Raw genomic sequence first — 57,671 nt, 5'->3', positions numbered from 1 at the left:
ATCTTTTAATACATCTACATTTCATGAGAGCTCCTATAAAATAAGCCATAACGCCTCTCCGCTTACACTTTATAAAAGTGTAAAACGGCATCATATAATGATGCCGCTAGTGCTTCAATAAAGCCTTTTTTAAGAGAGTTTAAAGAATATTTTTTTCTCAATAGCTTTTTATCACCCAATCAACCACACTCGTAATATGCAAGCAAATGATTTTAGTTGATTCATTGTAAAAAAAATCTTGATATTAAACGCTCTCACTCAATATAAAAAGTGTTTAATTATCTTTAAAATCAACGTGTTATTATTTCTCAAAAGAAAGTCTTCCTTCTTTCTTTCCTTACACTGGTTTTATGAAAATACAGGGATTTTATAGAAATATATTTTTTACCTTTGTCCACGCAATTGCAATGCAAGATCAGGTTGATCTGTCGTAATATAATGTACAGGCATATTAAGCCAATGTGATAAACGAGCTTTTCCGTTGATTGTCCATACCCCTACTGTGAAACCAGCTTCAAGAGCTGCTTCAATAAAATCCTGTGAGACAATGGAACCATCTAAACTTAAATCAGAATAACCCAATTGTTTCCATTTAGAAAAATGACGATACATATCACCTTCAAAATGATCAACACATGGACCAGATGGTATTCCCGCTTCAATAAAAGGACGAAGGATCAAAGGATTAAAACTAATGGCAGAAACCCGTTCTGTTAAATTTCGACTTTTTATGAGTGCAAGCGCTTTTTGAGATAAGATTGTTTCACGCTCCACTTCACCACAGGTTTTGATTTCAAGATGCAAACCAACATTGGTTGGTGCTAAAAGATCAAGCACCTCTTCTAGCAAAGGAGGTGCTTCTTGGCTTCCTTTCACGCAGAGTTGTTTGCGTGTTTCATTATCAATATCGTGAATATATCCCTTTTTGCCAACCAATTGGTCTAAACAAAAATCATGAAAGACAACCACTTCACCGCTTTTCAACAAATGAACGTCGCATTCAACTTCATCAACGCCTAACGCTATAGCGTTACTAAATGCCGAAAAAGTATTTTCAGGATAAAGATGCGCTCCACCACGGTGTGCAACAATTTTTTTCTTAGACATGCAAAATTTCACACTTCCCAATTTTAAATGACAATAGTTTAAACAATATTGGCTCTCAATGATATTAGCGTATAGATTTTCAAAGGCTTATATCCTATAAACGAGCACACTTACTTTTTAAGATTTGTTCTATATTTTTCTCAATATTAAGCCCTCAATCACATTTTTTGGCCTATTCTTTATTTCAATTATTCCCATTCAATGGTCCCAGGAGGCTTTGAGGTTACATCATAAACAACACGATTAATCCCTCTCACTTCGTTAATAATGCGTGATGCTGTCTTACTTAAAAATGCCATATCATAGGGGTAAAAATCAGCGGTCATTCCATCGACAGAGGTGACAGCACGAAGCGCACAAACAAATTCATACGTGCGACCATCCCCCATCACTCCAACTGTTTGAACAGGAAGAAGGACAGCAAAGGCTTGCCAAATTTCATCATAAAGACCAGCTTTACGAATTTCCTCAAGATAGATAGCATCTGCTTCACGTAAAATTTCTAATTTTTCACGGGTCACAGCCCCTGGACAGCGAATTGCAAGACCGGGACCTGGAAAAGGATGACGACCAATAAACTGCTCGGGTAATCCTAATTCTCGCCCTAGCAAGCGGACCTCATCCTTAAAGAGCTCACGCAACGGTTCTACAAGTTTCATACTCATCTGTTCTGGTAACCCACCTACATTATGGTGGCTTTTAATGGTGACCGATTCACCAATAGCAGAAACACTCTCAATAACATCTGGATAGAGTGTTCCTTGTGCTAAAAACTCTGCACCTCCTATTTTTTTAGTCTCTTCTTCAAAAACTTCAATAAAAAGGCGACCTATCGTTTTGCGCTTTTTTTCTGGATCTGTCTCACCTTCTAAAGCATGAAGGAATATATCGGCAACATCAACGTGAATAAGCTCTATGTTATAGTGATCGCGGAATAATGTAACAACTTCCTGCGCCTCATTCTTACGCATTAATCCATGATCAACCAAAATGCATGTCAGTTGATCTCCTATAGCTTCATGAAGAAGCACCGCGACAACAGAAGAATCCACTCCCCCTGAAAGACCACAAATCACACGACTTTTTCCAACCTTTTGTCGTATTGTCGCAATGGCCTGCTCACGATAAGAAGCCATTGACCAATTGCCTTTAATCGCAGAAATCTTATGAATAAAATTTTGCAAAAGTTTTGTACCATCCGGTGTATGAACAACTTCAGGATGAAACTGTACCGCATAAAAATGTCTTTTCTCATCAGCAATAGCCGCATAGGGAGCGCCTTTTGAGGTTCCTATGACATGAAAACCTTCTGGTAAAGCTGCCACACGGTCACCGTGACTCATCCATACTTGATAACGAGAACCTTTTTCCCACACTCCATCAAAAAGAGCACTCTCCTCTTGGATTTCCAAAAAAGCACGACCAAATTCACGCTCATGTCCGGCTTCAACCGTTCCTCCAAGCTGAACACACATGACTTGCTCTCCATAACAAATACCAAGAATTGGAATACCAGCCTCAAAAATTTCCGCTGGAGCACGTGGCGACCCTTCATCAATAACGGAATAAGGACTTCCTGATAAAATAATCGCTTGAGGATTTATGCGGCGCACTGCTTCTAAAGCCAATTGAAAAGGAACAATTTCACAGTATACCCCCATTGCGCGCACCCGTCGTGCAATAAGTTGTGTAACCTGTGAACCAAAGTCAATAATAAGAACAGTGTCTGGATGGGATATGCTCATAGAAAACCAATCAACAATTGTAAAAGAGAACTCATGAGAGTTATGATTCAATCTTTCTCTTTTCACAAGCCTGTTTTCTTAAGAAAAGGAATATTCTTGTAAAATTTATGATAAAAAATGCAAAAATATGGATCAATGTTTTTTTTGCAACACAGATAAAAAAAATCCATCTGTTTTTGTTGTTGCAGGCGATAAAGTCAGGCCATAATTTGAAAAAACGGGTTGCACAGGTGAAGAGCTGAAATATTTCTGCCAAAGTGCCTGTATATCTATTGGATAAAAATGAGAATATTGTTGAAGGAAATGGGAAATTTGTTCCTCATTTTCATCTGAAAAAAGAGAACAGGTAATATAGATTAAGCGCCCATTTGGCTTAAGATAATCTATCGCCTCATTCAAAATCGCCCTCTGTTCTGTTTGGCGTTTTTTTACCTGCTCTAATGTTAAACGCCATTTCGCATCTGGGCGACGACGCCATGTTCCTGTCCCACTACAGGGTGCATCTAACAAAACTCTATCCATCTGTCCTATTAAGGACTTCAATTCTTCTTTTTGCACTCGTGTTTGTACATTACGAACACCAGCGCGTCGAAGGCGATCAAAAATAGGAGCGAGACGCCCTTTATCAAAATCATAAGCATAAATTTGCCCACGATTGTTCATATCGGAAGCTAAAGCTAATGTTTTGCCACCAGCACCTGCACAATAATCTAATACCTGCATATTTTCTTGCGCTTCCACAAGATGAGCAACAATTTGAGACCCTAAATCCTGTATTTCAAAGTACCCTTTTTGAAAAGCTGGTTCTACTTGAACGTTGGGATGGCGATCAAATTTTTCAATCGGCGCAACTCTTAAAGCTTGCCGAAACCATGAAAACGATTGAAGTTTGGTTTTTGCTAACTCTTTTAGCACCTTTTCTGGTGTTGCCTTTAGGCTATTGACTCGTAGATCTAAAGAAGGACGCGTTGCTAGTGCAGCAGCTTCCACGAACCAGTTATCACCAAATAAAGGATAAAGATGTGCTTGACACCATTGAGGAATATCACCACGAATATAGTCTGGTGCATCGACTAATTGCCGCTTTTGCCACGATTTGCGCTGTTGATCCTCTAATAACTGCGGTGCAAACCGATCTCCTTCTAGCGCACTATCAATTTGCTCCAGCGTCATTTTTCCAGTATCTAATAAGGTAGCAAAAACAATATCCCGAATATCATCACTCTCCATTCGCCATTGTAAAGAATATCGTCGTCTTAAAACATCATAAACGATTGTACCAATGGCTGCACGATCACCTGCTCCAGCAAAGCGATGAGAAAGCCCCCAATCCTTTAAAGCTTCTCCTGCGGGGCGATGCCTCATTTCTATCTCTTTAAGCACATCTATTGCTGCTTGCAAACGCCCACCTAATCGCATTCATTTCTCCCATAAAAATAATGAAATTCTAAACCGTTATAAAAAATAATATTATTTTCTTATTGCCAATGAAACCTTCTCAAAGCATCAAAAATTTACATTCACTTTTAAAATGATCTGAGCATACTTCTTTATAAGATCCAATTTAATATATCTAGATTTTTCCTTTCATTTTCTGTCCATTGGCTTTTTATCCTTTTAAAATACGTGAAATCCTCTTGAGCTAAAAGGTATGCTGCTATCCATAAAGAACTTCTTTCCACCATACATTACCAAAAAAACAAACTCCTTGTTATTGCGTAAAATGAAATTTTCTCGACTTATCTAAACAACTGAAAGAATCCGATATTTTCCATCTTGAAAATATAATCCTTCTGAAAAAGGAGAAAAAATCTTCTAACAAGATGAGATAAGTCCATCTTACTCTCAACAAAAAATTAACTTTTTAAAAAATGCTTGGAACCACTATTTGGCATGTCCGTTTTTACTATACTGGCAACTGCCAGATAATTTAAAAGGAGAAAATAATGACTTATAATAATGGAAAAACAACTTCATCTAAAAGTCGCCACAATACAATGCCCTCAAACAATGGAAAGAAATCCGTCCAAAGTGATCAGACAAACACTCGCCAACGTGCGTCAAAGATGGAACGTAAGACAACAAAAAGTTAATTCTAACTTTATATAATTGACTTCACGTAGTCTTAGCAGAAAGAATTAGAGTTTTAGCCTCTAATTCTTTCCTTTTGTGGATTATGATACCAAATCACAAACAGAAAAAAGAACTATCTCTCTTCCTCGTTCTCGGAAGATTTTACATCTATGTGATATGATACTAAGCTCCTATATTTTCAAACTGGGCCCCGATAGTTTGGGCTTTCCCGTGTGATCGAAACATCATGCGTATGGCTTTCATGGAGTCCCGCATTAGTAATACGAACAAACGTTGCTTTTTTACGAAACTCTACGAGATCTTTTGCCCCAACATAGCCCATCGAAGCGCGTAGCCCACCAGCAAGCTGATGGAGAACTGATGCTATAGGACCTTTATAGGCCACTTGCCCCTCTACACCTTCAGGAACCAACTTCAATTCATCACGAACGTCATCTTGAAAATAACGATCTGCTGATCCTCGTGCCATAGCACCAACAGATCCCATACCACGATAGGCTTTAAAAGATCGACCTTGATAAAGATAAACTTCACCAGGACTTTCTTCTGTTCCCGCTAAAAGAGAACCGATCATTGCTGCACAAGCCCCACCCGCTAAAGCTTTAGCAAAATCACCCGATGCTTTAATCCCACCATCTGCAATGATGGGAATGCCTGCTTTTTCAGCAACTTCTGCAGCATTCATGATAGCGGCAAGTTGAGGGACACCAACACCAGCAACAATACGCGTTGTACAAATAGAGCCAGGACCAATACCAACTTTTACTGCATCTGCACCACTGTCAATCAATGCTTGCGTTGCTTGAGCAGTCGCAACATTCCCAGCAATAACAGCTGGAGAGGAAGACATCTTTTTAATCCGTTCAACAGTTTCTAACACACGCTGAGAATGTCCATGCGCTGTATCAATGACCAAAACATCAACTCCTGCGTCAATAAGGCGTTCAGCTCGTTCAATCCCATCATTCCCAACACTACTCGCCGCTGCAACACGCAGGCGTCCTTGAGAATCTTTAGCCGCATTTGGATTTAATTTTGCTTTTTCAATATCCTTAACTGTTATCAGTCCAACACAACGATTTTGCTCATCCACAACCAATAATTTTTCAATACGATGATGATGTAAAAGATATTTTGCCTCACTCAGTTGAACATTTTCACGCACTGTGATCAAATTCTCATGCGTCATTAATTCATAAATTTTTTGTTTTGGATCCGATGCAAAACGGACATCTCTATTGGTCAAAATGCCAACAAGCCGTCCAGCAGTCTCACCGTTAACACTATTTTCAACAACCGGAATACCTGAAATGCTATGAAAGCGCATCAAAGCTTTCGCTTCTTCAAGGGTTGCATCGGGTCCAATTGTGACTGGATTAACAACCATACCAGATTCAAACTTTTTTACTTGGCGGACTTCTTCTGCCTGCTCAGCAGAAGACATATTCCGATGAATAACCCCAAGACCACCAGCTTGAGCCATAGCAATTGCCAAACGCGATTCTGTTACCGTATCCATTGCAGCGGAAAGTAATGGCAAATTGAGCTTAACATCAGCTGCAATGCGCGTCCTAAGATCCACTTGACTAGGCATAACAAGAGAATGACCGGGCTGTAAAAGTACATCATCAAAAGTCAGTGCCAATGCCCCTGTCCCCGTTTCAACAATCTTTGCCATAGCAAAATTCCTTTTATAATAAAACATTATAACAAAACGCCGCAAGAAGCTTAAAAATACAACTGCGGTTCTCATAGGGTAGATTGGCAAAAAATTATGCCATGCTACAAACAAAATGAAAAGAAAAATAAATATTTTTTTAAAGTGTGGTTTATAAAAATTTACAATTGCGATTCAATTGGTAGCCAACTTATTATTTTTGCAAATGCGCGACGCCAAAAATTGCTTTCTGGCTCATAATCAATGCTATATTTTTTTTCATTTTCAATAAAATCCCAATAAATACGATTATTCTTACCAAGACGAAGATGATAGCTCATTTCGCCCGTCGTTTCTTCGCAAAACAACAAATCTAGCCTTGCTGTAATGGGAGCACATTCAAAAAGAATGCCCATTTCTGTATTAAGTGCTGCTGATCTGGGATCAAAGTTTAAAGATCCAATAAAAGCTGTTTTACGATCAACTAAAAAAGCTTTGGCATGTAAACTTGCCTTACTCGATCGAAACAATCGTAACCCATGGGGATTGCCTTCTGCTTTTAATTCATAAAGCTTAACACCACTTTTTAACAACGCCTTACGATATGGGACATAACCACCATGCACTAATGCTACATCGGTCGCCGCCAAAGAATTTGTGAGAATTTTGACATCAACACCTTTTGAAACCAAATTACTAAAATTCTGTGTCCCAACCTTACCAGGAACAAAATAAGGTGATGTAATCTGAACCGTATTTTGGGCATTTCCAATAACCTTTGAGAGTGCCTTCATAAGCCAATTACTCGCTTTTTTACGCAATGCTTTTTCTGGAGGGTCAGAAAGAACAACAACTTTATCAGCTAAAAATAACCGCTTTCCTGTCTGGATAAAAGAATCAAAGTTAATGTGCTCTTTGACATAATCTAAATAAACTTTTGCAACCTTGGAATCCCGAAACTGTCGTAATTTATCCTTCCAATAGCTAAGATCGCTTGCGCTTTTAGGAAGAACCAAAGTATGAATTGGCAAAACAACAGCACTATTCCAAAAATCATCAAAGATACTTTCTACCTTTTTAACGGAAGGACCTATTAACATCAAATCTAAATCTCGAAAATGAGATTCTTCAGCTGCATCAAAATAAGAATCTGCAAGATTACGTCCTCCTACAAAAGCAACCCTGCCATCAACAATAAAAGCTTTATTATGCATTCTACGTGTTACAGTAATGGCCCGTAATATAATCTCTAAACCACGGCGTAACCCACCTTTACGCGATCGCCCTGGATTAAACACTCTCACCTCAATATGAGGATGTTTATCGAGCGCAATATAAGCTGGATCACGTGCCTGAGCGTTAATATCATCCAAAAGCAGTCGCACCCGAACGCCCCGATCAGCTGCCTCAACTATTTCACTTAATAATAGACGCCCCGTTAAATCATCGTCCCAAATATAATACATCAGATCAAGGCTACGACCAGCCTCCGCTGCACCTATTGCACGAACACAAAACGCATCCAAATTGCTGATGATAAGGGAAAGGGCATCTTTATTAACCCCCAGACCATTTTCTTCCTCAGCCAATTGACTAACGATACGATCAAGCTTGGTTTCATCCTTCTGAATAGGTAAAGCATAAGAACATTGCCCCCTAGCACTTTTCACAAAACGCCCATAGGTGTAGATTGCCAACATAGATGCAATAAAAAAAAAGAGAATAAAACCAATAACAATCTGTAAAAGAGTCAAAGAAGATAAACTTTCTATTTCCAAGCTATCGCATCACCCGTGATACGAACCATAATACTCATTATTTCGTTTTAACCGTGTAGCGAATAAAATGCCACTTCTTGCTTAAGAGAGTATAAATTTAATATCCACAACGTAAAAATTTTAGCTGCAACATTTAAAAGCTTCAAAAATATCTCTCGGCTTTAATAAATGTAAATTTAACTAAAATTGGATAAAATGAAATAAACGATAAAATAATCTAATAAAATTTATACTTGATTTAAGTCTACAAAATCATCCTCAATCAATAAAATTCACAATAAATGATTGTTTTCTTTTAAGTCGCCCCACAAACTTTATCAAAAGCTCTTCTAATTTTTTGAAATTCATGCCTGTCATCAAAAGCAGTTTATTAGGAATTCTACTTTTGATCTTGATTTCTGATAGTTCTCAATTCTTCCATCTTTCTATAAAGTGTAGAGCGACCAATATGAAGGCGGCGTGCAATCTCACTCATATGTCCCTTATAATGTTTAACCGCTTTCTCAATAATATCATGCTCCATCTCTGCAAAAGTACGCACATGCCCGTCGGTATTCAAAAATTGTATTGAATCTTGTTCATTATCTTCTTGCATATTACCCTCAATGATATTTGGAACATTCATTAATGAATTTCCCATTAATTGGGGAAAATCTCGAACAGTTAGTAACGGTCCCTCGCTGAGTAAAATCGCACGAAATAGAAAATTTTCAAGTTCATTTCTATTGCCAGGCCAATCATACTGCATAAGCAAGGAAAGAGCTGACCCTGCTAAACCATGGACATGTGATCGTCCTGTTTCTGTTATGATACGATCGATCAAACGTTGTGTGATCTCTGGAAAGTCATCCCTTAATTCTCGTAAAGCGGGAACGCTAATTGATAGATGAGAAAATTGTTCAAACAAACTATGCAAAAAAAAGTTCTCTTTAACCAAATCCTTTAAACGCGATGTTGAAATAGCAATGATCCGAAAAGGAAAAAGTTCTCCTTTTGTATCCCTTTCCCTTTCTTTGAGATAATGAGCAAGCCGTTTTTGCTGTATGGGTTCAAGCCGATCAATATCACAAAGACAAAGTGTCCCGTTGTCAAGCGAGGAAACTAGTGGGAGGAATTCTTTAAACCAATGCTGATTTTCTTCTTCTGGATCAACAATCGCTGAACATTGAAAGCGAATAAAAGAGCCCTCCGCGAATAAACCTTCATGATGAATCATCCGAGCTAAGGTTTCACGACCTGTTCCAACTTCACCCTCTATCAAAAGATTCTGTGAAGTGATCGCTGCTGTTCTGGATTGCTCTAAAACAATCTGCATCGCTCTACTTTTTATGCAAAGATCCGAAAACCTTAAATGATTCTCTTTTTTTCTCCGAATATCTTGAACCTCATGCTCCAAGGCAGAAATAAGAGCAAGAATATCCAAAGTAACTCTTACACGTAATAATGTTACTGGATGAATCCAATAATCAATAGCTCCAGCTGCTAAAGCTTTCTGGAGTAAATCCTGATTCTCTTGTTGTGCTATCACAACAATAGGAACAGAAACACCAGCAACTCTAATCATTTTAATCAAATCGCTTACACTCAAATCACTCATAATGACATCAAGGAGTGCAAGCACAATGTTTTTACGTCTGTGTAAAAGATCAATTGTACGGAGGCCATTTTCTGCTTCAATGACACGGTAACCAAAACCTCGGAGCATAGCAGAAAGCTCTATACGTCTTCCATAATCTTCACTCGCAACAAGAATGGGACCAACCATAATGTCAATAATCTCCTTTGAGACTACTCATGAGACTATTCAGCAGCTTAATGTAAAAATTGTTGTAAACCATAAGAAATATTTCACCTCTTGTGTTTCACTTGCGCATTTCATCAAGCTGTTAATTAAATACAACATTAAGGCATTTTTTTCTATTTTTTTTGCTTTTTCATTGATTTTCATCAAATTTTTCATATTGACTCATGGCAAAATTTAATAATTTTATAGAAAATAGAGAGCAAAATAATCTAAATTAGAGTGAAATAAATGAAACATACCTATCATATTTTATGTCTTACAATCACCGCTTTGCTATTAAGTGCCTGTGGCTTTTCGCAATATTATAACCCCAATATGTCAACTGGAATTGATGGAAAATGGGTTGATGAGAATGGTATTATTTCTTCTTTCCACAATGGTGTTTTTGAAACACGTGCAGCAGATACAGAAGAAAAACTATCAGAAGGGGTCTATAGTTATCTCAATGCCCAAAATATAGAAATCGAAATACGCTCTATTCTCCGTGGAACAATTTCTAGAGTCAATTGTACAATATCATATGACGCCACACAACTTCTCTGCACCTCACATACAGGAGCACAGTTTTTTCTTAAGCGGAAATCTTCAACAAAGTAAAAGGTAAGCTTCTCTTAATTAAGAACAGAGGGAGTACAGACATAAAAACAGGAGGTGATCCTTTCTCCTCCTGATAGAAAATCCTCTCTAAAATACGCAAAGAGACTGATATAACCTCTATCCGTAGAATTTTCTAAACATGATAAAATGCGTAGTGTGATCATTTTTTTTTCACAAAATATCAGCAAAAAGCTCCTTTACAATAAAATTGTGACTTTGTATCGTTCCATTTATTTTAGCCTAAAATAATATTTTATCTGATAGGGAATCTTAATTTAAGCAGCACCGATTCGCAAAAGATCATGAAAATGAACAATTCCTATCGGTTTTTTATCTTCAACCACGAAAAATGCACCAATATGATGATCATTAATAAAAGCCATTGCTGCACCAACAAGTGTATTTGGCTTTACAACTTTAGGCTCTTTGGTCATCACCTCATCAACATTAAATTTTGATAAATTAAAATGAATGTTCCGAGCAAGATCACCATCGGTCACAATTCCAACGAGTTCACCTTTTGAGTTGATAACACCAACACAACCAAAATGTTTTTCTACCAAAACGTTCATCGCTTCAGTCATAGCTGTTCCCTGCATAACCAAAGGAATACGGTCCCCCTCATGCATAATATCACATACGTATTTAAGGCTTGCACCAAGAGAACCACCAGGATGATATATTTTGAAATCTGTTGCGGTAAAACCACGCATTTCTAAAAGAGAAACTGCTAATGCATCTCCCATTGCCAATTGCATGATTGTTGAAGTTGTCGGTGCTAAACCATGAGGGCAAGCCTCTTCTATCTTTGGTAATAAGAGAACAATATCAGCTTGTCGTCCTAATACAGAGTGCTCGCTTGCTGTCATTGCAATAAGGGGAATACGAAAACGTGCCGCATAACTCATAATGCCACTTAATTCTTGCGTTTCACCAGACCATGATAAAGCAAGAATAACATCGTCAGATCCAATCATACCAAGATCACCGTGATTGGCTTCTGCAGCGTGAACAAAAAAAGCAGGCGTTCCAGTTGAAGCTAAGGTTGCTGCAATTTTTGTCCCGATATGACCACTTTTCCCAAGACCCGTAATGACCACATGTCCGGGGGCATTTCTAATGGTTTGAACAGCCGCTTCAAAAGAAGATGAAAGACTTCCAAGAAAAGCTGCTTCAAGAGCTTCAAGCCCTTGTTTTTCACTGGCAAGTGTTTTAAGCGCCGATGCAACAGCCCCCTGCAAAGCCCTATGAGGAAATGGTATTGTCATAATCAAATTCAATCAATAAAATTAAATGGGAGATCTCCATCATTGTTCAACTTTAATGGTTTCTAGTAAATTTTTCAATGAGGCAGAAATATGGCTGTGCATATCGGCACGTGCCAAAGAAAATGCAACGTTAGCTTCAATAAAACCAGCTTTAGAACCGCAATCAAAAGTGCGTCCTTCTAATTGCACCCCCCAAAAATCCTGTTCGTTTGAAAGCCTTATCATCGCATCTGTTAGTTGAATTTCATTTCCTGCTCCTCGTTCTTGGTTGGAAAGAATATCAAAAATTTCTGGCTGCAAAATATAACGTCCATTAATGTACAAATTTGATGGTGCTGTTCCAAATGCTGGTTTTTCTACCATTTTTGTGATTTCAAAACCATTGGCAATTTGTTTACCCTTCCCCACAATACCATATTTATGGGTTTCTCTAGGATCACATTCTTGAACTGCTATAATATTTCCACCCCCTGTTCTTTCATAAAGGCTCATCATCTCAGAAAGACACCCCTTTTTTGCTTGTATCAACATATCAGGTAATAACAATGCAAAAGGTTCACCTGCAACCAATTCACGCGCGCACCAAAGCGCATGCCCTAACCCTAAAGGTTGCTGTTGCCGTGTGAAAGAAGTTGTTCCTGGCAACGGCTGTAAACGATATAAATGCGCAAGATCTTCTTTTTTTCCACATTCAGCAAGTGTTGTATACAATTCAACTTGCGCATCAAAATAGTCCTCAATGACTGCTTTGTTGCGTCCAGTCACAAAAATAAAATGCTCAATACCAGCCTCTCGAGCCTCATCCACAACATATTGAATAACAGGCTTATCAACAACTGTTAGCATTTCTTTAGGTATCGTTTTTGTCGCAGGAAGAAAACGCGTACCAAGACCTGCTACGGGAAATACTGCTTTCCGGATTTTACGCAAACTCACCCTCCTCAATGAATTCGTATAACCTTTTTATTTATCATATGTTTTTATGAAATAGTAAAAAAGATATCTTATTATTTCGATTATCCTTATAATGGCCAATCAAAAATGTAAAAGAGAATATGAGAATTTATTGAAAAGATTAAACAAATTATTTGTTGCAGTTTTTTCCTCTTCTTGATCATATTATCGATTAAACTAAATACAAAATAAAGTTATTGCACATCTAATAAATTGAATATTAATGGGGATTTCAAAATGCAAAAAACAGAATTGAAGACTTTCTCTTTTTTAGAGAAGTCAATAAATCGCAGAATGCTTATCACTGGCTTTCTCGTTCTTTTGTCTGCTTTTTTAATGTTTTTTGTATCCTTTGCATATGCTGATAGCGGATTTAAACACTGGATTAAAGAATTTAAAAAGACAGCTATTGCTCACAATATTACCCCCTCTACGTTTCATATGGCTTTTAAAGGTGTTAACGCCATTGATCCAGAAGTTTTAAAAAGTGCCGCATATCAACCGGAATTTGTTGCGCCCTCATGGAATTATTTCGATAACCGTGTCCATGATATTGCAATTGTGGAAGGACGGCGCCAAGCAAAAAAATGGAATCAATGGCTTCTTCAAATTGAAGAACATTTTGGTGTTGACCGCAATATTCTGCTTGCTATTTGGTCAATGGAAAGCAATTACGGAAAAATTTTAGCCAATAAAAGCGTCATGCGTGATACCATTCGCTCGCTTGCAACCCTAGCCTATGCTGATAAAAAACGTGCAAAATATGCACATACACAACTGATTGCGGCTATGAAAATTCTACAAAGTGGTGAGATTAAGCGCTCTCAACTCACTGGATCTTGGGCCGGAGCTTTGGGACATACCCAATTTATTCCGAGCAGTTATCTCACCTATGCCGTTGATATGGACAAAGACGGACGGCGTGATATCTGGACATCTGTTCCAGATGCTCTGGCTACTGCTGCTAATCTTCTCCACAAAAATGGCTGGCAACCTCACCTTATTTGGGGAGTAGAGGTGAAAGTTCCTCAAGGGAAAAATCTTCCCAGTGGGTGGTATTCCTTTGAACAATGGAAAAAATTAGGTGTAAAACACGCCAATGGGCATCCTCTTCCCCCATTAACTGAACAAGCAATATTAAAATATCCAGATGGAGCCAAAGGACCTATATTCTTAGTCACAAAAAATTTCTTTGTTATCAAACGTTATAATAATGCAGATCGTTATGCTTTTGCTGTTGCCCTTCTTGCTGATCGTATTGCTGGACATCCTGGATTAGTGCATGATTGGCAAAGACCTTTTCAGCCCCTGACCTTTCAAGAATGCAAAGAATTGCAATCTCGCTTAAGTGCACTGGGCTATTATAAAGGAAATGTTGATGGAAAAATCGGAACAGCCTCCCGCAAAGCAATTAAAGCTTTTCAGCTGCACCATGGTTTAAAAGCAAATGGATATCCATCATCTCAAGTGCTTTTTCTCCTTCGTAAACAATAATGGGGAATTAAGATTTTGTCTCTTTTTCGTCTGATATACTTGATGTTCTTGCTGTTTTCATTTTCTATTGTGGGGATCATACAGCCCTCCCCAAGTCACGCAACCAACTTCTTCAAATGGTTGTCACAACAAAACAAACAGACACAACAATCACCGCAAATTATAGAACAAAAAATAGACAAGCCGCAAAGAAAAATCGCAACACAAAAAAACATACAAAAGCCAAAAAACGAGAATGCAAAGCGCATTCTGGTCATAGGGGATTTTGCTGCTTCTGCTGTTGCAGATGCCCTTAAGAAGTTTTTTTCGGATAAGAGCGATATCGTTATCATAAACCATACAATGCCCGCTTCCGGTCTCGTGCGAACAGATTATTATTCTTGGCAAAGCAATATTTCTAAACTTATTGATCAAAATACCCCTGATGTTATTATCATGATGATCGGTGCAAATGATAATCAACCCATCAAAGACTCTTATAGCATCATTAACACAGATCAATCAGAATGGATGCGCATCTACAAACAAAGAATTATCGAAATTACTGAAAGTCTCCATGCCTCTGGAAAATCATGGATATGGATAGGTCAGCCTGCTTTTGGAAATGACCTTTTGACACAAAAAATGAAAATTTTTAATGCGCTCTACAAACAAGAAACAGAAAAAGCAGGAGGATATTTTCTTGATATCTGGAGCGGTTTTATTGATGAAGAAGGAAGCTTTTCTTTTTCGGGCTATGATATTCATGGAAAAATAGCCAAATTACGCACCAATAATGGCATTCATTTCACCTCTGAGGGAAAAGAAAAACTCGCCTCTTATTTAGAAAAACCATTGGAAAATATTTTAAATTTTCATGCCTTTTCTCATGACTATCCAACCTCAACCAATCAAACACTTCAAAAACTTATACAAGAATCAGAGAAACAAGAGACAAGTAAGATGATGCGTCAACCTCCGATAAGCCTCGATGATATGGCACAACAAAATACCCACCTTTTAGGCAGAAGGAAATCAAGTTTTATAAAAAAATCATGGTTTCCGCCAAATGGTCATCAAAAAGATCGCGCTGATAATTTTTCTTCCCCATAATGTCTGTTTAAAATACAAAATCTCATTTTCCCCATAAAACAAAAAGCAAATAAGATAAAAACGGCATGGTTAACACCATGCCGTTATAGCTTATAATCCACGTTTGTTCATCATTGCCTCTGGTAAAGGCATCCGTCCCCGAAAAGCTTTATAAAGTTCCTCTGGATCGCGGCTTCCCCCAGCAGAATAAATAAAACGCTTTAAAAGATCAGAAAGCTCTGAATTAAAGACATCCCCAGTTTCTTCAAATGCTTGAAAAGCATCAGCATCAAGTACCTCCGACCACATATAAGAATAGTATCCAGCAGCATAACCATCCCCTGCAAACACATGCATAAAATGTGAGGGACGATGACGCATAATAATTGTATCAGGCATTTGCAACTTTTCTAATTCTTTATGTTCAAAAATTGTTGGATCCGTGACTGTTTCTCCTTGGTGAAAAGCCATATCCACGAGAGCTGATGAGATAAATTCAACCGCAGAAAATCCCGCATTAAATGTCTGCGCCGCTAAAACTTTATCGATTAACTCTTGAGAGATTGGATGCCCTGTTTTTGTATGTATAGCATAAGATTTTAAGACCTCTGGTACGGTTAACCAATGTTCATAAAGTTGAGAGGGAAGTTCAACAAAATCACGCGAAACAGATGTTCCCGCTATAGAAGGCCATGTAACATCCGAAAGCAAACCATGCAATGCATGCCCAAATTCATGGAAAAGTGTTCGTGCATCATCAAGTGATAAAAGTGCCACCTCACCTTTAGAAGGTTTAGCAAAATTACAAATATTGTAGATAATCGGTTTTTGACCGCCCTCCAATTTATGTTGCGATTGCAATTGGCTCATCCAAGCACCAGAACGTTTTGAAGAGCGTGCAAAATAATCACCAATGAAATGCCCTAGTAAACTTCCATCAGATTTCTTTACTTCCCACAAACGAGCATCAGGATGCCAAAGTGCAACAGCATTTTTTTCTTCAAAAGTAATGCCAAAGAGTTTTTCTGCTACCCCAAAAGCCGCTTTAATCATACGATCAAGTTGAAAATAATATTTAACTTCAGCACTATCGAAAGAAAATTTTTCAGTGCGAAGCTTTTCAGCATAATAACGCCAATCCCAAGCAGCTAAAGATTCATTGCTTCCCTGACTGTTGGCAAAATTTTGCAATTCAATTTGCTCAGCAGAAGCCTTCGCTCTTGCGCGCTCCCATACAGGCATCAGCAAATCCATAACGGAAGCAACACTTTTAGCCATGGTATTATCGAGTTTCAAATCTGCGAAAGATTTATATCCTAATAATTTAGCCTGCTCATCTCTAAGCGCAACAATCTCTAAAATAAGGGAGCGATTATCATTCTTGTTATTATTTTCACCACGTTTAGCCCAAGCTTGGAATGCAACCTCACGCAAATCACGACGATTTGAGAATTTTAAAAAAGGTTCAACAATCGAGCGTGCTAATGTTAACGCATAGGCTTCTTTATTGCCTCTTTCACATGCAATTTCCTTCATTGAAGCAATGAGATCTTCCGGTAAACCAGATAAATCTGTTTGTTTTAAAAATAGAATCCATTCAGCTTCATCGTTTAAGACATTCTGTCCAAAAGTAGCATTTAAAAAAGCAAGTCTTTCATTAATTTCCACCAGCCGTTTCTGAGCTTTATTATCTAGTTTTGCACCATGACAAACGAACTTTTTCCACCATAATTCAAGAACACGTGTTGTTTCACTCTCAAATATGCCCTGCTGCGACTGTTTATAAAGTGCATCTATTTTTGCAAATATCCGCGCATCCATCATCATTTTTGAAGAATAACGGGAAAGTTTTACAACGAACTCTTGTTCGAGCTGTTGAATCAACGCATTCGTATGAGCACTGGCGCGCAAGAAAAATATTGAACAGACACGATCAAGCGCCTTGCCACAAAGCTCAAAAGGTTGCAAAAAATTCTCAAGCGTTGGTGGTTCTTGCACCATCGCAATCGCCTCTAATTCTTCTTCGGCTTCTTGAAGTCCCTGTTCAAAAGCGGGTTTGAAATCTTCATCTCTTATAGAAGAAAAATCAGGAAGACCTGAAAATCCTTTCCAATCCAGCACTGCTGATTTTGTCATAATATTTTATGTCTCCATTATAAATTTTAGCTGCAACAATTATCTTTACGACACAAATTGATAATATACTAAGGCTATTTCATGCCTTCCAAAGCTCTATTGAATAAGGAATATCTTTAGCTTCATGAAATCAATAAAATAAGAATTTCTACAATTATCAAACAAAATCTTTGATTTATAATGATAATTTATTGTTTTTTTATATTGAATAAGAAAATCGAATATCATAGGATCCTTTCATTTTAAACCATATTATATTGAAGCAATAAAGATTATTCGCTCGCACATCATAATGAAATTGCCTATTGATAAAAAAATTTGAGAAAGACTTCATCTCTACTGTTTACAAAACAGTTCTGTAGATTCTTTTAAAAATCGCAAAGCTATACTAAAGAAATGATGCTAAAAATGAGAACTAATTTTTACATTTACGCCTTCATATTATCATGAAATTAGACTGTATTCTTTCCTTCAGTGATTTAAAAAATTGTTTATAATTTGCAATTTATCCTTGACTTTACTTAAAATATTAACAATTGGAGGTATCGTTGGGGAGGTTTTTTTTTCGAATCTTCCATAAACTTTTATTATTTTTTATCTCATCATCTTATCTAGATTTATAACTCTCCAATTTTTCAGGAGGTATTTTATCATGACTGAAATCAAAACGGCCTTCGACTTCAAAAATTTTTCTCCTGAAGCTCTCGCTGAAAAATTAAAAAGTCTGCATTTTGCTGACTCTATTGATATTATCAATGACCTTGATATCATGGAACGTGTCACTATTCTCAGTCTTCTGCCTCTTGAGTATGTTATTGAACTTTTTGATAAACCAGAGCTTGAACAACCTGTTGCTATTTTAGAACTTCTCCCCATCAATCGTGCAGTTGAAATTCTTGATGGCATGTCTGCAGATGCTGCTGCAGACGTCTTTCAAGAAATGGATAAAGAAACCCGCACGCGGCTTTATGCCTTGCTTAAACCCTTAACGCGCGCTGAACTTAAAAAACTCACCAGTTATCCTGATCATACCGCAGGGGCACTGATGACAACGGAATTTATAGCAGTTCCTTCAAACTGGACCATACAAAAAACTTTGGATCACATTCGTGAAGTCGAGCGAACACGTGAAACAGTTTATACCAGCTATGTGATTGACCCCAAAAAAGGGACTCTTCTTAAAGCTGTTTCACTGCGTAACCTTATTCTTGCCTCACCTGATGAACAAATTCTTAATGTCCCTACCCATGACTCGCCCGTTACGATATCGCCTTTCACACATCATGAAGATATTGCACGCCTTTTCCAGCGCCATGACCTTCTCTCTGTGCCCGTCGTTGATGAAAATAATCATGTTATTGGCATTGTAACCGTTGACGATGTGCTTGATACTATGGTCGATGAAATGAATGAAGATGCCTATAAGTTTGGGGGTATGGAAGCGCTTCATAAGCCCTATATGCAAATCAAGTTTCCTGAAATGATGAAAAAACGCGGCGGCTGGCTCGCTTTACTCTTTATCGGTGAAATGCTGACCGCAAGCGCTATGCAACATTTCGAAACAGAACTTGAAAAAGCAATTATTCTTACACTGTTTATTCCCCTCATTATGAGTTCAGGAGGGAATTCCGGTTCACAAGCGACATCCCTTATTATCCGCGCATTGGCTTTACGTGAACTCACACTGAAAGACTGGTGGAAAGTTATTATTCGTGAAATTCCAACAGGCCTATCCCTTGGTCTCTTACTTGGAATTATTGGTGTTACGCGCATCGCTCTTTGGCAAAAACTCGGTATCTATGACTATGGACAACATTGGATTGCTGTTTCAACAACAGTAGGTGCAGCTTTAGTCGGCATCGTTACCTTCGGTTCTCTCTCTGGCTCTATGTTACCCTTTATCCTTAAAGGTTTAAAATTTGATCCAGCAAGCGCTTCTGCTCCTTTTGTGGCAACTCTAGTCGATGTCATGGGCATTATCATCTATTTTTCTGTAGCATCCCTCATTTTGTCAGGAACTCTTCTTTAAACATGTGAAGTAAAAACATCCCCTTATGGAAAGATCTCGTCATATCGTTTCAGATTTTTCCATAAGAGAATAAGCCCATTCTTTGTTTTCTTGCACACCATTTTATAGATAATAAATTGATTTATAATGATAATTTATCATTTTGATATTGAATAATAGCGCCGAATGCCATAAAGCTCCCTCATTATAAATCTTCTCATTCTCATATTGTATCAATTAAAGTCATCTTCTTGCCTGTCACAAACGTAATGAGTGTGTGGATAGAAAATTATTCAGGAAAGGAGTAAAATACTTCTTATATCTTCCCTCAAATACAAAAGCTGTCGCAATATTAACAGCTGAGAAAGAATAATTATAGGGAACATCAATGGGCTTTATACGCTTCACAAGGGCGTTTATAATACACCATTCACGTATATTATAACATTCATTGGTCTTATCATGAAATGGATGAGTGATATTAAGGTATCTCTCTTTAGAAGATATAAGTGTAGGCAAGACACCAATCTTAATGGTTTAAACTGTATTTTTTGAGATGCTTTTGAAAGCATAACTGTGAATTAAAAATAATAGCAAAGAAGAGAACTTTCTTTTAATATCTTCATATTCTTTATAAATCAGGCTGTATTTGCATTTCAGCAATCAAGATCATAACTCTTTCTCTAAACTATCTTAGAAAAGTTAGTGCTTCTTATAAAATTCTTAATTGTCTCTATATTTATCTCAAATATGCAGTTGCATTAAATCTGGATGCTGAAAAAACTCCAGCAATTGAGGCTTCATAGAGCTTTAAAGACTTGAAAGAATCATTTTGCCATAAAAATATGGACTCCATCTTCCAAAATTATAAAAAAACATGTAAAAGGTTTTTTTAATAGTCAGGCCAAGAATGTAAAGACTTTGCCTCAAATGAAATTTCATTAAACGAAAAGAAGAAAATTTATGCAATTGCGTAACATTGCCATCATTGCCCACGTTGATCATGGGAAAACAACGCTTGTCGACGGGCTTCTCAAGCAATCAGGAAACTTTCGAGATAATCAGCGTACAAGCGAACGTATGATGGATTCAAACGATATTGAAAAAGAGCGTGGAATTACAATTCTAGCGAAAGTGACATCTGTCGTTTGGAAAGATACCCGAATTAATATTGTTGATACACCAGGACATGCTGATTTTGGCGGAGAAGTTGAGCGTATTCTAAACATGGTTGATGGAGCCATCGTACTTGTTGATGCTGCTGAAGGACCCATGCCACAAACAAAATTTGTCGTTGGTAAAGCATTAAAAGTAGGATTGCGCCCTATTGTTGCTATTAATAAAATTGACCGACCTGATGCACGCGTTGATGAAGTCATTAATGAAGTTTTTGACCTTTTTGCCGCTCTTGATGCAACCGACGAACAGCTTGATTTTCCCATTCTTTATGGGTCTGGACGCGATGGATGGATGGCTGAAGCCCCAGAGGGACCAAAAGATCAGGGATTGGGTCCTTTATTTGATCTCGTGACGCGGCATGTTCCTTCTCCTCGTGTCGCAGAAGGACCATTCCGCATGATTGGAACTATTCTTGAAGCAGATCCATTTTTGGGACGAATTATTACAGGGCGTATTCATTCCGGCTCTCTAAAACCCAATCAAAATGTTAAGGTTCTTGGGCAAGATGGAAAACTTTTAGAAACTGGACGTATTTCAAAAATTTTGGCATTTCGTGGTCTAGAACGGCAACCTATTGAAGAAGGAAGTGCTGGTGATATTGTTGCGATTGCAGGTCTACAAAAAGGTACCGTTGCGGATACTTTTTGTGATCCAGCTGTCAATGAGCCCTTGACTGCCCAACCCATTGATCCTCCTACTGTTACGATGAGTTTCCTTGTCAACGATAGTCCCCTTGCCGGAACGGAAGGAGATAAAGTAACAAGCCGTGTCATCCGTGACCGTTTGTTAAAAGAAGCAGAAGGCAATGTCGCGCTTAAAATTGAAGAATCAGCGGATAAGGATTCTTTCTACGTCTCAGGACGAGGAGAATTACAACTTGCAGTTCTCATTGAAAATATGCGCCGTGAAGGATTTGAGCTTAGTGTTTCACGTCCACGTGTTGTGATGCAAAAGGGTGAAAATGGAATAACGCTTGAACCAATAGAAGAAATTGTTATCGATGTTGATGAAGAATATTCCGGTACTGTTGTACAAAAAATGTCTGAACGTAAAGGCGAAATGGTGGAATTACGCCCTTCTGGAGGTAATCGAGTCCGCCTTGTTTTTTACGCACCTACCCGAGGACTCATTGGTTATCAGTCTGAACTTTTAACGGATACCCGTGGTACAGCTATTATGAATCGCCTTTTCCATGCTTATGAACCTTATAAAGGAGACATTGCTGGTCGTGTTAATGGTGTTATGATTTCAAACGACAACGGTGAATCTGTCGCGTATGCTCTTTTTAATCTTGAAGATCGTGGACCTATGATCATTGATGCCGGTGTGAAAGTCTATCAGGGTATGATTATTGGCATCCACTCACGTGATAACGACTTAGAAGTCAATGTGTTAAAAGGAAAAAAACTCACCAATATGCGTGCTTCTGGAAAAGATGAAGCCGTAAAGTTAACGCCTCCCATTAAAATGACATTAGAACGTGCCCTATCGTGGATACAAGATGATGAACTTGTGGAGGTTACTCCTAAAAATATTCGTCTCCGCAAGCTTTATCTTGATCCTAATGAACGTAAACGTTTTGAAAAAACACGGGCATCAATTTCAAGCTAATTGCATAATCTCTTTGATCAAATATTTGATTGTAAGCCTCACTCTATCTCAGAAAGGATGTCTCTAATGAATATTAAGGAAATACCCGTAGGCAAAAATCCACCAGAAGATATTAATGTTATCGTGGAAGTCTCTCTTGGTGGTCAGCCAATAAAATATGAGATGGATAAAAAGTCGGGCGCATTATTCGTTGATCGTTTTCTTCATACCTCAATGGTTTATCCTGGAAATTATGGTTTTGTCCCTCATACGCTTTCAGAGGATGGTGACCCTATTGATGTGCTTATCTGTAATACCCGTCCACTTATGCCTGGTTGTGTGATCAATGTTCGCCCCATCGGGGCTCTGATGATGGAAGATGATGGTGGTAAAGATGAAAAAATTATTGCCATTCCCACGCCAAAATTAACAAAACGTTATATCAATATTCATGACTATACAGATCTGCCTGAGATTACACTCAAACAAATTGAACATTTCTTCAAGCATTATAAAGATTTGGAACCTGGAAAATGGGCTAAAATTGAAGGGTGGCGTGATAAAAACTTTGCGCATGAACTCATTCAGCAAGCTGTTAAACGCAATAAAGAAATATAACAATTCTAATATAATAAAGCCTATTTTTTAATAGGCTTTATTATTATTTATTTTTCTACGAGACTCAACTTCTAAAAGATTGCCATATTTGCTTTAGCTCTTCTAAATGTGTTGAAAAATAAAGCTGTTTGTAGCGAGATGTTGCACCGCTTTTCAGAGAAATAGAAGAAGATGAAATTTTCCACTGCTTAGAAAGAAATTTAATGAGAGCTTTATTTGCTTTTCCATCTTCAGGAACAGCACGAAGACGTATAACCAGATATTGTTTCTCACCATCTCTACACTCAATCCCTATTATTTTGTCAACGGATGATTTGGGAATGAGATATACAAACAAAATCAAGTTATTTTTATCAACTTGATAAAACATGTATTTACCTCAAATTATATTTCTATAAATACATATTTACGTAAGCCCGCCACATGAAATTACGAATAAAATAAATAATAACGAACACCACAATAGGTGAAATATCAATTGTTCCCAAATTTGGTAAAATCTGCCGGATAGGGCTTAGAACGGGATTTGTAAGGCGATATAGAAAGTTTCCTATCAAAACAACAAAGCGATTGCGCACATTTATGATATTAAAGACATAAAGCCAAGAAAAAATAACACTGGCGATTAAAATATAAATATAAATATCAAAAATCAAATCAATCGTTTGAAGTAATGCATAAACCATGCGGTATCTCTTTCAATCAAGGAAACAGAAAAGCGTATAGAAAACCTTATAAGAATCTGTATATATTGAATAATAGTTTTACATCCCAAAATCTCATGAATAAAAAACTAAATATTCCAAATTCTTTATCTCTCTATTTAATGATGATACCCCAAGAAAACAAATATCAAAATTAAAAATAGTGCAATAAACATAGAAGAAACAGAAAATAATCTGAAAACTTTAAAAGCACTGAATTATAAGGTTAATCTTAAATCTCATCGTTTTAATGATCAAGCTATACGTATAAACTAAAGGCGGCCTTAAAAGGCCGCTTTTATTTTTAAAATTATTTCTGCAAAGCAGTCAAACGATTAAGGGCATTACTAAAACCATTTAGCTGAACAAACAAATCATTCAAAGGAGGTTCACCTGCAGCAGCAATTGTCATCGCTAACTTTAATTGTTTTCCAGCACGTAAAGCTGCTACGTGATTTTTATCAAAAACGACCGGAACCATACAACCTGCCGGTACACAAGTCCGGATACCGGTTTCAATAACAGCTTTTCCTTCATCAACTTGTAAACGAACAGGCTTAGAAACCAAAATGCCAAAAGGAACTGTTAAATTACCCGATACAACACCCTCAGCATTGAGAATAAGAGTCATAGCCACAACAACACGCCCCTGCTCATTCACTTCTTGACGGTGCATAAAGCAAACTTTTTTTCCTTCTTGTAACCCACAGTTAATGGTCCACAAGCCATAGGTTTCAGTCAAAGAAGAAGCTCCATTTGGCAATGTCGCTGCGGCCTCTTTTGCTGCAGAAGGCTTTGAATTTGTTGCAAATGCAACAGATGAAATACTCAAGAGAGTACAAACTATCAGTAAATTAAATAACTTTTTCATTTTTATATTCCTGTTCTTTACATAAAAGAGAAACATGTCTATCATCTATAAATAATATACATCATATAAAGCATCTTTATAAAAAAAGCTTTCTAATATCCATATAGCTTTTATAATAACTTAAGGCTACCTCGAAATTCGCTGACAACACTCATATAAACATGCTTTTTAAAAGGAACCGCAATCGAAGGAAGAGCTTCTAGGTCTATCCATTTCCATTGATCGAATTCCGCTTTATTGCCATCTGGTGGTGGATTAATTGCAATTTCAGAAAGCTCTCCCGTAAACTGAAAAGCAAACCATTTTTGCGTTTGCCCACGATATTTATTGCTTAATGTGCATGCAATAAGTTCTTGTGGAAAATCATAATGGAACCAATTTTGTGCTTCTTTAATCAACTTTACAGATCGAATACCCGTTTCTTCATAAAGTTCTCGATATGCTGCCTCTAATGGCTTTTCATTTTTATCAATTCCTCCTTGAGGAAGCTGCCAACGATGAGATCCGTCAATATCCACATGAGCTGGCGTCATTAAACGACGCCCAACCCAAACTTTACCCTCATGATTAAAGACAACAATTCCAACACATTTGCGATAAGGAAGAGTCTTCAAGTTAACATCTGCATCCATTTATATCCCTCAAAAGCGCAAGCTATCGATATCATTTCTCACTTTAATATATCCTTATTGGGATCTGGTGGAAATGCTGCATTTGCCATCTCACCCCGTAACAGTTTATAAGCCTCATTCAATTGAATATCATCCTTAGGATCTTTCGGAACAAAAGCAGCTGAACCAGATCCTTTATTGCTTTCTCGTTTCCCTTTGATATGCCCTTTTAATGCAGACTCACCAACTTTTACATCATAGCCCTTATATTTTTCAGGAAGTGGTTGCTCTACAATAATATCAGGCGTGATCCCTGTTCCTTGAATAGAAGTACCAGATGGTGTGTAATAAAGTGCTGTTGTTAAACGTAAAGCGCCATTTTCACCCAAAGGAATAATCGTTTGAACAGATCCTTTACCAAAAGACTGCGTCCCTAAAATTGTTGCACGTCGATGATCTTGTAGAGCACCTGCAACGATTTCAGAAGCACTTGCTGAACCACCATTAATCAGCACAATGAGTGGTTTTCCATTGGTGACATCTCCAGGCTTGGCATCAAATCTCGTCACATCACTCTTTTTGCGTCCACGAGTCGACACAATCTCACCTTTATTGAGAAAAGCACTCGAAACATTAACCGCTTGATCTAAAAGTCCACCCGGATTAAGCCGCAAATCAAGGACGTAACCCTTTAGTTTATCTTCAGGAATTTTAGATTGAATATCTTTAATCGCTGCTAGAAGATTACCCAATGTCTGCTCAGAAAATTGGATAACTCTTAAATATCCAATATCACCCTCAACGCGATATTTCACCGCTTTTACCTTGATAATATCACGAATAATCTTAACTTCAAATGGCTTATCAACGCCAGAACGAATAATTGTCAAGGTTATTGGCGTTCCAGGAGCCCCGCGCATCTTATTAACAGCTTCATTCAATGTTTGACCATTTGTTTGTACATCGTCAATTTTTGAAATCAAATCTCCTGCGAGAATACCTGCTTTTGAAGCGGGAGTATCATCCATCGGGGAAACAACTTTAATTAAGTTTTTTTCCATAGTGACCTCAATACCAAGCCCCCCAAATTCTCCTTTTGTAGAATCCCGCATATCTTTAGCTTCTTCAGCATTCAAATAAGATGAATGGGGGTCCAGTGATGTGAGCATACCATTGATAGCATTTTCAATAAGCTTTTTATCGTCTGGAACTGTAACGTATTGCTTACGCACACGCTCAAAAACATCGCCAAATATGGCCAACTTTTTATATGCGTTATCTTCATTATTCGCAGCAACAGACTGCACCATAACCATTGAACAGGCGCCGAGCAATACCCCAGCGACCAAAAGAATAACTTTACGAATCATTTTGGCTCCTTCTCATTTTTTCAGTCTGCCACCAAGGAGTTGGATTTACAGGCTTTCCCTGCTTTCTAAACTCAATGTAAAGCATTGGAGCAGCTTTTCCTATATCCAATGCGACACTATTTGCAATAAATTGCATCCCCATCATACCCAGAGGCTCACCTGAAAGAACAAATTGCCCCTGTTTTACATTAATTTTCGACATTCCAGTCAGAATGATATGATAACCATTTCCAACATTGAGAATGATTAACTGTCCGTAAGAACGAAATGGCCCAGCAAAAGCAACAAAAGCATCCGCAGGCGCTATAACAATAGCCCCTGACTCTGTTTCTATTGTCTCACCAAAACGCGTAATCTGCGAATTGTTATGAGAATATCGAATTCTTTTTCCTGAAACAGGAAAAAGTAAAGAACCTTTTCGGCTTTCAAAATTGGACTGCTCTAACAATTGTAAACTTTTCCGTATCTGTATTGATGAATCAGAGCTAAGTTTTGACTGACGGTCAAGCTCTAAAATCAATTCTTCCAAAGACTGCGCTTTTTTAACAAGAGCAATATTTTTTTGCTGCTGTTCTGTAAGTTCTTTTTCTGATTTTTTTTGTAGTTTGTTTTTCTTGTCTAATAATAGCTCTAAACGTTTTCGCTGCTCTGCTTGACTTTGCAATTTTGTCTTTAACGCCGTATATTCCATAGTAATGGAATTGCTTAAATTGGTTAACTCCTTGAGTTTTTCTGTTAAATCTCGCGTTTTCTCTTGCATCTGAGGAATGACAGTCCCTAATAAAACAGAACTGCGCATAGAAGCCAACACATCCTCTGGCTTTATCATAAGAGCTGGAGGTGGATTCAAACCCATACGTTCTAAAATTGCAAGAACTTCTGCAAATTCAGCGCGACGACTTTTTAAATTTTGATAGACTTCTACCCGCTTTCCTATCATTTTTTTAAGCTTTTCCTCCCTTTCAGCAATATCATCCGCAACCTTACGTTCTTCTTTCGCTGCTTTTATAAGTGCATCACTCAAAACACGTTGATCTTTTTTTAAATGCTCAACCTGACGCGTAAGAAAAGCAACACGCTCACGCGAAAGTGAAATATTTTGGCGAATTTCTCCCAATTCTTTATGTACTTCTGTACTCTTCATTGTATCTTCAGCATGCGATACAGAAAAGCCAAAAAACATACTCAAGAGTAGGATGACAAATATCACGCATTCCCCATATAAATATCGCATCTTTCTATGAAGAAGCTTTTTCATTTGCAAAAACCATGATACCTCATCGTATACACGAGAGATGTTTTAAGTGGTGTCAGCTAAAACTATATTAATAAATATATAAATAAGTGCTAAAAATTGAACAAAAATATTTAAAAACGATGATATGGGTGATGACTTGCAATTGTTACAGCACGATAAAGTTGTTCTGTAAGAAGAATGCGTGCGATTTGATGTGGCCACGTCATAAAACCAAAAGATAAAAGAAAATCAGCACGATTCCTTATTTGTTCATTATGACCATCAGCCCCCCCCAAAGCAATGACGACATCGCGAACACCTTCATCACGATAACATCCTAATTTTTCAGCAAAAGCAGCTGAAGAAATCGACTCTCCACGTTCATCCAACACAATTAATCGACATTTTTCAGGTAAAAATTCAATAAGTCTCCTTCCCTCTTCCTCCATACGTTGACATGCCGTTTGAGCGCGACTTTCTGGTATCTCCTGTAATTTTTTTAAATAAAATCCTACAGCCCCAGAACTTTTAGAAAAACGATCCAAATAATGCTGAACCAATTTTTGCTCCGCTCCACTTTTCATACGACCAACTGCAAAAATAGAAATTTGCATTTTAATGATCTCCGAGGAGAACCGATGTTGTATTATTTAAATCTGGAGCCATCCATATTTTTTCTAAATTATAAAAAAGACGAATTTCCGGACGAAAAAGGTGAATGATAATATCACCCGTATCAATCAATACCCAATCACCTCCAGAAAGCCCTTCTACACGCGCAAAGCCCTGCCCACTGTCTTTCAAAGTACGTAACAAATGATCGGCAATAGAAGATACATGACGCTGCGAATTTGCCGAAGCTATGACCATATAATCAGCTAAAGATGTCTTTCCTTGAATATCAATAGCAACAATATCTTCTGCTTTTGTATCTTCCAGACTCTTGAGAATAATTTCAAGACCTTCCTTAACAGAAAAAACTTTTTTTTCTGTTAAGGGTATAAGATCGTAAGAGTGGTTTTGTACAACGTTTTTCAGATCCATATTCCTTTCTTATTGTTGTAGTATGTAAAAAAAGCTTTCTCTAAAGAGAAGCAGAATCTTATAAATTGTTCAAGAAAAATCATTCTTCTTCAAACGAAGGTTTGTTGAAGATTGAAAAGATAAAGGGCCATGCAGATAAGTCCAAACGGGTGGCTTTATAAAAGGTAATCGTTCACTTTCTCTTTCATCTAAACGAAACTGGTGATAAATGTGTGCCATAGGAGAAGAGAGGGCTGCCTTATTGCCTAAAGGACGATCAATAATTGCAATAGGAAGCATTGAGACAATATCACGCCATCGATACCAATGATGTATCATTGTAAAACTATCTGCCCCTATAATCCATACAAAATTTACCCCACTGTGATGGGTCAGAATATGAAAAATCGTATCGATTGATACTTTGCTTCCTATAGCCTGCTCAAAACCTGTTAAGCGGATTTTCGGATGATCAATAAGCTTAAAACTTAATCGCATTCTCTCCTCTAAAGGGAGTAACTGTGTACAATCCTTTAAAGGATTTCCTGGACTAACCATCCACCATAACTGATCAAGATGTAAACGCCGAATAGCAACTTTTGCGACAAGAAGATGCCCCGCATGCGGCGGATTAAAAGAACCACCAAAAAGACCCACAACATTGGATCTTTCAACATGTGGCATACGATCTTTCCATGGGAAAAATGGTTTTTTCAAGCTCTAACCTGACCATTTCCTCTAACATGATATTGAAATGATGTTAGTTGTTCAACACCTATGGGACCACGTGCATGCATTTTTCCTGTTGCGATACCAATTTCCATTCCAAAACCAAATTCACCTCCATCCGCAAATTGTGTGGACGCATTGTGCAATAAAATAGCTGAATCCAAATGATTAAAAAAATTCTCCACCACTTCCATATCCTCAGCAATAATCGATTCCGTATGTCCTGAGGAATAACGCTTAATATGAGCAATGGCTCCCTCAACTCCCTCAACCGTTTTAACAGAAAGAATAGCATCAAGATATTCATGTGACCAGTCTTCTTCAGAGGCTAGTTTTATATCTGGCAGAAGAAACGCAATATCTTCTGTGGCACGTATTTCACACCCCCTCTCCTGTAAAGCAGTCAAAACAGGAAGAAATTTTTTTAATGCCTCCTTGTCAATGAGAACTGTCTCAACAGCACCGCAGATCCCTGTCCGCCGCAACTTCGCATTTAAAACAATATTGCGTGCCATCTCTAAATCAGCCGATTGATCAATATAAATATGACAAAGACCCTCTAAATGGGCAAAAATTGGAACACGCGCATCAGACTGAACACGCGCAACAAGACTCTTTCCACCACGTGGCACGATCACATCAATCGCTCCATCCAATCCTTTAAGCATTTCCCCAACAGCAGCACGATCTGTCGTTTCAACCATTTGAATCGCATCTTTTGGTAAACCAGAGCGCTCTAAACCTTGTACTAACGCGCAATGAAGAGCATGTGAAGAATGAAAACTATCCGAACCACCACGCAAAATCGCAGCATTGCCCGCTTTTAAGCACAAAGCACTCGCATCAATTGTAACATTTGGGCGACTCTCATAAATAATGCCAATCACACCAAGCGAAGTCCGTACACGACTTATATGAAGCCCATTGGGGCGTGTCCACGCACTCATAACCTGCCCAACAGGATCAGATAAACAAACAACTTGGCGAACGCTATCTATCATTGCACCCAAACGCAACTCATCTAATTTGAGCCGATCAACCATTGCGGCTTTCAAATTATTCTGAACAGCCTTCTCTAAATCCAGACAATTCGCCCGTAAAATTTCATCTGAATGAGCCTCTAAGCTTAAAGCAATCATTTCCAACGCATTGTTCTTTTGCTCAGAAGAAGCAACAGCCATCGCTGCAGCGGCAGAGCGTGCTTTTTTCCCCATATCTTTCATTTGTTCTTCTAAAGTCATCGTACCATTTTTCCCCATATCTTTTATTTTCTCTTCTAAAGTCGTCGTATCATTCACTCTACCAAAACAATAAAACAAAAGTAACTTTTTAAACAGAATTGATCAAGAAGCGTACAATCATATCATTACGATGTACCATAGCAGAACGTGCCTCATACCCAAGAATAGATTCTATTTCTTCGCTTTTACGCCCTATAATACGTACAGCTTCATCTTTGCCATAACTTACAAGTCCACGCGCAATCTCAACCCCATTTGTATCAACAATGGCAACCGTATCTCCACGATGGAAATTTCCCTCAACGCCAATAACCCCTGCTGCTAATAATGATTTTCCTGATTCAAGGGCCTTAATGGCTCCTTGATCAATCGTCAAAATACCAGACGGATCTAAATGACCAGAAATCCATGTTTTCCAAGCACTAACAGATTTCTCACCGGCCGCAAAAAAACTCTTGCGTTCGCCTCTATCAATTGCCGCCAGAGGATTCATACGTTTCCCTGAAGTAATAATCATCGCCGTTCCAGCAGCATTCGCTATCTTTCCAGCATCAAGCTTAGTCTTCATTCCTCCCCGTGAAAACTCTGAAGCAGCAACATCTGCCATTTTTTCGATATCATGGGTAATGGATGCAACAAAGGGTATAAATTCAGCCGTCGGATCATTATGAGGAGACTTTGTATAAAGACCATCAATATCAGATAAAAGTATTAAAAGATCTGCTCCCATCATTGTTGCCACACGTGCAGCTAAACGATCATTATCACCATAACGAATTTCATTTGTCGCAACAGTATCATTCTCATTAATAACAGGCACTGCTCCAAAACGTAAAAGTACATTAATCGTCGCACGTGCATTGAGGTAACGCCTTCGCTCTTCCGTATCAAATAAAGTGAGCAAAATTTGACCTGTTTTGAGCCCATGTTGAGCAAGCGCATCCCCATAGGTTTTTGCTAATTCAATTTGACCTAAAGCAGCACATGCTTGACTTTCTTCCAATTTCAAAGTGCCCTTAGGAAGCTGTAGCAATGTCCTTCCTAAAGCAATAGCGCCTGAAGACACCAATAATATCTCTACGCCTCCTTTATGCAATTCAACAACATCATTGATCAAGCTTTTAAGCCATTCAACGCGTAAACCCATCTGAGGATCAACCAAAAGTGCAGATCCAATCTTGACCACGATACGTTTATAGTGTGTGAGTTTTTGCAATCCAACAGTCATCTCAATCAATCCAGCTATCCTCACCCCTCTCCTCTTTGCGTGACATCTCAATAATATGTGCACCAGCACGTAGTACATTTTCTAAACCTTCACGACTCACGGCAGAAAACATCATAACAGGTTGTCCCGCTACTCTTTGCAAAGCTTCCCGTTTAGCTTCACGCTCTTCAATCGTGAGAGTATCTATCTGGCTTAAAGCAACAATTTCAGTTTTATCACTTAGATTATTTCCATATGCCTCAAGTTCATGACGCACAATTTTATATGCTTTTGCAACATCTTCCTCTTGAGCAGAAATCAAATGGAGAAGTACTCGACAACGCTCCACATGTCCTAAAAAACGGTCCCCAATTCCAACCCCTTCATGGGCCCCTTCAATTAACCCCGGAATATCAGCCAAAACAAATTCACGACCATCAATTCGTACAACACCAAGATGAGGATGGAGAGTGGTAAAAGGATAATCTGCAACTTTTGGTTTTGCAGCCGTTACAGAAGCTAAAAAAGTTGATTTTCCGGCATTGGGTAAACCAACAAGCCCCGCATCAGCAATTAACTTCAAACGAAGCCATATTGCACGCTCTTCTCCAGCCAAACCTGGATTTGCACGACGTGGTGCCCGATTTGTCGAAGTTGTAAAGTGAAGATTGCCAAAACCGCCATTCCCTCCTTTTGCAAGGCGATAGCGCTGCCCTACTTCTGTCAAATCACAGATTAACGTTGTATTATCTTCTTCAAAAATTTGCGTCCCAACCGGAACTTTAAGGATGACATCATCACCCTTCTCACCCGTCATATTACGCCCTTTGCCATGGCCTCCTGTTTTTGCTTTAAAATGCTGTTGGTAGCGATAATCAATCAACGTGTTAAGTCCATCAACAACAAGAGCCCAAACATCACCACCCCGTCCTCCATTTCCTCCATCAGGCCCCCCAAATTCTATGAATTTTTCACGGCGAAATGATACTGCTCCAGAACCTCCATTCCCAGAACGAATATAAACTTTAGCTTGATCAAGAAATTTCATTGGAAGCACTCACTGAGGAATCAATTTCTCTACCTCTATAGGCAATATATTAATTTTACCAGTTTTTCATCATTGATAACAGAAAAACTGTCACGATCGCTGATAACTCTTTGAAAAAAAAATCATCCCATTTAAAGAAGTTAAGTAAAGTTTAAATCTTCTCAAAAGAAAGTGCTATTCTTGTATTTTTGTTTTTCCCTTAAATTCAAGCGCTAGAAGATAAAGCTCCACTGATTCTGATCGACTTGCGGGTGGTTTAACATGATAGACTTTTTTAAAATGCTGTTTTAATGTTGCAAGAAGGGTGTTTTCTGCCCCTCCTTGAAAAGCCTTTGCTAAAAAATGTCCACCAGGCTTCAAAACCGAAAGAGCAAAATCAGCCGCAACTTCACATAAATAAATCGTTCTTAAATGATCTGTCTGACGATGACCTGTTGTTGGTGCTGCCATATCAGAAAGAACCACATCCGGTTTTGTCCCTAAAGTTTCAATTAATTTCTGCGGCGCCTCTGCATGTAAAAAATCCATTTCCAACATCGCAACTCTAGGCAATGGATCCACATGCAAATAATCAATACCAACGACACTGGGATTTTCATTACTTGACCCTACGATACGTTCAGCTACCTGACACCATCCCCCCGGTGCTGCCCCTAGATCAATAACTTTTTGACCTTTTTTCAGAAATTTATAACGCTCATTAATCTCAATGAGTTTATAAGCCGCACGCGAACGATAACCATCTACTTTTGATTGATGAACATAAGGATCATTCAAATGCCTCTCTAACCATCGCCGTGATGAAGCTTTAATGGTTCCAGCTTTCTTTTTTACGCGCTGATATAATTCATGTGACCCTGAACCTCCATAGCCACCCGTTGGGGTTTTTGTTGTTTTTTTCATCGTTATTCATTGTCTCCACATTTAATTGTCTAACGCTTGAAATCTCTGCTCTTTCTGCGACGACACCACACGCCATCGCGTAACATCAACTCTATCAAAATTCCTTCTCTTAATCCACGATCGGCAACTCTTAAACGCTGACTTGGCCAAACTTCTCGAATAACATCTAAAATTGCACAACCAGCTAAAACTAAATCCGCTCTCTCTCGCCCAATAAAAGGATTTATGACACGTTTTTCTATATCCCATGACAACAAGCGTTTTGTCATAAGAGTAATGTCTGCATCATCCATCCAAATGCCATCCACTTTTCTCCTATCATAACGCTCTAAATTAAGATACATCCCTGCTAAAGTCGTAACCGTACCAGAGGTTCCCAAAAGATGAAATTTTGATCCTTGCGCTAACGCACCTAATTTATGACGATCTGAAAAATTATTTAACAACCCTCGCACATAACTTTTCATTTTTTCAAAATCGTCTAAACTAATATTATTCCCTCCAAAACGTTCAGCAAGCGTAACAACACCAACAGGAAGAGAAGTCCAAGCGGTAATTTGTCCCGCTAAACGAAAAGAACGCTTTTGAGAAACATCAAGAAGAACAATTTCCGATGATCCTCCTCCAATATCAAAAAGCACAATTGCCTCAGTATTTGGTTCAACAAGTGTACTACATCCTGTAACAGCAAAACGTGCTTCTGTTTGCCGATCAACAATTTCCAGTTCAAGACCTGTTTCATCCAAAACACGCTGAATAAAATGTCTACCATTTTCTGCTGAACGGCAAGCTTCCGTTGCAATCAAACGATATCGCTTAATATGCCTTTGTTTTAGCTTTAAACGACAAATCTTCAAGGCTTCAATCGCACGATCCATTGCTTGTGTATTAAGAAAACCATTATTTATTAAACCTTCTCCCAATCGTACAATACGAGAAAAAGCATCAACAACACGAAAATATCCAGGTTTACTAGGAGATGCGATAAGAAGACGACAATTATTCGTTCCTAAATCAAGGGCCGCATAAAGAGGTGGAGATTTCACTTGAGAGAACCTTCGCAGAAAAGGTGCTTTGAGTTTTTTTGTTTTTTGAGCACCTATCATTGTCTGATGATGAAACTCAAAAGCCGTTTCCGATTGAATCAAAACCTGTTTCTGTTCACAATATTTTTTTCTCTGTCGTCTCTTTATATCAACAAGGATAGAGCATGCCTCTGTTCGTAACAATGAAGAATGATTATTTTTATTATTCCCACACTGACCATACAACTGATTTTCGTTGGTATCGTATGATTCTCCTTGCTTGGACTCTTTTGAACCATAATTTAACGGGGTCATCTCTCTTATCCTTTGAGCGTTTCCCCCAATAAATAAACGCGAAAACTCTTCTGCTTATTCCTAAATAAAACAACAATGTAGCATCATATGATAAAATACAAGAAATCATTCCTTTTTTCTTATCATCGATAATTTTCTACGCTCGTATCATTCAGATTTTGTATAATTTTTTGGTAGTTTCCGTGAAGTCATGCTTCTCTTTATGCACTTAAAACTATAAACTAATCGTTTACATTCACAGAAATTTTGTAAATTATGCTGTTTTTATGTCATTTATACGAAGTATAATTTTATTATAACAAACAGGCACTCTCGTACTCTTTGCTAACGCTTAAGATTGCAACAATCTATACAGAAAGGAGATTCTTTTTTCAACCGCGTGTTCCATACACAAGCCTCGTTTGTTATATTTAACAAAATGGCTTTGATTACGCTAGAATAAAAGTTTCATGGTCAGACAAAATAAAATTACGGTAGCGTTATGTCATGAATACAAAGTGAAACTATCGTTCAAAAATTTCTCTAGGATTATAAATTTACTTGTTATTATAACATTTCAATTGAAAAATATTAATGCTTAATCAAACTGCTCTAAAAAGCCATATGAAATTAAAAAAAGAGCTCAACCTACTGGTTATTACAAGGGAGCCATATTTCCATTTATTTAACATTGAATATTTCTAATAACTTCTTATTACTAACAACGAACGCAATCACTCTCTAAGATTTGCGGTCAACTCTAACCTTATTTTCTATTATATAAAGCATTTGCAGTGACTTTAACTTCATAAAACTTCTCACTTATTTCACCTTATAATTTACATTCAAAAATATAACACAACAAATTATGAACAAATGACTCTTGTTAAAAATTCTCGATGTGTTTCTAAGGACGTAAAGAATTAAGTGCTGCGTTTAATCCTTTAAATGGCACAGTAAAAGAAAATACCTTTCCCTCTTTAAGCTTATAGGAAATACGTACTTTATTGTCCTGCTCTATTTGTTTTGTAAGAACTGGACCTACAGGTGATTGTGCCAAACAAACCGTTTCATTACACTGCGTATAATGAATAAGAACAGGTTTTTTTACACCTTTCACAAACATTTGAATCGGAACATTTATATCAGAATTTGGCAATGTTCGAAAAAGCATCACTGCTTGTCCATTTGTCGTAGAAACAAGAGACCAGCTAAAAATGGTATTTCCTTCCTGATCATGAACAGTCTGTGTCACATTACATATACCTTGCTTAAGCTTAAGCTTTTGTTTTTCATCACAAATTAAAGTCCAATCATAAAACTGCATAATAATTCGACGTGTTTCACCTGGTTCTCCCCTAGGTATCGATAAGTGCGGTGGATGAATTGTATAAACACTATTGTTCTCATTAGCAAAGCCTTCGCCCTTGCCTAGTAAGGCAAGAGCAAATAGAATCTTCACTAACACTCTTCTTTTTTTTATCATAATAATCATTTTTTCTATTATCATCTCAACCTCAGAGTAATCCCAGCACCTATGCCCCAATGGCCTCCAGCACTTGTAATAGATACATTCGAGCGAATATTTCCATCTTCAGACGTATAACCAGCACCAACAGCAAAGGCAGATTGGCTGCGCCACAAACCACTACCAAATGAAACACTTACAGATCCTGGTATGTCATAGTAACGCAAGTTAGACGTCGCCAAACCAATAGCCGCAGCCTGTCTTGCTTCCTTGCGGACATCCTCAACGGCATAATTTAACGTCTCAAACTTCATATCTGTATAAGCTTTGGACTCACTAACACCATTGTTGACTATATCAGTAACATGTTCATCCGTATACTTCTTCGCATCTTCAAGAACTATCTTCATCTGCTGTTCCGTGTAATCATGCAATTGACCGCCATTGATCGCTTCCTTCGAACCATTCTCAATCCGACCTTCCGCTACATTATCTATCAATACAGGATCACTTTCATTGCCTCCAACTAATGTGATTTTGTTCGTCTTATTACCAGCCTCGTCCTTATCATACTTAACTGAGCCATCCGTTGCTAGCGCAATATCTTGTACCTGCTTGTCAATACCATCTACACGCTTCTCAACCGCTGATACTTTCTGCTCCGTCTTCCAAAGCTGACCCCCATTCACAACTTCCTTCGAACCTTTCGCTACATCTCCATCCTCTACATGCGTAATCTTACTGTCCTTACCATCATGACGACCATCATAGCCTCCTAAATCATCATTCCAGTTCAAACTGTTCGAGCTAACATTCTGCGCTACATTATTAATCCGATCGTTAATACCTGACAAACTTCCATTAACCCCTTCAAATGCACCAGCTACATTATCATAGCTCTTACTCTCTGAAGAACTGCCATCACTCTTGAACTGCGTTATTTGGAATTGAGGTGCTGTCCATTGTCCTCCCTGATAGCTCGCGCCTCCTCCTAAATAAGCCGCTAACGTCTGATTCAACTGATACAATTGGTTACCCGTAATCGCTTCTGTCGAACCCGCAGAAATATCTCCATCAACAAGATGGCTCAGCTTGCTATTGTGCTTCTCTGAACCTTTGCCATGAAGGGCAACAAAGGATTCATCCGCATCACTCCATAACAACGCATTCTGCTCAACAGTCTCTGAAAGCTCATGATGAAGCTTCGTGAATGATTGATTCACACCCGCAAAAGCTGCAGAAACATTATTATAACTCGTTTCTTCAGAACTTCCATCATCGTTAAAGCTCAATATCTTAAAGCTTGGAGCAATCCACTGACCATTCTCAAACTTAGCACCACCACCAAAATAGCTCGCAAGTGTATTGTTCATCGAATATAGCTGAGAACCATTTACGGCTTCTGTTGAATCTGCTGAAAGGGTCCCTGCTTTTACACCAGAAAGGCTACGTACTGCACCATCACTATTGGCTATGGTGATTTCTGTTCCCTCTTTTTCTGCACCGATCTTAATAACCTTACTCTCTTCATCCTGCTTAACAAGACTATCACTGACAACTTGGCTAATCTGATTGTTAATATTCGTAACAGCATTCGTCATTTCATTATGAAGATTGCTGAAAGATGTACCAACACTCGCAAAGGCTTTTGCTACATCATCATAGCTCTTCTCTTCAACCTTGCTACCATCCTCGCTGACAGTGTTAACCTTAAAGCTTGGAGCAATCCACTGACCATTCTCAAACTTAGCACCACCACCAAAATAGGTCGCAAGCGTATTGTTCATCGAATAAAGTTGAGAACCATTGATCGCATCCGTGGAGTTTGCAGTAATATCTCCATTCGCAAGAGATGTGATCTTACTATTCTTCTTCTCAGCATCAATGCCATGGGTCGCTACAAATGCCTCTTTATCTTCACTCCACAACAACGCATCACCTTTAACCTCTTGAGTAATATCCGTGATTTGTTGAGTAAAGTCTTGAACAACATTCGTGAGATGATTGTTCACATTCTTGATATTCGTATCAAGACCAGTAAACGCAGAACCTACATCTTTAAACTCTGCCTGCTTCGCTTCTCCCTTTTCATCAACCTGAGATAACTTATAGGTTGGTCCTGTAAAGGTACCATCTTTAAAGGATGTTTCTCCACCTAAGAACTTTGCAACATCTTGAGAGAGGGTATTAATCTGACCTCCCGTAACCGCATCATGCGAATTCTTTGCAATCTGACCATCTGCAACATTATGCAATGCAACAGGGGCTGCATTTGAGCCTTTTCCAAGCGTTACATTTGTATAATCAGTCTCACCATTTTCCTTCTTATCGTAAAGAACAACCGCTGAATCATCTGACTGAAGACTGTTAGAAAGCTGATCTAAACTTTGATCAAGCTGAGCTTTATTAACCGCTTCATTATCATTTACGGCTGCCTTAACACCAGAAAGTGTACGATCCTTACTATCCTTGTTGGCAATATTGATTTCAGTGCCTGCTACTTCTTTACCAATGTTGATGAGGCTCGTTGTAGCATCCTGCTTAACAAGACTATCACTGACAACTTGGCTAATCTGATTGTTAATATTCGTAACAGCATTCGTCATTTCATTATGAAGATTGCTGAAAGATGTACCAACACTCGCAAAGGCTTTTGCTACATTATCATAGCTCTTCTCTTCAACCTTTTTACCATCCTCGCTGACAATGTTAACCTTAAAGCTTGGAGCAATCCACTGACCATTCTCAAACTTAGCACCACCACCAAAATAGCTCGCAAGCGTATTGTTCATCGAATATAGCTGAGAACCATTGATCGCATCCGTGGAATCTTCAGTAACACTACCATTCGCAAGAGACGTAATCTTGCTAGAGGTTCTTTCTTTGCCTTCTCCATGCTGAGCACTAAAGGCTTTGTCAGATTCACTCCATAACAACGCATTCTGCTTAATATTTTCACTAACCTCATTCGTATTCTTTGAAATCTCTTCATGAAGCTGTGTGAATGAACGATCAACACCACCAAATGCTTCCGCTACACTCTGATAACTCTTATCCTGAACCGTATAAGTCGGTGCAACACCTTGCAATACATCAGCTCCACCTCCTAAATACTTCGAAGTATTCTCAGAAACTGTTTTAAGATCATTCCTTACTGTCGTAACATTCTGATTGGTCGCAAAAAGCTGACTACCATTTACTGCTTCTGTCGATGTTTCGGTGAGCACTCCGACTTTTACACCTGTGAGGCTCCGTGACGCTCCATCGGTATTCGCAAACGTAACTTCAGTTCCGCTCTTTTCACCTCCAACCGCAATAACATGGGTCTTCTCATCTTGCTTAACAAGACTGTCTCCAACAACTTGGTTAATTTGCTCATTCACTTCATTATGAATATTCGTGAAAGATTGATTCACGCCTTCAAAGGCTTCAGAAACAGTTTTATATTCTTGCTCTGTTGCTTTGCCACTATCATCGAACTTCTTAACCTTAAAGACAGGAGCAATCCATTTGCCATTCTCATAGCTCGCTTCACCACCTAATGACTTTGCAATACTGCTTCCTAGAGCATGAAGTTGATTACCAGCCACGGCATCATTTGAGTTAGCACTAATCTCGCCATTCGCAAGTGATCTAATCTTGCTATTCGTTTTACTACCTTCTTTGCCATGTTCTGCTACAAACGCACCTTTAGTCTCATCCCACAACAAAGCATCACTTTGAACTGTGTTGATCTCTTTGCCAATTTCATCCTCAATATTCGCAAACTGATCTTTAACTTTCTCAAATGAATCGCCAACACCAGTAAAGGCAGAGGTTACATCATTATAACTCGTGTCAGTAACATCACCATTGTCGTTGAAACCCTTAAAATGGAATTTAGGCGCTACCCATTTGCCATTCTCATAGCTCGCTTCACCACCTAATGACTTCGCAACACTGCTACCCAAAGCATAAAGCTGTGAACCATTAACCGCATCCGTAGAAGCTTGACCAACATCTCCGGCAGCAAGATTCTTAATCTTGCTATCCTTGTCTCCATGCGTTGCTACAAACGCATTATGTTCATTGCTCCATAACAACGAATCCCCTTTAACTTCCTTATTAATATTGTCTAACTTTTCATTAAACTCATTAACAACAGTATTCAGATGCTTGTTCACATTGCTGAAGTTCGTATCAACTCCTGCAAATGCAGTGCCTACATCATTATAGGTCTTGCTTTCACCTTCCTTACCATCTTCATTGAACGTCTTCAGTATAAAGCTTGGTGCAACCCATTTGCCATCCTCATAGCTAGCTTTACCACCTAATGACTTTGCAACACTGCTACCTAAAGCATGAAGTTGATTACCAGCCACAGCATCACTTGAGCTAGCATTAATAGCTCCATTCGCAAGTGATCTAATCTTGCTATTCGTTTTACTACCTTCTTTGCCATGTTCTGCTACAAACGCACCTTTAGTCTCATCCCACAACAAAGCATCACTTTGAACTGTGCTGATCTCTTTGCCAATTTCATCCTTAATATTCGCAAACTGATCTTTGACTTTCTCAAATGAATCGCCAACACCAGTAAAGGCAGAGGTTACATCATTATAACTCGTGTCAGTAACATCACCATTGTCGTTGAAACCCTTAAAATGGAATTTAGGCGCTACCCATTTGCCATTCTCATAGCTCGCTTCACCACCTAATGACTTCGCAACACTGCTACCCAAAGCATAAAGCTGTGAACCATTAACCGCATCCGTAGAAGCTTGACCAACATCTCCGGCAGCAAGATTCTTAATCTTGCTATCCTTGTCTCCATGCGTTGCTACAAACGCATTATGTTCATTGCTCCATAACAACGAATCCCCTTTAACTTCCTTATTAATATTGTCTAACTTTTCATTAAACTCATTAACAACAGTATTCAGATGCTTGTTAACATTGCTGAAGTTCGTATCAACTCCTGCAAATGCAGTGCCTACATCATTATAGGTCTTGCTTTCACCTTCATTACCATCTTCATTGAACGTCTTCAGTATAAAGCTTGGTGCAACCCACTTGCCATTCTCATAGCTCGCTTCACCACCTAATGACTTTGCAACATTGCTACCCAAAGCATAAAGCTGTGAACCATTAACCGCATCCGCTGAACCAGAGGAAACAGTTCCATCCGCAAGATGCATAATCTTACTGTTACTTCTTGCCCCTTCTGCTCCATGACCTGCATCATATGCTTTATCCTCACCATTCCAAGACAATGCATCGCTCTTGATCTGTTCGCTAATCTGATTGCCAAGCTCTTGCTTAATCTGATTGGTGATTTTGGTACCAAAGTTTGTGAATGCTACATTAACCCCTCCAAAGGCATCCGATACATTCCCATAGTCCTTCGTTCCTTCCGTACCATCTTCACTAAAGGTTTTAACCGTGAATTTAGGCGCTACCCATTTGCCATCTTCATAGCTAGCTTTACCACCTAATGACTTTGCAACACTGCTACCCAAAGCATAAAGCTGTGAACCATTAACCGCATCCGTAGAAGCTTGCCCAACATCTCCGGCAGCAAGATTCTTAATCTTGCTATCCTTGTCTCCATGCGTTGCTACAAACGCATTATGTTCATTGCTCCATAACAACGAATCCCCTTTAACTTCCTTATTAATATTGTCTAACTTTTCATTAAACTCATTAACAACAGTATTCAGATGCTTGTTCACATTGCTGAAGTTCGTATCTACTCCTGCAAACGCAGAGCCTACATCATTATAGGTCTTGCTTTCACCTTCCTTACCATCTTCATTGAACGTTTTCAGTATAAAGCTTGGAGCAACCCATTGACCATTTTCATAGCTGGCTTTACCACCTAATGACTTTGCAACACTGCTACCTAAAGCATGAAGTTGATTACCAGCCACAGCATCACTTGAGCTAGCATTAATAGCTCCATTCGCAAGTGATCTAATCTTGCTATTCGTTTTACTACCTTCTTTGCCATGTTCTGCTACAAACGCACCTTTGCTTCCATCCCACAACAAGGCATCACTTTGAACTGTGTTGATCTCTTTGCCAATTTCATCCTCAATATTCGCAAACTGATCTTTAACTTTCTCAAATGAATCGCCAACACCAGTAAAGGCAGAGGTTATATCATTATAACTCGTGTCAGTAACATCACCATTTTCGTTGAAACCCTTAAAATGGAATTTAGGAGCAACCCATTTGCCATTCTCATAGCTCGCTTCACCACCTAATGACTTTGCAACACTGCTACCCAAAGCATAAAGCTGTGAACCATTAACCGCATCCGTAGAAGCTTGCCCAACATCTCCGGCAGCAAGATTCTTAATCTTGCTATCCTTGTCTCCATGCGTTGCTACAAACGCATTATGTTCATTGCTCCATAACAACGAATCCCCTTTAACTTCCTTATTAATATTGTCTAACTTTTCATTAAACTCATTAACAACAGTATTCAGATGCTTGTTCACATTGCTGAAGTTCGTATCAACTCCTGCAAATGCAGTGCCTACATCATTATAGGTCTTGCTTTCACCTTCCTTACCATCTTCATTGAACGTCTTCAGTATAAAGCTTGGTGCAACCCATTTGCCATCCTCATAGCTAGCTTTACCACCTAATGACTTTGCAACACTGCTACCTAAAGCATGAAGTTGATTACCAGCCACAGCATCACTTGAGCTAGCATTAATAGCTCCATTCGCAAGTGATCTAATCTTGCTATTCGTTTTACTACCTTCTTTGCCATGTTCTGCTACAAACGCACCTTTAGTCTCATCCCACAACAAAGCATCACTTTGAACTGTGCTGATCTCTTTGCCAATTTCATCCTTAATATTCGCAAACTGATCTTTGACTTTCTCAAATGAATCGCCAACACCAGTAAAGGCAGAGGTTACATCATTATAACTCGTGTCAGTAACATCACCATTGTCGTTGAAACCCTTAAAATGGAATTTAGGCGCTACCCATTTGCCATTCTCATAGCTCGCTTCACCACCTAATGACTTCGCAACACTGCTACCCAAAGCATAAAGCTGTGAACCATTAACCGCATCCGTAGAAGCTTGACCAACATCTCCGGCAGCAAGATTCTTAATCTTGCTATCCTTGTCTCCATGCGTTGCTACAAACGCATTATGTTCATTGCTCCATAACAACGAATCCCCTTTAACTTCCTTATTAATATTGTCTAACTTTTCATTAAACTCATTAACAACAGTATTCAGATGCTTGTTAACATTGCTGAAGTTCGTATCAACTCCTGCAAATGCAGTGCCTACATCATTATAGGTCTTGCTTTCACCTTCATTACCATCTTCATTGAACGTCTTCAGTATAAAGCTTGGTGCAACCCACTTGCCATTCTCATAGCTCGCTTCACCACCTAATGACTTTGCAACACTGCTACCCAAAGCATAAAGCTGGTTACCCGCTACGGCATCATTTGAGCTAGAATTAATAGCTCCATTGGCAAGTGATGTGATCTTGCTATTCGTTTTGCTACCTTCTTTGCCATGTTCTGCTACAAACGCACCTTTGCTTCCATCCCACAACAAGGCATCACTTTGAACTGTGCTGATCTCTTTGCCAATTTCATCCTTAATATTTGCAAACTGATCTTTAACTTTCTCAAATGAATCGCCAACTCCCGTAAAGGCAGAGGTTACATCATTATAACTCGTGTCAGTAACATCACCATTTTCGTTGAAACCCTTAAAATGGAATGTAGGTGCAACCCACTTGCCATTCTCATAGCTCGCTTCACCACCTAATGTCTTTGCAACACTGCTACCCAAAGCATAAAGCTGTGAACCATTAACCGCATCCGTAGAAGCTTGACCAACATCTCCGGCAGCAAGATTCTTAATCTTGCTATCCTTGTCTCCATGCGTTGCTACAAACGCATTATGCTCATTGCTCCATAACAACGAATCCCCTTTAACTTCCTTATTAATATTGTCTAACTTTTCATTAAACTCATTAACAACAGTATTCAGATGCTTGTTAACATTGCTGAAGTTTGTATCAACTCCTGCAAACGCAGAGCCTACATCATTATAGGTCTTGCTTTCACCTTCCTTACCATCTTCATTGAACGTCTTCAGTATAAAGCTTGGTGCAACCCATTTGCCATTCTCATAGCTGGCTTTACCACCTAATGACTTTGCAACATTGCTTCCTAGAGCATGAAGTTGATTACCAGCCACGGCATCACTTGAGCTAGAATTAATCGCTCCATTGGCAAGTGATGTGATCTTGCTATTCGTTTTGCTACCTTCTTTGCCATGCTCTGCTACAAACGCACCTTTAGTCTCATCCCACAACAAAGCATCATTTTGAACTGTATTGATCCCTTTGCTAATTTCATCCTTAATATTCGCAAACTGATCTTTGACTTTCTCAAATGAATCGCCAACTCCCGTAAAGGCAGAGGTTATATCATTATAACTCGTGTCAGTAACATCACCATTGTCGTTGAAACCCTTAAAATGGAATGTAGGTGCAACCCACTTGCCATTCTCATAGCTCGCTTCACCACCTAATGTCTTTGCAACACTGCTACCCAAAGCATAAAGCTGTGAACCATTAACCGCATCCGTAGAAGCTTGACCAACATCTCCGGCAGCAAGATGCATAATCTTACTGTTACTTCTTGCCCCTTCTGCTCCATGACCTGCATCATATGCTTTATCCTCACCATTCCAAGACAATGCATCGCTCTTGATCTGTTCGCTAATCTGATTGCCAAGCTCTTGCTTAATCTGATTGGTGATTTTGGTACCAAAGTTTGTGAATGCTACATTAACCCCTCCAAAGGCATCCGATACATTCCCATAGTCCTTCGTTCCTTCCGTACCATCTTCACTAAAGGTTTTAACCGTGAATTTAGGCGCTACCCATTTGCCATTCTCATAGCTAGACCCACCACCTAATGACTTTGCAACACTGCTACCCAAAGTATAAAGCTGTGAACCATTAACCGCATCCGTAGAAGCTTGACCAACATCTCCGGCAGCAAGATTCTTAATCTTGCTATCCTTGTCTCCATGCTCTGCTACAAACGCATTATGCTCATTGCTCCATAACAAGGAATCCCCTTTAACTTCCTTATTAATATTGTCTAACTTTTCATTAAAGTCATTAACAACAGTATTCAGATGCTTGTTAACATTGCTAAAGTTCGTATCTACTCCTGCAAATGCAGAGCCTACATCATTATAGGTCTTGCTTTCACCTTCATTGCCATCTTCATTGAACATTTTTAGGATAAAGCTTGGTGCAACCCATTTGCCATCTTCATAGCTGGATTTACCACCTAATGACTTCGCAATACTGCTTCCTAGAGCATAAAGTTGATTACCAGCGACTGCATCACTTGAACTAGAATTAATCGCTCCATTCGCAAGTGATGTGATCTTGCTGCTTACTCTGTTATCTTCCTTCCCATGCTTCGCTACGAAAGCATTATCTTTAGTACTCCAGTTCAAAGAATCGCTCTTTTCACTAGAAATTTCTTTGCTAATCTCATTCTTAATATTTGCGATAGAATCACCAACGCCTGCAAAAGCAGCAGAAACATTGTCATAACTCGTGTCAGTAACATCACCATTTTCATTGAAACCCTTAAAATGGAATGTAGGAGCAACCCACTTGCCATCCTCATAGCTCGCTTCACCACCTAATGACTTTGCAACACTGCTACCCAAAGCATAAAGCTGTGAACCATTAACCGCATCCGTAGAAGTTTGACCAACATCTCCGGCAGCAAGATACTTAATCTTTCTATCCTTTTCTCCATGCGTTGCTATAAATGCGTCATGCTCATTGCTCCATAACAAGGAATCCCCTTTAACTTCCTTATTAATATTGTCTAATTTTTCATTAAACTCATTAACAACAGTATTCAGATGCTTGTTCACATTGCTAAAGTTCGTATCTACTCCTGCAAATGCAGAGCCTACATCATTATAGGTCTTGCTTTCACCTTCCTTACCATCTTCATTGAACATTTTTAGGATAAAGCTTGGTGCAACCCATTTGCCATCTTCATAGCTGGCTTTACCACCTAATGACTTTGCAATACTGCTTCCTAAAGCATGAAATTGATTACCAGCCACAGCATCACTTGAGCTAGCATTAATAGCTCCATTGGCAAGTGACGTGATCTTGCTATTCGTTTTGCTACCTTCTTTGCCATGTTCTGCTACGAAGGCATTATCTTTAGCACTCCAGTTCAAAGAATCGCTCTTTTCATCAGAAATTTCTTTGCTAATTTCATTTTTGATGTTTGCGATAGAATCACCAACACCAGCAAAAGCAGCAGAGACATTGTCATAACTCGTGTCAGTGACATCACCATTTTCGTTGAAACCCTTAAAATGGAATGTAGGAGCAACCCATTTGCCATCTTCATAGCTGGCTTTACCACCTAATGACTTTGCAATACTGCTTCCTAGAGCATGAAGTTGATTACCAGCCACAGCATCACTTGAGCTAGAATTAATAGCTCCATTGGCAAGTGATGTAATCTTGCTATTCGTTTTACTACCTTCTTTGCCATGTTCTGCTACAAACGCACCTTTAGTCTCATCCCACAACAAAGCATCACTTTGAACTGTGCTGATCTCTTTGCCAATTTCATCCTTAATATTCGCAAACTGATCTTTAACTTTCTCAAATGAATCGCCAACTCCCGTAAAGGCAGAGGTTACATCATTATAACTCGTGTCAATGATATCACCATTGTCGTTGAAACCCTTAAAATGGAATGTAGGAGCAACCCATTTGCCATCCTCATAGCTGGCTTTACCACCTAATGACTTTGCAATACTGCTTCCTAGAGCATGAAGTTGATTACCAGCGACTGCATCACTTGAGCTAGAATTAATAGTTCCATTGGCAAGTGATGTGATCTTGCTATTCGTTTTGCTACCTTCTTTGCCATGCTCTGCTACAAATGCACCTTTGCTTCCATCCCACAACAAGGCATCACTTTGAATTGTACTGATCTCTTTGCCAATTTCATCCTTAATATTTGCAAACTGATCTTTAACTTTCTCAAATGAATTTCCAACTCCCGTAAAGGCAGAGGTTACATCATTATAACTCGTGTCAATGATATCACCATTTTCGTTGAAACCCTTAAAATGGAATGTAGGAGCAACCCATTTGCCATCCTCATAGCTAGCACCACCACCGAAAGACGTAGCAACTGCAGTGCCCAATGAATAAAGTTGGGAACCATTCACTGCCTCAGTAGACTTTGCTGAAAGCTCACCAGCAGTAACACCCATAAGAAGCCGAGTCTCATCTTTACTATTCATAATACTTAATTTTCTTGATGGTGATTTAGCACCAAGTAGCAATGTACCTCCATCGTCTTCATCCTTGCGAACAACCCCACGAGATAAGCTTTTCATGAAGGGAAAGTTGTCTATATTTTCATACTGATCATTCCCTTGAGGTAGATTATTTTGTTTTCCTCCAATAGCAGCAGGAGCCTTTATCTCAGAAATCTGAAGATTCTCACTTATGAAAGCACTATTAACACCAGAAAATGTATCTACACCATTCTTAGCTCCCTCTCTCCCCGCAAATGCAATATCAAAAGCAGCTTTAGTCTGAAACTTAATATTAGATCTTAAGTTTTTGAAGGACTCTTCTTCACCCCCCATAAATGCAAAGCCACTAGCTGCATACAATTTACTGCCAAATACATAAGCTGGTGGAATAGCTTTAAACATATTTGTACCACCACTAAAATTGTTTGATATGTTATTTAAAATCTGCGTATTAGCAGACACAGGAGAAATATTTGATAAAAAGATAACCACTGCCGCCAATGAAAGCGCTTTCACAAAAAGTAATCGATAAAGCGAGCAAGAATTTTTAAAATAACTCACCACTTGCGCTTTTTGTGTGGTATATAATTTTTTCATAACAAATTCTCCAAGTAAGAAAAACATATTTAGAACATTAAAAAGACACATTTCAGCGCTAGAGGTGATTTAGGGATGTGAGTTTTACTTGTTCTCTGTAGAGTTTGGTTTTTTTGCAGAAGCAGATAGAATTGATCAGGGTTTCGCTAAGGTTGCGATTGATGTTGGTTTGCAATCCGGTTAATGAGGTTTTCTACTTTTAAGCAGAGTACTCTTTCTGAAAAGATTTCCTCAATTTGAGCGTAAGAAAAAAGATATGTTTTCGCACTTTTGTTGTGCGTATGCTTTATGATTTTTGAAGTAAAAGAGCTCATTTTATATATTTAAGAGAAAATAAGTGCTTACTGCGAGAAGGGTTGGGTCATTGATGATTTTCTTGGTGGGATTGTTGCACTTCTTTTGTGAGAGTGTACAGTTTATCCTTAACCCTTAGAGTTCTCTTTTAAAGGACTTTAAAATAAAATGAGGATGGTTGTATGACTTTTTCATAACTGCTCGCACCTCCCTTTGCGATAGCTCTCTTCTGTTTTTACCAAAACGAGTCTTATTTAATATTCCTTTGTCTTTTTATAGACTATTAAGACAAAAGGCAAGAAGAAAATGAATTTAATTATTTTACAGAATGAGTCTTTTTGATTTAGGCAATCGTGGAATATCTTTATTGTATATGCTACATACTTAAATATAGAGGTTCTGTTTCATCACTTCTTTTAGGTGTCTTGTTTTGTTCAAAACGAGTCTTATCTAATCATTGCGGCTTCTATATAGCTCATGATTGCTTCTATTGTGTACAGAGCAAATAAAACAAAGTAATAAATGGGATTTTTTTTATTTTCTTAAACGTATCCCCCCAATAGATACTTTCTAGTGATGAAGCTGTAGAACATATGCTCTAAAATAGTGTGTGATTATGCATCCTATTTATTTATGTGAGAGCATTACTTTGCATTTGTAAAATTTTTGTTAAAGCGCTTTATTTCTCGCTAAAATTAATCTCACTAAAAGTATTATGAAATTTTATAATGATACGACTCTATGGTTTTCTCTGTAAAATATTACTTCTCTATAATATAAAATTTCACCCTTGCCTCATCAGACAAGGGTGAAATTTTAGTTAGATTGTGTTTTTTTGTATTATCTGGTGTTATTTTAATTTCAGAGTTATTCCACCCCCTACACCCCAATGACCTCCGGCACTGGTTGCTGATAAATTAGAACGAATCTTGCCATCTTCAGACGTATAACCTGCACCAATAGCAAAAGCAGATTGGCCACGCCACAAACCACTACCAAATGAAACACTTAAAGATCCCGGATCGTCGAAGTAACGCAAATTAGACACTGCCAAACCAATCGCTGCTGCTTGTCTTGCCTCTTTACGCACATTTTCTATGTTGTAATTTAAAGCTTCAAACTTCATATTAGTATAGGACTTCGCCTCGTTAACACTATTATTGATAAGATTACTAACTTTCTCGTCCGTATACCCTTGCGCTTTTTGAAGAACAGTCTTCATCTGCTCATTGGTATAATTATATAACTGACCACCATTCACTGCTTGCTTAGAATCTTCTGATATGTCACCATCCTTTACATTGTTTATCAAAACAGGTTCACTTTCATTTCCACCTACTAAGTTAATGCTATTGGTTTTCTTTCCGTTTTTATCGACATCATAACTAACCGCAACATCCACCTTTTTTTCAACTTCTGTTACCTTATCTGCAACATCTTTGACTTTGTTATTTGTATCCCAAAGCTGACCACCATTCACAACATCCTTCGAACCTTCTGATATGTTACCATCCGCTACATGTGTAATCTTACTTGGCGCTCCATTATGGCTAGCGTCATAGGCTCCTTCTTTTTCATTCCATGGGAAGCCATTAGAGGCTCCGTTAGAGTTTGCCTTCTGCTCAACCTTACTAATGCGATCGTCGATAATGGACAGAGTCTTATTCATACCAGCAAAAGCAGATGCAACGTTATTATATGACTCCTCTGAAAGATGACCGTCTTTAAACTGACTTACTATAAAGCTAGGAGCTTTCCATTCTCCCTTTTCATTATAACCCGCTTCACCCCCGAAAGACTTAGCAATCTCAGTGCCCAATGAATAAAGTTGGGAACCATTGACCGCATCCGTGGAATCTGCTGAAAGCTTGCCAGCAGCAACACCCAAAAGAGTCCGAGTTTCACCTTTACTATTTATAATACTTAGTTTTTTTGATGTTGATTTAGCGCCAACTGTCGTCGTTGTTCCATTATCCTCGTCTTCACCCTCCATCTCGTCCAGAGCTCTAGGTAACATTCTCGCCATAGGTACCATCCTCATAAAAGGAAAGCCTTCGGTAATAATATCATTTGCATCATCACTTTTTTGAGATCCCTTCGGTTTTTCACCAAGATCAATACCATCCTTTACATCTATAATCTGCTGATTTAAACTTTTGAAAACACTATTCACGCCAGCAAATGCATCCGCAACATTCGTATACTTGTGCTCAGTCTCATTACCATCCATATCATAGGCTTTAATTGTAAAAGTAGGACCTGACCATTGTCCCTCGTTATCATATCCAGCACCACCGCCAAAATAACTTGCAAATGCCTGAGACAACAAATAAAGTTGGCTACCATTTACTGCTTCGGTTGATGTTTTTGTAAATGCCCCTCCCTTAACACCAGAGAGAACTCGTGGGGTATCCATATCGTTGGCAATATCTATTCTATCACCGCCTCTGCTTGCACCAATGGTAATAAGCCCAGTGCTATTTTGCTTAACAAGACCATCGTTTGTTACATTTTTGATCTTTTGATTAAGAGTTGTAAAAGAACTACCTATATCAGAAAGTGCATCCGCAACATTTTCATAGTGCCTCTCAGTCTCATTACCATCCTTTTTCAAGACTTGAACTGTAAAAATAGGAGCAATCCAGTGTCCATCTTTATCATATCCAGCATCACGACTAAAATAGCTCGCAACTTCATTGCTCATCGAATAAAATTGAGAACCATTGATCGCATCCGTCGATATTGCTGTAATCGAGCCAGCATTAACACCAGAGAGAACTCGTGGTGCATTCGCTCTGTTTGCAATACTTACCCTCGTTCCATTTACTTCTCCACCAATGGTAATCAGACCTGTAGCCTTTTCTTGCTTAACAAGGCTATTACCCGCCACATTGGTCGCTACATTTTCAATCTTTTTATCAAGATTCTCAAAAGAAGTATTCACCCCAGTAAATGCATCTGCAACATTTGCATAGTGCGTTTCAGTCTCACTACCATTCTTATCAAAGACTTTAACCGTAAATGTAGGAGCATTCCATTTTCCATCTGCATCATATCCAGCATCACGACTAAAATAACCTGCCACTAAATTGCTCATCGAATAAAGTTGAGAACCATTGATCGCATCCGTCGATGTTGCTGTAATCGAGCCCGCATTAACACCGGTGAGAACTCGTGGAGCATTCGTTTTGTTTACAATACTTACTCTCGTTCCACTTACTTCTCCACCAATCTTAATAAGCCCCGTATCATCTTGCTTAACAAGACTATTACCAGCTACATTGGTTGCTACATTTTCAATCTTTTTATCAAGATTCTCAAAAGAAGTATTCACGCCAGTAAATGCATCTGCAACATTCTTATACTCCTCTTCAGCTCCACTGCCATCCTTATCAAAGACTTTAACCGTAAATGTAGGAGCACTCCATTTTCCATCTTTATACTCAGCACCACCGCCAAAATAGCCTGCCACTACATTGCTCATCGAATAAAGTTGAGAGCCATTAATCGCATCTGTCGATGTTGCTGTAATCGAGCCCGCATTAACACCGGTCAGAATCCGCACTGCATTATCAATATTTGCGATACTTACCTTCGTTCCACTTACTTTTCCACCAATGGTAATCAGTCCCGTATCATCTTGCTTAACAAGACTATCCCCCGCAACATTGGTCACTACATTTTCAATCTTTTTATCAAGATTCGTAAAAGAAGTATTCACACCAGTCAGTGCATCTGCAACATTTTCATAGTGCGTTTCTGCTCCATGACCATCCTCATCAAAGACTTTAACTGTAAAAGTAGGAGCACTCCATTTTCCATCTGCATCATATCCAGCATCACGACTAAAATAACCTGCCACTAAATTGCTCATCGAATAAAGTTGAGAACCATTAATCGCATCTGTCGATGTTGCTGTAATCGAGCCCGCATTAACACCGGTCAGAATCCGCACTGCATTATCAATATTTGCGATACTTACCTTCGTTCCACTTACTTTTCCACCAATGGTAATCAGTCCCGTATCATCTTGCTTAACAAGACTATCCCCCGCAACATTGGTCACTACATTTTCAATCTTTTTATCAAGATTCGTAAAAGAAGTATTCACACCAGTCAGTGCATCTGCAACATTTTCATAGTGCGTTTCTGCTCCATGACCATCCTCATCAAAGACTTTAACTGTAAAAGTAGGAGCACTCCATTTTCCATCTGCATCATATCCAGCATCACGACTAAAATAACCTGCCACTAAATTGCTCATCGAATAAAGTTGAGAACCATTAATCGCATCTGTCGATGTTGCTGTAATCGAGCCCGCATTAACACCGGTCAGAATCCGCACTGCATTATCAATATTTGCGATACTTACCTTCGTTCCACTTACTTTTCCACCAATGGTAATCAGTCCCGTATTATCTTGCTTAACAAGACTATCCCCCGCCACATTGGTCACTACATTCTCAATCTTTTTATCAAGATTTGCAAAAGAATCGCTTACACCTGTGAAGGCCGCTGCAACACTATTATAGCTCTTGTCAACTTCATTACCGTTTTTATCAAAGGCCTTAACCATAAAAGTAGGAGCTATCCAGTTCCCATTTTTATCATATCCAGCACCACCCCCAAAAGATTTTGCCACTCCAATGCCCAATTTATACAGCTGGGAACCATTGACTGCTTGACTTGATGTTGGTTCAAGCACAGCATTACGAACACCAGTAAGAACCCGCGCTTCACGAGAATTATTTGCAATATCTACTACATAGCCATCTTTGTTTGCACCAATTGTAATGGTCCCGCCAAAATCTTGCTTAACAAGACTATCACCCGCAACATTGGTCACTACATTTTCAATCTTTTTATCAAGATTTGCAAAAGAATCGCTTACACCCGTAAATGCCTCTGCAACACTATTATAGCTCTTGTCAACTTCATTACCGTTTTTATCAAAAGCCTTAACCATAAAAGTAGGAGCTATCCAGTTTCCATTTTGATCATATCTAGCACCACCCCCAAAAGATTTTGCTACTCCAATGCCCAATTTATACAGCTGGGAACCATTGACTGCTTGACTTGATGTTGGATCAAGCACAGCATTACGAACACCAGTAAGAACCCGCGCTTCACGAGAATTATTTGCAATATCTACTACATAGCCACCTTTGTTTGCACCAATTGTAATGGTCCCGCCAAAATCTTGCTTAACAAGCTGATCAGACAAGATTTGTTCAAATTTCTTATCAACCTGCTGCTTCCATGTTCCCCAACCTATAAACGCAGTATCAAAAGCATTTTTTAAACTTTTGAATTTACGATCTACCCCTAAAAATGCAGAACCAACATCTCTATATACACTACCGTCAATTATATAGGTTGGTGCAATACTTTTACGTATATTTGTACCAGCACCAAAATAAGTTTCTACATTACCCCAAAGATCACAAGCAGAAACAGGAGAAGCATTTGATAAAAAAACAGCCACTGAAACCAATGAAAGTGTTTTAATAAAAGAAAATCCATAAGGCGAACAAGAGTTTTTAAAATTACTTACTGCTGGCATTTTGGGTGTGGTATATATTTTTTTCATGATAACTTCTCCAAATAATAAAAACATATTAAAAACATTAAAAAGACATATTCTGGCGCTAGAATCCTTTGAAAGGTCTTTTTTATGAAAGATTAGGGTCTATAATGGGAAAAAAGACTATCTGAGCTTTCAATGAAATTGTGGTTGACATTGATTGATAATCCGAGTAATAGGGGTCGTTTTTCCGACTTTAGGGAGGTGTTTTTCTGCAAAAACCTCTTGGATTGGGGTATGAGAAAAACTGATATGAATATTGAAGAAACATATTTATGCGCTATTGTTTAAATGTTTTTGTTTAAGAGGCAATAAAGGGTATTTATTGCAAAGAAGGGTTGGATTATTTGCTGAGTGATTTAGGATATTTATCGTAAGATCATTGCGCTTTTATTGTAAGGATAAGCGGATATTCATAACTCTAAAGTTGCTTACCCTAGAGTTAGTTAGAGTGAGCTTACAGTTTCTGTATGATTTTTTCATATGCATTTCCCCGCGTTTTGTAAAAGCGTCTTTTGACGACTCGTTTACTTTTTATATACTATTAAGAAAAATGGCAAGAAAAAAAATGAATTTAATTATTTTTTCATAAAATAATTCTAGAATTCACCGCCTTATTATTTGCTCTGTAAACGTTTATAGAAATACTTATACATCGTTGTGTTTTAGATATCCTCGCTGTGATCAATGAGTTGTACTCAATCGTTACCGCTGCTGTATACAGAAATAATTAAAGTCGTCAAAAATAGAATGTGTTAGCAATTTTAGTAGAAATATATTACTGTGGATTCCAGCGTATTTTTATCAAAAAAATTATACGTTATAGTGCTCTCTAAATTACAATTTACAGCTCTGTTAAATATGTATGTTAACCTAAATATTATTAACTTACATTGCGCACTGCTAAAGTAAAAGTTACAGTTTATTTTTCTTCTTTTTTGATATCCCTAATATCATAATTCAACACTTAAAATTTTATATTTGTATAAGATTTAGTATCATTAACGATACCCTTGCTGACTTGTACACTTTTTGCATCTTCAAGAATGATCTTCATCTGCTGTTCGATGATAATCATGCAACAACTAACCAATCCTTCTACTGCTTCTGTCAAATTTGCATAAAATACACCACTCTTTACATCTTTTTTATTTTTAGCATTGAAGCTGACAATTGTTATTTGTGGATACCGTTTCTTTAATCCTGCAAAACTTTTCGTCCCTGCCTTAAGTAGACAGGGACGATTTTTAAAATAATATTTGTAAATTTTATTAATTTAGCGTGAAGCTTAATCCTACGCCCACACCCCAGCGACCTCCAGCACTTGTAACAGACAAGCTAGAGCGAGTGTTTCCATCTTCAGACGTATAACCAGCACCAACAGCAAAGGCAGTCTGATTGAGCCATATACCACTAGCAAGGGCAACACTTAACTTTCCTGGTGTATCATTGTAACGCAAGTTAGACGTCGCCAAACCAATAGCCGCAGCCTGTCTTGCTTCCTTGCGGACATCCTCAACGGCATAATTTAACGTCTCAAACTTCATATCTGTATAAGCTTTGGACTCACTAACACCATTGTTGACTATATCAGTAACATGTTCATCCGTATACTTCTTCGCATCTTCAAGAACTAGCTTCATCTGCTGTTCCGTATAATCATGCAATTGACCGCCATTGATCGCTTCCTTCGAACCACTCTCAATCCGACCTTCCGCTACATTATCTATCAATACAGGATCACTTTCATTGCCTCCAACTAATGTGATTTTGTTCGTCTTATTACCAGCCTCGTCCTTATCATACTTAACTGAGCCATCCGTTGCTAGCGCAATATCTTGTACCTGCTTGTCAATACCATCTACACGCTTCTCAACCGCTGATACTTTCTGCTCCGTCTTCCAAAGCTGACCCCCATTCACAACTTCCTTCGAACCTTTCGCTACATCTCCATCCTCTACATGCGTAATCTTACTGTCCTTACCATCATGACGACCATCATAGCCTCCTAAATCATCATTCCAGTTCAAACTGTTCGAGCTAACATTCTGCGCTACATTATTAATCCGATCGTTAATACCTGACAAACTTCCATTAACCCCTTCAAATGCACCAGCTACATTATCATAGCTCTTACTCTCTGAAGAACTGCCATCACTCTTGAACTGCGTTATTTGGAATTGAGGTGCTGTCCATTGTCCTCCCTGATAGCTCGCGCCTCCTCCTAAATAAGCCGCTAACGTCTGATTCAACTGATACAATTGGTTACCCGTAATCGCTTCTGTCGAACCCGCAGAAATATCTCCATCAACAAGATGGCTCAGCTTGCTATTGTGCTTCTCTGAACCTTTGCCATGAAGGGCAACAAAGGATTCATCCGCATCACTCCATAACAACGCATTCTGCTCAACAGTCTCTGAAAGCTCATGATGAAGCTTCGTGAATGATTGATTCACACCCGCAAAAGCTGCAGAAACATTATTATAACTCGTTTCTTCAGAACTTCCATCATCGTTAAAGCTCAATATCTTAAAGCTTGGAGCAATCCACTGACCATTCTCAAACTTAGCACCACCACCAAAATAGCTCGCAAGTGTATTGTTCATCGAATATAGCTGAGAACCATTTACGGCTTCTGTTGAATCTGCTGAAAGGGTCCCTGCTTTTACACCAGAAAGGCTACGTACTGCACCATCACTATTGGCTATGGTGATTTCTGTTCCCTCTTTTTCTGCACCGATCTTAATAACCTTACTCTCTTCATCCTGCTTAACAAGACTATCACTGACAACTTGGCTAATCTGATTGTTAATATTCGTAACAGCATTCGTCATTTCATTATGAAGATTGCTGAAAGATGTACCAACACTCGCAAAGGCTTTTGCTACATCATCATAGCTCTTCTCTTCAACCTTGCTACCATCCTCGCTGACAGTGTTAACCTTAAAGCTTGGAGCAATCCACTGACCATTCTCAAACTTAGCACCACCACCAAAATAGGTCGCAAG

34 protein-coding genes are annotated in these 57,671 nt (G+C 38.5%); 7 read left to right on the top strand and 27 right to left on the bottom strand.

What is annotated here, in order from left to right; all coding sequences use genetic code 11:
- Window positions 1-384: 384 nt before the first annotated feature.
- The 3 genes from FJG96_RS03465 to FJG96_RS03455 form a co-directional block, all read right to left on the bottom strand.
- Complete coding sequence (locus FJG96_RS03465) at window positions 385-1,107, bottom strand: glycerophosphodiester phosphodiesterase (protein ID WP_139412760.1); 723 nt, start codon at window positions 1,105-1,107, stop codon at window positions 385-387.
- 188 nt (window positions 1,108-1,295) lie between these two features.
- Window positions 1,296-2,852, bottom strand: coding sequence for a glutamine-hydrolyzing GMP synthase (gene guaA, locus FJG96_RS03460; protein WP_139413608.1), 1,557 nt, complete (start codon window positions 2,850-2,852; stop codon window positions 1,296-1,298).
- Between the two features lie 132 nt (window positions 2,853-2,984).
- Window positions 2,985-4,271 (bottom strand): RsmB/NOP family class I SAM-dependent RNA methyltransferase, encoded by a 1,287-nt coding sequence (locus tag FJG96_RS03455; RefSeq protein WP_139412759.1) that lies wholly within the window; start codon window positions 4,269-4,271, stop codon window positions 2,985-2,987.
- A 527-nt stretch (window positions 4,272-4,798) separates the two neighbouring features.
- On the opposite strand from FJG96_RS03455, the gene FJG96_RS08840 reads away from it, so the two are divergent.
- The gene (locus FJG96_RS08840) at window positions 4,799-4,945 is read left to right on the top strand and encodes a hypothetical protein (protein WP_180338242.1); all 147 of its coding nucleotides are present in this window, start codon (window positions 4,799-4,801) and stop codon (window positions 4,943-4,945) included.
- Window positions 4,946-5,124: 179 nt separating this feature from the next.
- On the opposite strand, the gene guaB is transcribed toward FJG96_RS08840, so the two are convergent.
- From guaB to FJG96_RS03440, 3 genes are all read right to left on the bottom strand, one after another.
- Window positions 5,125-6,624, bottom strand: a complete 1,500-nt coding sequence (guaB, locus tag FJG96_RS03450; RefSeq protein WP_139412758.1) for an IMP dehydrogenase — start codon at window positions 6,622-6,624, stop codon at window positions 5,125-5,127.
- Between the two features lie 161 nt (window positions 6,625-6,785).
- Entirely contained in the window at window positions 6,786-8,357 is a 1,572-nt protein-coding gene (locus FJG96_RS03445; protein ID WP_139413607.1) for a phospholipase D family protein, read from the bottom strand.
- A 403-nt stretch (window positions 8,358-8,760) separates the two neighbouring features.
- Complete coding sequence (locus FJG96_RS03440) at window positions 8,761-10,146, bottom strand: sigma-54-dependent transcriptional regulator (RefSeq protein ID WP_139412757.1); 1,386 nt, start codon at window positions 10,144-10,146, stop codon at window positions 8,761-8,763.
- 267 nt (window positions 10,147-10,413) lie between these two features.
- Here FJG96_RS03440 and omp10 point away from each other — a divergent pair, with 267 nt between their 5' ends.
- Window positions 10,414-10,782: an outer membrane lipoprotein Omp10 gene (gene omp10, locus FJG96_RS03435; RefSeq protein ID WP_139412756.1), complete on the top strand. Its 369-nt coding sequence runs from the start codon at window positions 10,414-10,416 to the stop codon at window positions 10,780-10,782.
- Window positions 10,783-11,057: 275 nt separating this feature from the next.
- Here the strand turns inward: omp10 and FJG96_RS03430 are convergent, their stop codons facing one another.
- Window positions 11,058-12,050: a KpsF/GutQ family sugar-phosphate isomerase gene (locus FJG96_RS03430; RefSeq protein ID WP_139412755.1), complete on the bottom strand. Its 993-nt coding sequence runs from the start codon at window positions 12,048-12,050 to the stop codon at window positions 11,058-11,060.
- Window positions 12,051-12,089: 39 nt separating this feature from the next.
- Window positions 12,090-12,980 carry a UTP--glucose-1-phosphate uridylyltransferase gene (locus FJG96_RS03425; RefSeq protein WP_139412754.1) on the bottom strand — a complete coding sequence of 297 codons (891 nt, stop codon included), beginning with the start codon at window positions 12,978-12,980 and terminating at the stop codon, window positions 12,090-12,092.
- Window positions 12,981-13,241: 261 nt separating this feature from the next.
- On the opposite strand from FJG96_RS03425, the gene FJG96_RS03420 reads away from it, so the two are divergent.
- Together FJG96_RS03420 and FJG96_RS03415 are read left to right on the top strand one after the other, a co-directional pair.
- A complete protein-coding gene (locus tag FJG96_RS03420) occupies window positions 13,242-14,498 on the top strand; it encodes a lytic murein transglycosylase (RefSeq protein ID WP_139412753.1) in 1,257 nt (418 codons plus the stop codon).
- 15 nt (window positions 14,499-14,513) lie between these two features.
- Window positions 14,514-15,590 (top strand): SGNH/GDSL hydrolase family protein, encoded by a 1,077-nt coding sequence (locus FJG96_RS03415; RefSeq protein WP_139412752.1) that lies wholly within the window; start codon window positions 14,514-14,516, stop codon window positions 15,588-15,590.
- 90 nt (window positions 15,591-15,680) lie between these two features.
- On the opposite strand, the gene FJG96_RS03410 is transcribed toward FJG96_RS03415, so the two are convergent.
- Window positions 15,681-17,705 (bottom strand): M3 family metallopeptidase, encoded by a 2,025-nt coding sequence (locus tag FJG96_RS03410; protein ID WP_139412751.1) that lies wholly within the window; start codon window positions 17,703-17,705, stop codon window positions 15,681-15,683.
- A 652-nt stretch (window positions 17,706-18,357) separates the two neighbouring features.
- Here FJG96_RS03410 and mgtE point away from each other — a divergent pair.
- The 3 genes from mgtE (at window position 18,358) to ppa (ending at window position 23,100) form a co-directional block, all read left to right on the top strand.
- Entirely contained in the window at window positions 18,358-19,734 is a 1,377-nt protein-coding gene (gene mgtE, locus FJG96_RS03405) for a magnesium transporter (protein ID WP_139412750.1), read from the top strand.
- A gap of 942 nt (window positions 19,735-20,676) precedes the next feature.
- On the top strand, window positions 20,677-22,503 hold the full coding sequence (gene typA / locus FJG96_RS03400) for a translational GTPase TypA (RefSeq protein WP_139412749.1): 1,827 nt from the start codon (window positions 20,677-20,679) through the stop codon (window positions 22,501-22,503).
- 66 nt (window positions 22,504-22,569) lie between these two features.
- A complete protein-coding gene (gene ppa, locus FJG96_RS03395; RefSeq protein WP_139412748.1) occupies window positions 22,570-23,100 on the top strand; it encodes an inorganic diphosphatase in 531 nt (176 codons plus the stop codon).
- Window positions 23,101-23,164: 64 nt separating this feature from the next.
- Here the strand turns inward: ppa and FJG96_RS03390 are convergent, their stop codons facing one another.
- The 18 genes from FJG96_RS03390 to FJG96_RS03305 form a co-directional block, all read right to left on the bottom strand.
- Complete coding sequence (locus tag FJG96_RS03390; RefSeq protein WP_139412747.1) at window positions 23,165-23,470, bottom strand: DUF167 domain-containing protein; 306 nt, start codon at window positions 23,468-23,470, stop codon at window positions 23,165-23,167.
- 22 nt (window positions 23,471-23,492) lie between these two features.
- Window positions 23,493-23,786 carry a YggT family protein gene (locus tag FJG96_RS03385; RefSeq protein WP_139412746.1) on the bottom strand — a complete coding sequence of 98 codons (294 nt, stop codon included), beginning with the start codon at window positions 23,784-23,786 and terminating at the stop codon, window positions 23,493-23,495.
- Between the two features lie 328 nt (window positions 23,787-24,114).
- Window positions 24,115-24,675, bottom strand: coding sequence for an invasion associated locus B family protein (locus FJG96_RS03380; RefSeq protein ID WP_139412745.1), 561 nt, complete (start codon window positions 24,673-24,675; stop codon window positions 24,115-24,117).
- Window positions 24,676-24,785: 110 nt separating this feature from the next.
- Complete coding sequence (locus FJG96_RS03375) at window positions 24,786-25,307, bottom strand: RNA pyrophosphohydrolase (protein WP_139412744.1); 522 nt, start codon at window positions 25,305-25,307, stop codon at window positions 24,786-24,788.
- 38 nt (window positions 25,308-25,345) lie between these two features.
- Window positions 25,346-26,656, bottom strand: coding sequence for a S41 family peptidase (locus tag FJG96_RS03370; RefSeq protein WP_005774196.1), 1,311 nt, complete (start codon window positions 26,654-26,656; stop codon window positions 25,346-25,348).
- Window positions 26,646-27,890 carry a murein hydrolase activator EnvC family protein gene (locus FJG96_RS03365; RefSeq protein WP_139413606.1) on the bottom strand — a complete coding sequence of 415 codons (1,245 nt, stop codon included), beginning with the start codon at window positions 27,888-27,890 and terminating at the stop codon, window positions 26,646-26,648. Before FJG96_RS03365 ends, FJG96_RS03370 begins: the two co-directional genes overlap by 11 nt.
- A 134-nt stretch (window positions 27,891-28,024) precedes the next feature.
- The gene (gene rlmH / locus FJG96_RS03360) at window positions 28,025-28,507 is read right to left on the bottom strand and encodes a 23S rRNA (pseudouridine(1915)-N(3))-methyltransferase RlmH (protein ID WP_139412743.1); all 483 of its coding nucleotides are present in this window, start codon (window positions 28,505-28,507) and stop codon (window positions 28,025-28,027) included.
- 1 nt (window position 28,508) lies between these two features.
- Window positions 28,509-28,937, bottom strand: coding sequence for a ribosome silencing factor (rsfS, locus tag FJG96_RS03355; protein ID WP_139412742.1), 429 nt, complete (start codon window positions 28,935-28,937; stop codon window positions 28,509-28,511).
- Window positions 28,938-29,006: 69 nt separating this feature from the next.
- Complete coding sequence (locus FJG96_RS03350; RefSeq protein WP_139412741.1) at window positions 29,007-29,600, bottom strand: nicotinate-nucleotide adenylyltransferase; 594 nt, start codon at window positions 29,598-29,600, stop codon at window positions 29,007-29,009.
- 29 nt (window positions 29,601-29,629) lie between these two features.
- Window positions 29,630-30,886, bottom strand: a complete 1,257-nt coding sequence (locus tag FJG96_RS03345; RefSeq protein ID WP_180338257.1) for a glutamate-5-semialdehyde dehydrogenase — start codon at window positions 30,884-30,886, stop codon at window positions 29,630-29,632.
- Between the two features lie 88 nt (window positions 30,887-30,974).
- Window positions 30,975-32,114 (bottom strand): glutamate 5-kinase, encoded by a 1,140-nt coding sequence (proB, locus tag FJG96_RS03340; RefSeq protein WP_139413604.1) that lies wholly within the window; start codon window positions 32,112-32,114, stop codon window positions 30,975-30,977.
- A gap of 1 nt (window position 32,115) precedes the next feature.
- On the bottom strand, window positions 32,116-33,141 hold the full coding sequence (gene obgE, locus FJG96_RS03335) for a GTPase ObgE (RefSeq protein ID WP_139412740.1): 1,026 nt from the start codon (window positions 33,139-33,141) through the stop codon (window positions 32,116-32,118).
- Window positions 33,142-33,315: 174 nt separating this feature from the next.
- A complete protein-coding gene (locus FJG96_RS03330) occupies window positions 33,316-34,044 on the bottom strand; it encodes an RlmE family RNA methyltransferase (protein ID WP_139412739.1) in 729 nt (242 codons plus the stop codon).
- A gap of 29 nt (window positions 34,045-34,073) precedes the next feature.
- On the bottom strand, window positions 34,074-35,384 hold the full coding sequence (locus FJG96_RS03325; RefSeq protein WP_139412738.1) for a Ppx/GppA phosphatase family protein: 1,311 nt from the start codon (window positions 35,382-35,384) through the stop codon (window positions 34,074-34,076).
- 886 nt (window positions 35,385-36,270) lie between these two features.
- On the bottom strand, window positions 36,271-36,873 hold the full coding sequence (locus FJG96_RS03320) for an invasion associated locus B family protein (RefSeq protein WP_139412737.1): 603 nt from the start codon (window positions 36,871-36,873) through the stop codon (window positions 36,271-36,273).
- Window positions 36,870-48,785: a Vomp family autotransporter gene (locus FJG96_RS03315; RefSeq protein WP_180338241.1), complete on the bottom strand. Its 11,916-nt coding sequence runs from the start codon at window positions 48,783-48,785 to the stop codon at window positions 36,870-36,872. The genes FJG96_RS03320 and FJG96_RS03315 overlap by 4 nt, the downstream gene beginning before the upstream one ends.
- Window positions 48,786-49,929: 1,144 nt before the next feature.
- Window positions 49,930-54,669, bottom strand: a complete 4,740-nt coding sequence (locus tag FJG96_RS03310) for a YadA-like family protein (RefSeq protein WP_180338240.1) — start codon at window positions 54,667-54,669, stop codon at window positions 49,930-49,932.
- A 1,265-nt stretch (window positions 54,670-55,934) separates the two neighbouring features.
- The coding region (locus FJG96_RS03305; protein WP_180338239.1) for a Vomp family autotransporter at window positions 55,935-57,671 on the bottom strand (1,737 nt) is incomplete at its 5' end.

Origin of the sequence: Bartonella mastomydis (assembly GCF_900185775.1) — a bacterium.
Classification (GTDB): domain Bacteria; phylum Pseudomonadota; class Alphaproteobacteria; order Rhizobiales; family Rhizobiaceae; genus Bartonella; species Bartonella elizabethae.
This window is presented reverse-complemented; position numbering and strand designations above follow the sequence as displayed.

Coding starts and splice junctions, on each gene's coding strand:
- FJG96_RS03370 (WP_005774196.1), bottom strand. CDS start 26,656: ATGATTCGTAAAGTTATTCTTTTGGTCGCTGGGGTATTGCTCGGCGCC.
- guaB (WP_139412758.1), bottom strand. CDS start 6,624: ATGGCAAAGATTGTTGAAACGGGGACAGGGGCATTGGCACTGACTTTT.
- ppa (WP_139412748.1), top strand. CDS start 22,570: ATGAATATTAAGGAAATACCCGTAGGCAAAAATCCACCAGAAGATATT.
- proB (WP_139413604.1), bottom strand. CDS start 32,114: ATGACTGTTGGATTGCAAAAACTCACACACTATAAACGTATCGTGGTC.
- FJG96_RS03410 (WP_139412751.1), bottom strand. CDS start 17,705: ATGACAAAATCAGCAGTGCTGGATTGGAAAGGATTTTCAGGTCTTCCT.
- FJG96_RS03315 (WP_180338241.1), bottom strand. CDS start 48,785: ATGAAAAAATTATATACCACACAAAAAGCGCAAGTGGTGAGTTATTTT.
- FJG96_RS03430 (WP_139412755.1), bottom strand. CDS start 12,050: ATGACAATACCATTTCCTCATAGGGCTTTGCAGGGGGCTGTTGCATCG.
- FJG96_RS03465 (WP_139412760.1), bottom strand. CDS start 1,107: ATGTCTAAGAAAAAAATTGTTGCACACCGTGGTGGAGCGCATCTTTAT.
- FJG96_RS03440 (WP_139412757.1), bottom strand. CDS start 10,146: ATGGTTGGTCCCATTCTTGTTGCGAGTGAAGATTATGGAAGACGTATA.
- FJG96_RS03350 (WP_139412741.1), bottom strand. CDS start 29,600: ATGCCACATGTTGAAAGATCCAATGTTGTGGGTCTTTTTGGTGGTTCT.
- FJG96_RS03380 (WP_139412745.1), bottom strand. CDS start 24,675: ATGAAAAAGTTATTTAATTTACTGATAGTTTGTACTCTCTTGAGTATT.
- FJG96_RS08840 (WP_180338242.1), top strand. CDS start 4,799: ATGACTTATAATAATGGAAAAACAACTTCATCTAAAAGTCGCCACAAT.
- FJG96_RS03320 (WP_139412737.1), bottom strand. CDS start 36,873: ATGATAATAGAAAAAATGATTATTATGATAAAAAAAAGAAGAGTGTTA.
- FJG96_RS03310 (WP_180338240.1), bottom strand. CDS start 54,669: ATGAAAAAAATATATACCACACCCAAAATGCCAGCAGTAAGTAATTTT.
- FJG96_RS03345 (WP_180338257.1), bottom strand. CDS start 30,886: ATGACTTTAGAAGAACAAATGAAAGATATGGGGAAAAAAGCACGCTCT.
- FJG96_RS03455 (WP_139412759.1), bottom strand. CDS start 4,271: ATGCGATTAGGTGGGCGTTTGCAAGCAGCAATAGATGTGCTTAAAGAG.
- FJG96_RS03385 (WP_139412746.1), bottom strand. CDS start 23,786: ATGGTTTATGCATTACTTCAAACGATTGATTTGATTTTTGATATTTAT.
- guaA (WP_139413608.1), bottom strand. CDS start 2,852: ATGAGCATATCCCATCCAGACACTGTTCTTATTATTGACTTTGGTTCA.
- obgE (WP_139412740.1), bottom strand. CDS start 33,141: ATGAAATTTCTTGATCAAGCTAAAGTTTATATTCGTTCTGGGAATGGA.
- mgtE (WP_139412750.1), top strand. CDS start 18,358: ATGACTGAAATCAAAACGGCCTTCGACTTCAAAAATTTTTCTCCTGAA.
- FJG96_RS03365 (WP_139413606.1), bottom strand. CDS start 27,890: ATGCGATATTTATATGGGGAATGCGTGATATTTGTCATCCTACTCTTG.
- FJG96_RS03325 (WP_139412738.1), bottom strand. CDS start 35,384: ATGACCCCGTTAAATTATGGTTCAAAAGAGTCCAAGCAAGGAGAATCA.
- FJG96_RS03390 (WP_139412747.1), bottom strand. CDS start 23,470: ATGTTTTATCAAGTTGATAAAAATAACTTGATTTTGTTTGTATATCTC.
- FJG96_RS03330 (WP_139412739.1), bottom strand. CDS start 34,044: ATGAAAAAAACAACAAAAACCCCAACGGGTGGCTATGGAGGTTCAGGG.
- rsfS (WP_139412742.1), bottom strand. CDS start 28,937: ATGGATCTGAAAAACGTTGTACAAAACCACTCTTACGATCTTATACCC.
- FJG96_RS03375 (WP_139412744.1), bottom strand. CDS start 25,307: ATGGATGCAGATGTTAACTTGAAGACTCTTCCTTATCGCAAATGTGTT.
- typA (WP_139412749.1), top strand. CDS start 20,677: ATGCAATTGCGTAACATTGCCATCATTGCCCACGTTGATCATGGGAAA.
- rlmH (WP_139412743.1), bottom strand. CDS start 28,507: ATGCAAATTTCTATTTTTGCAGTTGGTCGTATGAAAAGTGGAGCGGAG.
- FJG96_RS03420 (WP_139412753.1), top strand. CDS start 13,242: ATGCAAAAAACAGAATTGAAGACTTTCTCTTTTTTAGAGAAGTCAATA.
- omp10 (WP_139412756.1), top strand. CDS start 10,414: ATGAAACATACCTATCATATTTTATGTCTTACAATCACCGCTTTGCTA.